The organism is Williamsia sp. (assembly GCF_036566845.1).
Taxonomy (GTDB): domain Bacteria; phylum Actinomycetota; class Actinomycetes; order Mycobacteriales; family Mycobacteriaceae; genus Williamsia.
In genome coordinates, this window is record NZ_DATCVM010000272.1 from 1 (window position 1) to 52,555 (window position 52,555).

General features: G+C 63.8%; 71 protein-coding genes, 1 tRNA gene and 1 pseudogene (1 of these 73 cut by a window edge). 15 read left to right on the forward strand and 58 right to left on the reverse strand.

Features of this window, described 5'->3' with window-relative positions; all coding sequences use genetic code 11:
- The 48 genes from VIQ49_RS26310 to VIQ49_RS26545 all read right to left on the reverse strand — a co-directional run.
- Positions 1–508: hypothetical protein (locus tag VIQ49_RS26310; protein WP_331889665.1), on the reverse strand; the 508-nt coding region annotated here is incomplete at its 3' end.
- Complete coding sequence (locus VIQ49_RS26315; RefSeq protein ID WP_331889667.1) at positions 505–723, reverse strand: hypothetical protein; 219 nt, start codon at positions 721–723, stop codon at positions 505–507. The genes VIQ49_RS26310 and VIQ49_RS26315, both read right to left, overlap by 4 nt.
- 8 nt (positions 724–731) lie before the next feature.
- Positions 732–2,321, reverse strand: coding sequence for a hypothetical protein (locus VIQ49_RS26320; protein WP_331889669.1), 1,590 nt, complete (start codon positions 2,319–2,321; stop codon positions 732–734).
- Positions 2,321–2,992 (reverse strand): hypothetical protein, encoded by a 672-nt coding sequence (locus VIQ49_RS26325; protein ID WP_331889671.1) that lies wholly within the window; start codon positions 2,990–2,992, stop codon positions 2,321–2,323. Before VIQ49_RS26325 ends, VIQ49_RS26320 begins: the two co-directional genes overlap by 1 nt.
- The gene (locus VIQ49_RS26330) at positions 2,989–3,378 is read right to left on the reverse strand and encodes a hypothetical protein (protein ID WP_331889673.1); all 390 of its coding nucleotides are present in this window, start codon (positions 3,376–3,378) and stop codon (positions 2,989–2,991) included. The genes VIQ49_RS26325 and VIQ49_RS26330 overlap by 4 nt, the downstream gene beginning before the upstream one ends.
- A complete protein-coding gene (locus tag VIQ49_RS26335) occupies positions 3,375–3,746 on the reverse strand; it encodes a hypothetical protein (RefSeq protein ID WP_331889675.1) in 372 nt (123 codons plus the stop codon). The genes VIQ49_RS26330 and VIQ49_RS26335 overlap by 4 nt, the downstream gene beginning before the upstream one ends.
- Positions 3,747–3,763: 17 nt before the next feature.
- Complete coding sequence (locus tag VIQ49_RS26340) at positions 3,764–4,174, reverse strand: hypothetical protein (RefSeq protein WP_331889677.1); 411 nt, start codon at positions 4,172–4,174, stop codon at positions 3,764–3,766.
- Positions 4,175–4,176: 2 nt separating this feature from the next.
- The gene (locus tag VIQ49_RS26345; protein ID WP_331889679.1) at positions 4,177–5,037 is read right to left on the reverse strand and encodes a hypothetical protein; all 861 of its coding nucleotides are present in this window, start codon (positions 5,035–5,037) and stop codon (positions 4,177–4,179) included.
- On the reverse strand, positions 5,037–5,795 hold the full coding sequence (locus VIQ49_RS26350) for a C39 family peptidase (RefSeq protein ID WP_331889681.1): 759 nt from the start codon (positions 5,793–5,795) through the stop codon (positions 5,037–5,039). Before VIQ49_RS26350 ends, VIQ49_RS26345 begins: the two co-directional genes overlap by 1 nt.
- A gap of 151 nt (positions 5,796–5,946) precedes the next feature.
- Positions 5,947–7,533 carry a hypothetical protein gene (locus tag VIQ49_RS26355; RefSeq protein WP_331889683.1) on the reverse strand — a complete coding sequence of 529 codons (1,587 nt, stop codon included), beginning with the start codon at positions 7,531–7,533 and terminating at the stop codon, positions 5,947–5,949.
- Positions 7,530–8,333: a hypothetical protein gene (locus VIQ49_RS26360; protein WP_331889685.1), complete on the reverse strand. Its 804-nt coding sequence runs from the start codon at positions 8,331–8,333 to the stop codon at positions 7,530–7,532. Before VIQ49_RS26360 ends, VIQ49_RS26355 begins: the two co-directional genes overlap by 4 nt.
- Positions 8,334–8,344: 11 nt before the next feature.
- Positions 8,345–13,375 (reverse strand): phage tail tape measure protein, encoded by a 5,031-nt coding sequence (locus VIQ49_RS26365; RefSeq protein WP_331889687.1) that lies wholly within the window; start codon positions 13,373–13,375, stop codon positions 8,345–8,347.
- 251 nt (positions 13,376–13,626) lie between these two features.
- Complete coding sequence (locus tag VIQ49_RS26370) at positions 13,627–14,271, reverse strand: DUF7426 family protein (protein ID WP_331889689.1); 645 nt, start codon at positions 14,269–14,271, stop codon at positions 13,627–13,629.
- A 66-nt stretch (positions 14,272–14,337) separates the two neighbouring features.
- Complete coding sequence (locus VIQ49_RS26375; protein WP_331889691.1) at positions 14,338–15,078, reverse strand: phage tail tube protein; 741 nt, start codon at positions 15,076–15,078, stop codon at positions 14,338–14,340.
- 1 nt (position 15,079) lies between these two features.
- Positions 15,080–15,520 (reverse strand): phage tail terminator protein, encoded by a 441-nt coding sequence (locus VIQ49_RS26380; protein WP_331889693.1) that lies wholly within the window; start codon positions 15,518–15,520, stop codon positions 15,080–15,082.
- Positions 15,517–15,858: a hypothetical protein gene (locus VIQ49_RS26385; protein ID WP_331889696.1), complete on the reverse strand. Its 342-nt coding sequence runs from the start codon at positions 15,856–15,858 to the stop codon at positions 15,517–15,519. Before VIQ49_RS26385 ends, VIQ49_RS26380 begins: the two co-directional genes overlap by 4 nt.
- 3 nt (positions 15,859–15,861) lie before the next feature.
- On the reverse strand, positions 15,862–16,131 hold the full coding sequence (locus tag VIQ49_RS26390) for a hypothetical protein (protein WP_331889698.1): 270 nt from the start codon (positions 16,129–16,131) through the stop codon (positions 15,862–15,864).
- 100 nt (positions 16,132–16,231) lie between these two features.
- Positions 16,232–16,558: a hypothetical protein gene (locus tag VIQ49_RS26395; RefSeq protein WP_331889700.1), complete on the reverse strand. Its 327-nt coding sequence runs from the start codon at positions 16,556–16,558 to the stop codon at positions 16,232–16,234.
- Entirely contained in the window at positions 16,558–16,938 is a 381-nt protein-coding gene (locus VIQ49_RS26400; protein WP_331889702.1) for a hypothetical protein, read from the reverse strand. Before VIQ49_RS26400 ends, VIQ49_RS26395 begins: the two co-directional genes overlap by 1 nt.
- Positions 16,939–16,956: 18 nt before the next feature.
- On the reverse strand, positions 16,957–17,298 hold the full coding sequence (locus VIQ49_RS26405; RefSeq protein WP_331889704.1) for a hypothetical protein: 342 nt from the start codon (positions 17,296–17,298) through the stop codon (positions 16,957–16,959).
- Positions 17,298–18,218, reverse strand: a complete 921-nt coding sequence (locus VIQ49_RS26410) for a hypothetical protein (protein ID WP_331889705.1) — start codon at positions 18,216–18,218, stop codon at positions 17,298–17,300. The genes VIQ49_RS26405 and VIQ49_RS26410 overlap by 1 nt, the downstream gene beginning before the upstream one ends.
- Positions 18,219–18,245: 27 nt before the next feature.
- On the reverse strand, positions 18,246–18,614 hold the full coding sequence (locus VIQ49_RS26415; RefSeq protein ID WP_331889707.1) for a capsid cement protein: 369 nt from the start codon (positions 18,612–18,614) through the stop codon (positions 18,246–18,248).
- A gap of 2 nt (positions 18,615–18,616) precedes the next feature.
- A complete protein-coding gene (locus tag VIQ49_RS26420) occupies positions 18,617–19,810 on the reverse strand; it encodes a head maturation protease, ClpP-related (RefSeq protein WP_331889709.1) in 1,194 nt (397 codons plus the stop codon).
- Between the two features lie 14 nt (positions 19,811–19,824).
- Positions 19,825–21,135 (reverse strand): phage portal protein family protein, encoded by a 1,311-nt coding sequence (locus VIQ49_RS26425; protein WP_331889711.1) that lies wholly within the window; start codon positions 21,133–21,135, stop codon positions 19,825–19,827.
- Between the two features lie 13 nt (positions 21,136–21,148).
- Complete coding sequence (locus VIQ49_RS26430; RefSeq protein WP_331889713.1) at positions 21,149–22,468, reverse strand: hypothetical protein; 1,320 nt, start codon at positions 22,466–22,468, stop codon at positions 21,149–21,151.
- 166 nt (positions 22,469–22,634) lie between these two features.
- On the reverse strand, positions 22,635–23,015 hold the full coding sequence (locus VIQ49_RS26435) for a hypothetical protein (RefSeq protein WP_331889715.1): 381 nt from the start codon (positions 23,013–23,015) through the stop codon (positions 22,635–22,637).
- Between the two features lie 222 nt (positions 23,016–23,237).
- On the reverse strand, positions 23,238–23,747 hold the full coding sequence (locus VIQ49_RS26440) for an AAA family ATPase (protein ID WP_331889717.1): 510 nt from the start codon (positions 23,745–23,747) through the stop codon (positions 23,238–23,240).
- Positions 23,744–24,079 carry a hypothetical protein gene (locus VIQ49_RS26445; RefSeq protein WP_331889719.1) on the reverse strand — a complete coding sequence of 112 codons (336 nt, stop codon included), beginning with the start codon at positions 24,077–24,079 and terminating at the stop codon, positions 23,744–23,746. The genes VIQ49_RS26440 and VIQ49_RS26445 overlap by 4 nt, the downstream gene beginning before the upstream one ends.
- Positions 24,079–24,393, reverse strand: coding sequence for a hypothetical protein (locus tag VIQ49_RS26450; protein ID WP_331889721.1), 315 nt, complete (start codon positions 24,391–24,393; stop codon positions 24,079–24,081). The genes VIQ49_RS26445 and VIQ49_RS26450 overlap by 1 nt, the downstream gene beginning before the upstream one ends.
- Positions 24,390–24,704, reverse strand: a complete 315-nt coding sequence (locus VIQ49_RS26455; protein ID WP_331889723.1) for a hypothetical protein — start codon at positions 24,702–24,704, stop codon at positions 24,390–24,392. The genes VIQ49_RS26450 and VIQ49_RS26455 overlap by 4 nt, the downstream gene beginning before the upstream one ends.
- A gap of 354 nt (positions 24,705–25,058) precedes the next feature.
- Positions 25,059–25,733, reverse strand: coding sequence for a hypothetical protein (locus VIQ49_RS26460; RefSeq protein ID WP_331889725.1), 675 nt, complete (start codon positions 25,731–25,733; stop codon positions 25,059–25,061).
- Entirely contained in the window at positions 25,730–26,098 is a 369-nt protein-coding gene (locus VIQ49_RS26465) for a hypothetical protein (protein WP_331889727.1), read from the reverse strand. Before VIQ49_RS26465 ends, VIQ49_RS26460 begins: the two co-directional genes overlap by 4 nt.
- Positions 26,099–26,111: 13 nt before the next feature.
- Positions 26,112–26,519, reverse strand: a complete 408-nt coding sequence (locus VIQ49_RS26470; protein WP_331889729.1) for a hypothetical protein — start codon at positions 26,517–26,519, stop codon at positions 26,112–26,114.
- 259 nt (positions 26,520–26,778) lie between these two features.
- The gene (locus VIQ49_RS26475; protein WP_331889731.1) at positions 26,779–29,058 is read right to left on the reverse strand and encodes a bifunctional DNA primase/polymerase; all 2,280 of its coding nucleotides are present in this window, start codon (positions 29,056–29,058) and stop codon (positions 26,779–26,781) included.
- 69 nt (positions 29,059–29,127) lie between these two features.
- Positions 29,128–29,964: a DUF2303 family protein gene (locus VIQ49_RS26480; RefSeq protein ID WP_331889733.1), complete on the reverse strand. Its 837-nt coding sequence runs from the start codon at positions 29,962–29,964 to the stop codon at positions 29,128–29,130.
- A 2-nt stretch (positions 29,965–29,966) separates the two neighbouring features.
- Positions 29,967–30,341 (reverse strand): hypothetical protein, encoded by a 375-nt coding sequence (locus VIQ49_RS26485; protein WP_331889735.1) that lies wholly within the window; start codon positions 30,339–30,341, stop codon positions 29,967–29,969.
- Between the two features lie 90 nt (positions 30,342–30,431).
- On the reverse strand, positions 30,432–31,043 hold the full coding sequence (locus VIQ49_RS26490) for a hypothetical protein (RefSeq protein WP_331889737.1): 612 nt from the start codon (positions 31,041–31,043) through the stop codon (positions 30,432–30,434).
- 150 nt (positions 31,044–31,193) lie between these two features.
- The gene (locus VIQ49_RS26495; RefSeq protein ID WP_331889739.1) at positions 31,194–31,589 is read right to left on the reverse strand and encodes a DNA N-6-adenine-methyltransferase; all 396 of its coding nucleotides are present in this window, start codon (positions 31,587–31,589) and stop codon (positions 31,194–31,196) included.
- Between the two features lie 3 nt (positions 31,590–31,592).
- Positions 31,593–32,360: a hypothetical protein gene (locus VIQ49_RS26500; RefSeq protein ID WP_331889741.1), complete on the reverse strand. Its 768-nt coding sequence runs from the start codon at positions 32,358–32,360 to the stop codon at positions 31,593–31,595.
- The gene (locus VIQ49_RS26505) at positions 32,357–32,533 is read right to left on the reverse strand and encodes a hypothetical protein (protein ID WP_331889743.1); all 177 of its coding nucleotides are present in this window, start codon (positions 32,531–32,533) and stop codon (positions 32,357–32,359) included. The genes VIQ49_RS26500 and VIQ49_RS26505 overlap by 4 nt, the downstream gene beginning before the upstream one ends.
- A complete protein-coding gene (locus VIQ49_RS26510) occupies positions 32,530–32,985 on the reverse strand; it encodes a DUF3310 domain-containing protein (RefSeq protein ID WP_331889745.1) in 456 nt (151 codons plus the stop codon). The genes VIQ49_RS26505 and VIQ49_RS26510 overlap by 4 nt, the downstream gene beginning before the upstream one ends.
- 126 nt (positions 32,986–33,111) lie before the next feature.
- Complete coding sequence (locus tag VIQ49_RS26515; protein WP_331889747.1) at positions 33,112–33,237, reverse strand: hypothetical protein; 126 nt, start codon at positions 33,235–33,237, stop codon at positions 33,112–33,114.
- Positions 33,234–33,575: a hypothetical protein gene (locus VIQ49_RS26520; RefSeq protein WP_331889749.1), complete on the reverse strand. Its 342-nt coding sequence runs from the start codon at positions 33,573–33,575 to the stop codon at positions 33,234–33,236. Before VIQ49_RS26520 ends, VIQ49_RS26515 begins: the two co-directional genes overlap by 4 nt.
- A complete protein-coding gene (locus tag VIQ49_RS26525) occupies positions 33,572–33,859 on the reverse strand; it encodes a hypothetical protein (protein WP_331889751.1) in 288 nt (95 codons plus the stop codon). Before VIQ49_RS26525 ends, VIQ49_RS26520 begins: the two co-directional genes overlap by 4 nt.
- Complete coding sequence (locus VIQ49_RS26530) at positions 33,856–34,170, reverse strand: hypothetical protein (protein ID WP_331889752.1); 315 nt, start codon at positions 34,168–34,170, stop codon at positions 33,856–33,858. The genes VIQ49_RS26525 and VIQ49_RS26530 overlap by 4 nt, the downstream gene beginning before the upstream one ends.
- Complete coding sequence (locus tag VIQ49_RS26535) at positions 34,167–34,289, reverse strand: hypothetical protein (protein WP_331889753.1); 123 nt, start codon at positions 34,287–34,289, stop codon at positions 34,167–34,169. Before VIQ49_RS26535 ends, VIQ49_RS26530 begins: the two co-directional genes overlap by 4 nt.
- Positions 34,290–34,329: 40 nt before the next feature.
- Positions 34,330–34,548: a helix-turn-helix domain-containing protein gene (locus VIQ49_RS26540; protein WP_331889754.1), complete on the reverse strand. Its 219-nt coding sequence runs from the start codon at positions 34,546–34,548 to the stop codon at positions 34,330–34,332.
- Positions 34,545–34,811, reverse strand: a complete 267-nt coding sequence (locus VIQ49_RS26545) for a helix-turn-helix transcriptional regulator (RefSeq protein WP_331889755.1) — start codon at positions 34,809–34,811, stop codon at positions 34,545–34,547. The genes VIQ49_RS26540 and VIQ49_RS26545 overlap by 4 nt, the downstream gene beginning before the upstream one ends.
- Before the next feature lie 137 nt (positions 34,812–34,948).
- On the opposite strand from VIQ49_RS26545, the gene VIQ49_RS26550 reads away from it, so the two are divergent.
- From VIQ49_RS26550 to VIQ49_RS26570, 6 genes are all read left to right on the forward strand, one after another.
- Positions 34,949–35,716 carry a hypothetical protein gene (locus VIQ49_RS26550; protein WP_331889757.1) on the forward strand — a complete coding sequence of 256 codons (768 nt, stop codon included), beginning with the start codon at positions 34,949–34,951 and terminating at the stop codon, positions 35,714–35,716.
- Positions 35,713–36,231: a hypothetical protein gene (locus VIQ49_RS26555; RefSeq protein ID WP_331889759.1), complete on the forward strand. Its 519-nt coding sequence runs from the start codon at positions 35,713–35,715 to the stop codon at positions 36,229–36,231. Before VIQ49_RS26550 ends, VIQ49_RS26555 begins: the two co-directional genes overlap by 4 nt.
- A gap of 65 nt (positions 36,232–36,296) precedes the next feature.
- Positions 36,297–36,674, forward strand: a complete 378-nt coding sequence (locus VIQ49_RS29050) for a helix-turn-helix transcriptional regulator (protein WP_414731727.1) — start codon at positions 36,297–36,299, stop codon at positions 36,672–36,674.
- Positions 36,671–37,147: a hypothetical protein gene (locus VIQ49_RS26560; RefSeq protein ID WP_331889761.1), complete on the forward strand. Its 477-nt coding sequence runs from the start codon at positions 36,671–36,673 to the stop codon at positions 37,145–37,147. Before VIQ49_RS29050 ends, VIQ49_RS26560 begins: the two co-directional genes overlap by 4 nt.
- 67 nt (positions 37,148–37,214) lie before the next feature.
- Positions 37,215–37,646 carry a hypothetical protein gene (locus VIQ49_RS26565; RefSeq protein WP_331889763.1) on the forward strand — a complete coding sequence of 144 codons (432 nt, stop codon included), beginning with the start codon at positions 37,215–37,217 and terminating at the stop codon, positions 37,644–37,646.
- A complete protein-coding gene (locus VIQ49_RS26570; protein WP_331889765.1) occupies positions 37,639–37,878 on the forward strand; it encodes a DUF3263 domain-containing protein in 240 nt (79 codons plus the stop codon). The genes VIQ49_RS26565 and VIQ49_RS26570 overlap by 8 nt, the downstream gene beginning before the upstream one ends.
- Here the strand turns inward: VIQ49_RS26570 and VIQ49_RS26575 are convergent.
- On the reverse strand, positions 37,871–38,164 hold the full coding sequence (locus VIQ49_RS26575; RefSeq protein WP_331889767.1) for a hypothetical protein: 294 nt from the start codon (positions 38,162–38,164) through the stop codon (positions 37,871–37,873). The genes VIQ49_RS26570 and VIQ49_RS26575 overlap by 8 nt on opposite strands.
- Here VIQ49_RS26575 and VIQ49_RS26580 point away from each other — a divergent pair.
- The 3 genes from VIQ49_RS26580 (at position 38,163) to VIQ49_RS26590 (ending at position 39,607) form a co-directional block, all read left to right on the forward strand.
- Entirely contained in the window at positions 38,163–38,357 is a 195-nt protein-coding gene (locus VIQ49_RS26580; protein WP_331889769.1) for a hypothetical protein, read from the forward strand. The genes VIQ49_RS26575 and VIQ49_RS26580 overlap by 2 nt on opposite strands.
- Positions 38,358–38,359: 2 nt before the next feature.
- Positions 38,360–39,433: a site-specific integrase gene (locus tag VIQ49_RS26585; protein ID WP_331889771.1), complete on the forward strand. Its 1,074-nt coding sequence runs from the start codon at positions 38,360–38,362 to the stop codon at positions 39,431–39,433.
- Positions 39,434–39,518: 85 nt separating this feature from the next.
- Positions 39,519–39,607: transfer RNA gene (locus tag VIQ49_RS26590), tRNA-Glu, on the forward strand.
- Positions 39,608–39,734: 127 nt separating this feature from the next.
- Here the strand turns inward: VIQ49_RS26590 and VIQ49_RS26595 are convergent.
- Together VIQ49_RS26595 and VIQ49_RS26600 are read right to left on the reverse strand one after the other, a co-directional pair.
- The gene (locus VIQ49_RS26595) at positions 39,735–40,913 is read right to left on the reverse strand and encodes a PrsW family intramembrane metalloprotease (RefSeq protein WP_331889773.1); all 1,179 of its coding nucleotides are present in this window, start codon (positions 40,911–40,913) and stop codon (positions 39,735–39,737) included.
- Entirely contained in the window at positions 40,910–41,551 is a 642-nt protein-coding gene (locus tag VIQ49_RS26600; protein WP_331889775.1) for a hypothetical protein, read from the reverse strand. The genes VIQ49_RS26595 and VIQ49_RS26600 overlap by 4 nt, the downstream gene beginning before the upstream one ends.
- A 245-nt stretch (positions 41,552–41,796) precedes the next feature.
- Here VIQ49_RS26600 and VIQ49_RS26605 point away from each other — a divergent pair, with 245 nt between their 5' ends.
- Entirely contained in the window at positions 41,797–42,012 is a 216-nt protein-coding gene (locus VIQ49_RS26605; protein ID WP_331889777.1) for a hypothetical protein, read from the forward strand.
- An 83-nt stretch (positions 42,013–42,095) separates the two neighbouring features.
- Here the strand turns inward: VIQ49_RS26605 and VIQ49_RS26610 are convergent, their stop codons facing one another.
- A complete protein-coding gene (locus VIQ49_RS26610; RefSeq protein WP_331889779.1) occupies positions 42,096–42,599 on the reverse strand; it encodes a PPOX class F420-dependent oxidoreductase in 504 nt (167 codons plus the stop codon).
- Positions 42,600–42,685: 86 nt separating this feature from the next.
- Positions 42,686–43,405, reverse strand: a complete 720-nt coding sequence (locus tag VIQ49_RS26615) for an IclR family transcriptional regulator (RefSeq protein ID WP_331889781.1) — start codon at positions 43,403–43,405, stop codon at positions 42,686–42,688.
- Positions 43,406–43,476: 71 nt separating this feature from the next.
- Between VIQ49_RS26615 and leuC the strand changes: the two genes are divergently transcribed.
- The 3 genes and pseudogenes from leuC to VIQ49_RS26630 form a co-directional block, all read left to right on the forward strand.
- Positions 43,477–44,919, forward strand: a complete 1,443-nt coding sequence (leuC, locus tag VIQ49_RS26620) for a 3-isopropylmalate dehydratase large subunit (RefSeq protein ID WP_331889783.1) — start codon at positions 43,477–43,479, stop codon at positions 44,917–44,919.
- Positions 44,920–44,944: 25 nt separating this feature from the next.
- Positions 44,945–45,571 (forward strand): 3-isopropylmalate dehydratase small subunit, encoded by a 627-nt coding sequence (gene leuD / locus VIQ49_RS26625; protein WP_331889785.1) that lies wholly within the window; start codon positions 44,945–44,947, stop codon positions 45,569–45,571.
- 130 nt (positions 45,572–45,701) lie between these two features.
- A pseudogene (locus VIQ49_RS26630) lies at positions 45,702–46,163 on the forward strand (HU family DNA-binding protein); the annotation flags it as partial.
- An 84-nt stretch (positions 46,164–46,247) separates the two neighbouring features.
- On the opposite strand, the gene VIQ49_RS26635 reads toward VIQ49_RS26630, so the two are convergent.
- The 3 genes from VIQ49_RS26635 to cofC are packed head-to-tail and all read right to left on the reverse strand — an operon-like array spanning position 46,248 to position 50,057.
- Positions 46,248–47,156 carry an NUDIX hydrolase gene (locus VIQ49_RS26635; RefSeq protein ID WP_331889787.1) on the reverse strand — a complete coding sequence of 303 codons (909 nt, stop codon included), beginning with the start codon at positions 47,154–47,156 and terminating at the stop codon, positions 46,248–46,250.
- A complete protein-coding gene (locus VIQ49_RS26640) occupies positions 47,153–49,309 on the reverse strand; it encodes an RNA degradosome polyphosphate kinase (RefSeq protein ID WP_331889789.1) in 2,157 nt (718 codons plus the stop codon). The genes VIQ49_RS26635 and VIQ49_RS26640 overlap by 4 nt, the downstream gene beginning before the upstream one ends.
- Positions 49,310–49,361: 52 nt before the next feature.
- Positions 49,362–50,057 (reverse strand): 2-phospho-L-lactate guanylyltransferase, encoded by a 696-nt coding sequence (gene cofC / locus VIQ49_RS26645; protein ID WP_331889791.1) that lies wholly within the window; start codon positions 50,055–50,057, stop codon positions 49,362–49,364.
- Between the two features lie 121 nt (positions 50,058–50,178).
- Between cofC and VIQ49_RS26650 the strand changes: the two genes are divergently transcribed.
- Entirely contained in the window at positions 50,179–51,174 is a 996-nt protein-coding gene (locus tag VIQ49_RS26650; protein ID WP_331889793.1) for an NAD(P)H-dependent glycerol-3-phosphate dehydrogenase, read from the forward strand.
- 52 nt (positions 51,175–51,226) lie between these two features.
- Here VIQ49_RS26650 and VIQ49_RS26655 read toward each other — a convergent pair whose 3' ends face one another.
- Both VIQ49_RS26655 and VIQ49_RS26660 read right to left on the reverse strand, forming a co-directional pair.
- Complete coding sequence (locus VIQ49_RS26655; RefSeq protein ID WP_331889795.1) at positions 51,227–51,760, reverse strand: DUF3515 domain-containing protein; 534 nt, start codon at positions 51,758–51,760, stop codon at positions 51,227–51,229.
- Positions 51,757–52,065, reverse strand: coding sequence for an Lrp/AsnC ligand binding domain-containing protein (locus VIQ49_RS26660; RefSeq protein WP_331889871.1), 309 nt, complete (start codon positions 52,063–52,065; stop codon positions 51,757–51,759). The genes VIQ49_RS26655 and VIQ49_RS26660 overlap by 4 nt, the downstream gene beginning before the upstream one ends.
- 117 nt (positions 52,066–52,182) lie before the next feature.
- On the opposite strand from VIQ49_RS26660, the gene VIQ49_RS26665 reads away from it, so the two are divergent.
- Positions 52,183–52,555, forward strand: the 5' end (the start) of a protein-coding gene (locus tag VIQ49_RS26665; RefSeq protein WP_331889797.1) for a thiamine-phosphate kinase. 548 nt of this gene lie beyond the right edge of the window; only the first 373 of its 921 coding nucleotides appear in the window; the start codon lies at positions 52,183–52,185; the stop codon falls past the right edge of the window.

Consider the following 52,555-nt stretch of genomic DNA (forward strand, 5'->3'; position numbering starts at 1 on the left):
TGGCGATTGCCGAGTTGATCAGCGGTGCCGCGTCGAGCGTCCCGTTGTCGGGGAACGTCTGTCCCGGGGCGAGGAAGCTCCGAAGGTCGTACTGCGCCACCACACCCGAGAAACGCGGGTCATCGAGCGGGGCATAAGTAGCGTCGAGGTCCGAATGCAGCGCGGCGAGGAGCGCGGCCAGTGCCGACGGCTGAGATGACTGCGCGCCCGCATAGGCGAGGATCTGCGCCTCCAACTCGTGCGACCCAGACGCGGGGACTTCGAACGGAATCCAGTCGATGTCTTGCGACACATCCGCGCCGTTGATCTTGAGTCGCACCTCCATCGGCCCGGGTGGCAGGTCGATGGTCAGATGGCCGGCCTCATTGAGGACGGCGGGTGATTCGATCCCCGCGGCGATGATCTTGCCGGTGCCATCGTGGCGGCGGGCGGGGACGCGGAATAGTCCAACCCCCGCCGCGGGTATGGACGTCTTGGGGTGTACGACATCCGCGTAGATTTCCGTCATTCTGTCGACTCCTCAGGGGTGGGTTCGGGTCCGAGCATTCCGCCGGACATGACGATGTCGCCGCCGACGGTGCGGGCTTCAAGGGTCAGCCAGGCGGCCGGGGTCGGTTCGGGTGGCATCTCACCCTCGACCGGCGGCGGTGGTTCTTCACCGCCACGAGTGGCGGTGAACGTCACTCCAGGCAGTTCGCCCAGGGTGAAGGTGTGGGATTCCATTGCGCCCCTTAGACGACGTCGTAGAAGTTGAAGTTGTCGATACGACCCGAGTCGGAAATCTGGGACGTGACCATGAGGCCGCCGAACCGTCGGCCGCGCCCATGGGAGACGATATTCGTGGAATCAGTCCACGCGAACAGGTCAGTCCCATTGCGCGACACCACATACCGATTGAGCAGTGGCTTGTACTCGAGTTTCCATACCGAACTCGCACCGGTTGAAATGGTGTGCGTGACTTGGGTAGTCCAGTCGGCGGTGTAGGTGCCGTTGCCAGTCCAGAGCTGGGCCCGATCGGACTCCACGGACAGCATGACGAACTCATTCATATCCCAGTTGGAGGACAGGAACACCCCGCACGCCGAGCTTGAATGCGGGTCAAGAACGGTGAACTCGATCGCCATGTGATCGGTCAGCAGCGGGCGTGTGTAGATGCCGGCCTGCAAGGTGAACAGGAACGAGGGTGGCCCGCCGATTGCCGCCGCACCACCCTCCGTGGTGAGGGTGTTCGACGTGCCCTCCGACCGCTTCTTCCAGAACCGGTCTTGTATACCGCCGGAGAAGTCGTCGTAGAACGATCGCGGGTTGTCGACCTGGCCGACGTCGGACCCGAACTGCACGAACGGAGTTGACCCGTTGTATGCGTTGTCCATCGTCAGCGTTGACAGGGTGGAGGGTGCGTCGGAAGCTGCGCGGACACCGCCGGTCGAGGTGGGACGGAAACCCCACGGCGCCAACGGTGCCGGGAACTCAACGCCGCTGATGTTCACCGGATGCGATGCACGGAACTGAATCCCGATGACCGTGCCCGGTGTGGTGATGACCTCGGTGGGGATCTCGAACTGCATCCACGACTGCACCGTCGTCAGCTCGCCCGCGAGATTGTCGGTAGAAGCGATCCACGTATATGAACCGTCCTCTTCCATCCGGTACACGTCGAGGTAGAAGGACGTGACCGCCCCTGCGCGCCAGGACATCCACGACAGGACACTCTTGGCTGGATCGTCACGCCAGCAGCGGATGAACGCCCACCGGGATGTCGTCGCGTTGACCTCGAAGAATGAGACACCCGACGAAGCCGTGGTTCTGGCATCGCCACCTGTGGCCGTGTAGGCATGGGCGTGTGCGACCGGCAACGCCATGACCTCGAAGTCGAACGACGACTCCGCAGTTGGGTCGGGGCCTTCGTTGAGCCCGCGGTTCGATCGGACGTCGATCATCTGCTGAACGTGGACGACTTGGGGTTCGAGTTCCTCGATGTCACCGGCCACCGTTTCGTGCTTGCCGAACAGGTCGTCGATCTTGTCCTTGATCCACGACGCTGCGTCGTCCGGGTCCGAATCAGGGACACCGGTGATCAGCTCGAAGAAGTCGCCGAGCAGAGGGATGGATTCGATAGACGTCAGCCATGTGCCGAAGCCGTCTTGGATTTCGTCGAGGGTGTCCCAGTCTTCGGGTTCGCCGTCGAAGATGATGGACAGCAGGTAGGACAGGGGTTTGGCGATGATCGCGTTGAACAGGTGCTCGCCGAGTAGGGCGACGAGCCCGTAATCGCCACCTGGCCGCCCTTTGCCGGGGCGGGCGGGAATGACTGGTGGCATCAGAGCATCGCCTCCACCGCAGCCGCAGCCGCGGTCAGATGCGCGCCGTACGCCGGATGATTCAACCGATAGTTCCGCAGATCAACCACAGCCCGCGAATACTGCTGCCACACCTTGGTCGGCTCCCACCACCGGATCGCGACTTGCTGCCAACGCCGCCGATTCAGCCGGTCGACAAGGTCGGCACCCCAGGCGATCGGGTCACCGAGCGCGAATGCCGCCGATTGATCCGAAAACGTCCGCAGCGGTGAATCCCTCGGACACATCGGGATCGGATCATCGAGCCGGTAGAACCACCGAGTGTTCGGGGCCTCACGCTGCCCCGCGATCCCGAACATGCTGCTCCCGAAGTCCGGTTGCAACGGATCCGCCAACAGCACCGTGCCTCGCAGATTCTCATGGCCGATCACCGCGACGTTCCCCGCCACCGCAGCGCCGCCCGAGAATCCGAGGACCACCGCCGGGCCGTTGTCGAGCTCGCGGAGCAACATCGACTGGCCGGCGCCGGTCGACGCAGAGAAGCTGGTGCCCAAAAGGTGCGGCACCGGCCCGTACGTCGCAGACCAGGGGAGTTCGACGACCGGGACGCCCGAGAGTAGGCGTGTGACATGCGACAGGAGGTTGTTCGTCGTCGGCTCGCCGATGCCCCGGACGCGGATGATCCGGGTCATTCGTTCATCCCGTCCACCTCGGCGGGAATCTCGACCTCGTGGTCGATCAACTTTCGACGGGCTCGAGCGACGTAGGTGCGCAGCGCCAGCACGACCCGGTCCAGATGCCCGATCGTCTGATCTCGCTGCCGCAGACTTTCTTTCAGCCGGGCAAGCTCGGCCTCGTAGTCGGCGATGGTCTGCGAGTGCTTCGCCCGATACTGGTCGGCATCGCGATCGCGGTTCGTCTTCTCCTCGACCAAATCGGCTTCGAGCTCGTCGATCTTGGCGTGGAGCTTGGCGATGTCGTCCAGTTTGACCTTGGATCGGGTCGCGAGAACGCCAGTGACAAGGGCGCCGATCGCGGCCAGCAGGCCACCGAACGACGCGATGAGTTCAGGGCTCACCGACAGCCCCTTTCCGCGTCGCCGCGGGCGATCGCAATATGAAGGATCGCCATGAATCCGGCGAATGTGCCATGGACGACCGGCACTGGAGGTTCGGTCAGGACTGCGGAGAAGAGGATGCACCCGGCGTACAGGGCGAGGAATGTCGAAGCTGCGACGTGCGCAAAGATGAAGCCTTGCTTGCGAACCCCGGCGAGCAGGAGCGCGAGTCCGGTCAACACGAAGCCGATGAACCACATCGGGCCGATGTTCTCGATCCAAACCACAGCGGAGACTTGGCCGGGCTGCAGCGGTCGACGCACCAGCTCCTCAGGGGAGATGTACAGCACGCCGACCGCGACGTTCATGCAGCCGGTGACCGCGGCCATGAGCCGCGCACCGAGCATCAGCCGAGGTTGTGTTCGCGCTCGATCCCGTCAGCGGGGACGGAAATGGCGGTACCGATCGACGCCTTCGGCGTGACCTGCGGGCGAGTTGCGATCAGCGTCAGGAACAGGGATGCGGCGGCGAGGATTGCGCCCTGCTGGGCCTCCGTGACGTCGAACCCGAAGGCGACGACCAGCGGTAGGCCCGTCTGCACAACGCCGAGGATGGCCGGCAGAACAGTCTCACGGACGCTGATCACCACGATCAGCGACAGGACCGCGTTGACCGCGGCCTGGATGAGGCCCTGAGTCTCGGTGCTGATGTCGAGTCCGAACGCGACGAGCAGCGCGACGGCCGCCATGATTGCGCCGGCCCAGGCAGCTGGTTCGCGGCCGAAGACGAGACGGGCGGAGGGGGTTTGCGTTGTCATGATCACTTCTTTCCCTTGAGTTCGGCGATTGCTACCTCGAGGTCGGCGACAGTGGCCTCGAGTGAGATGACGCGCTCGCGGGCGTCGGCGAGCGAATCGACGAATGTCTTGTTCGACCCGTCTGCGTTCTGGCCGAGTTGCTTCCAGCCCTTGAACGAGGCCTTCCAGTCGACCCGACGGTCGGCGCCTTCGCCGACGTAGACCAGGTCGCGGGAGCCGGTGAGCTGTTCGCGAATGTCCTTGACGTCGCTGATCACCGGGCCGAGGTAGCGCTCGATGAAGCCGATGATGTCGTCTTTTGCGGCCATGCTGATCTCCTCTTCGGGTAGTAGCGCCTCGCCGAGTGCGAGGCACCTGTTCCACCGCTCGTCGCGGTCAGATTTGTTGGTGTATCCGCCGTTCACCGCATAGGTGATGGCGTCGAAGTTGCCGGCATCGGCATGGCTGTTGATCTGCGGGCGCTGGGCGACCCAATAGAACGCTGCGGCGAGGAATCCCCACCGCGGTTGCTCAACGAGTTCGGGTCGGTCGACGAACAGATTCGAGTCATCGACGAGTCCGCGAGCCTTGCACCAGTTCCCGAACGCCTGATAGTTCGACCGCCAGGTCAGCTGAATCGGACCTCGCCCGCGGTACCGTTCGCGGTCCCATGACCACTGCGGGGTCTCCCACGTGTCGAGTTCCCGAAAGAGCCTGAGGCCAGCAGACTCGTGGCCTACCTGCGCGCAGAAGGCCGCCGCCCGGGGGACGGTCGTGCATTCGGCGACGATCAGCGCCTCGTTGAAGGTGTCGACGAACTGATCCCACTTTGCGTTGTCGATATAGCTGGGCTGCATCGCACGCCGAAGGGTTGCCGCGTCCATCAGGCACCGATCCTCAGGTCAGAGATCGCGTCGACCATCGTCTGGTTGAGACCTAGGTCGTTCTTCCCGAGCTGCGGCCATCCCGCGTATTGGCCTGCATCGCGTGATCCCATGCCGCAGAACTGTTCCCGGATGTCTTTGGTATCGGAGATCAGCGGTCCGCAGAATTTCCTGATGAAGTCGATGACCGCCGGGGCGTCTATTTCGTCAACGATGGGCGCGTTGACGGCCGCCGCGTAGCCTTTCGCCGCGATGCATGTCGCGAGCTGGTCGACGCTCATCCAGTACAGGTAGTCAGGGAAGCCGCTGTCGGGCACCAGGACTTCGCGGGTTCGGGCGTTGAAGCCCATTGCGGCGAAGTAGTGCAACACCCGGCCGCCGCCGTAGCTCAGTCGCTCACCGCGGGTTGGCCGGGGGTAGTTGCCTGGCGACACATCGACATTGCAGGCCACCCCGTACCCGGCGAGAATGCTGTGCTGAATGTCGGCCCACAGCTTCTCAGTTGCCGCGGGGGAGGCCGGGTCGGCAATGTCGCGCCGCACCCAGAAGTCGCCCAGCCACGCGTTCAGCCGATCTGCGATCAGACCGACATGGTTGGTGCCATTGGTCGTTGTGCCCAGCTCCCGAGCAAGCTGCTGCTCACCAACAGATACGCCGCGGGCGGAAAGGATCATCTGGGTTGTCGCAGGCCCGCACCAATACGGGGTGTCCTGCTTGATGATGCCGAAGTTGATCGGCAGGGTGACGTCGCCGTCCATGTCAGTCCTCTTTCATCCAGTGCCCGGAGGCAATGTCGTCGATGAGTGCTTTCTGTGATGCCGCAGCCGCGGTCGCGCGATCCAACTGCCACGCCCGCCGCACGCCCACAAGCCAGATCAAGGCCGTGCAGTGGTCGACAGAGCCAGCCGGTCATATCGCGTTCGCTTGGCCGCGGCTATTTGCGCTGAGTCCCTGGACGCCGCCGATCAGGCGGGACCACGGCCCCTTGAGGCGCTTGTTGTTGCCGAGTGTCGGCATCTCGCGTCGGCGCTCGCCGGGCTTGTCGGTCACGGTGACCGATGACACGTACTGTTCGACGAAGTTTCCGCGGTCCCAGAGGTGCACCCGATCGCCGATCTTGTATCGCCGGGATGTTCCGTCATCCTCGCCGAAGCTGTTGCCGCGCCCGGGCACTCCTGACATGGCGTTGATCGTGATCGACTGCTCGCCACCTTTTGCCTTCAGCTCGTTCTTGCCGGTGGCGTAGGCGTCGAGCGAGTAGGCCGCAGTGTTGTCGGCGAACTTCTCCGGCAGCGCGTCATCCTTGCCGATCTCGGCCTCGAGGTCGCTGTCCCAAAAGACTTGGTACGCAAAGAAGATGTCGTCAAACAAGTCGCCGACCACAGCGCCAAGGCCGAGGCCCGGGGCGATGAGGTTGAGCAACAGCTGGATCGCGAGGTTCGCGCCGATCTCGATGATGTCGTTCAGGATCGCCGGAGATTTTCCGCCCACGATTGCCCGTGTCGCCCGGGAGTGCGTGCCCTTTGAGGTGTAGCTGGTGATCTGCGAATCGGCATCGGTGCGGAACTGACACTTGCGGTTGTCGCGCTTCTCGTAGGTCTCGAAGACATAGCCCGCGCGGTCCATCTGGTTGGACCACAGGCCACCGCCGATCGACGCGAGCTTCGACAGGTTGAGGAAGTCGTCGTCGGTGGTGTTGATGATCGACTGCAGGTCGGCGAGAGTGTCGGTGTTGAAGACAGTCGGCGACGTGCCGCGGCCATCCCACAGATCGACCTTGATACCCCAATCGAGGCGCTGCACATCCTGCGCGAACAACTCGTCGAGCTGGGTAAACCTGGCCTGTGAGAACATAATCGGCTCGAACACATCCGAGAGAAACTCGAAGACGTCATCCAAGGAATCGAAGTCGTCGATCCGCAGGTTCTCCCATGCGGACGGCTGCCGCATTGGCAGGGCTGAGTAGAACGGGATCCCCAAGCGCGTGGCCACACTCGTCACATAGGACTTCATTACCCGGTCAGGCGAACCGATCCGCACGTCATGCTTACCGGTGATGTTGACCTGCAGCTCGGGCGGGAACAGGTTGTTGACCCAGCCGTACATCGATTGCAACCAGATCTTGTTGCACTCGGCGTAGTAGACCTTCTTCTCGCGGCCCGGCGTGCCCGACCATTCGGCGTCGACAATCCGGCCTGTCCACGGAATGCCGTTGTAGCCCATGGAGCCATCGGGGCCGCGGCCCATGCGCAGATGGAAGCAAGTCTTCTTCACACTCGTCGGCGTGATGATGTCGCCGACGGGGTCATCCCACTTGAGCTCAAATGCGATCTTGCCGGGCTCGAGGCCGTGGGTCCACGTTGCGCCGGCGTCGACGTAGGAACCGGTCGGCCGCCAGTTGATTACTCCGCCTGCGCCCGGGTGGCTGCGCAGGCCGACGTCGAAGTTGAAGGACTGAGGCTCATCCGTGTTCGGGTCCGCGTACGCGGTGATCACAGCGCAGACCAATACAGCCGGGGGACAGTCACGGTCAGCTTCGTCGCGCTGGTCGCTCCAGTTCCGGTGATCGTGACCGGAATCTCTGGGGTGTCGACTGGCGCCTTCTCATGCCAGCGCTCGCCGATCCATGACCGGTCGAGTCCTGCCTGATCCCACACCGCCCAATAGTCAGGATTCGTCTCGATGTCGAGCCACTGGCCATCGGTGAGGGTCGGCAGCGGTATGGCTTCTCCGCCGATTCCAAGGGTCGGAGAGGAGATTGGGCCTTCGAGCTTGTAGTGCAGCCACGAGTCGACATCGCCGTCGTTGTGAATCTTCGCTGTCGCGAACTGCGCAGCGGCGAAGGTGAATACCAGTGGTTCACCGCGCCACCACGTCTCGTCGGAGCGCCACTCAACCTCGTCGTATGCTCGGCCAACAGCATGCATCTTGACGAAGTCCGGCGGGTTTTTGAAGCCTGCCAAGCGGACTTCTTGGAAGCGGCCGGACTCGAGCACTGTGAACCGCATCGGTGCGCCACCGGGCCGTCGAGCACCGCCAGCGCCGTTACCTCGACGCCAGGTCGCCAGAAGCGCTCGGGCGTCCGGTCCACCGGTGCCTCCATCGACACGCACGCCGGCCGTGATGCTTCCCGGCTTGTACTTGATCGACGAGTTCGTGACGCCGGCCTGGTTCACGCCACCGGTGTCATCGAAGTCGAACTGCGGTCCACCGAGGTTGATGTAGTGCAGCCGAACCGGACCGCCCTGATTGAAGGGCCAGGTCGCTCCGAAGACGTCGGTGAGTTTGCAGGTCAAGGGGATTCCCATTACAGTCCCGCCGCTGAGAGGATGAGGCCCGCACCGCTATTCGGGTCGGCCGTCGAGTGGAGTTTCTTGTTGCCGTCCCGGGTTGCCTTGTTCAGCTCGATCAGCTGGTCGACAACTTCTTGCAATGCGGTGCTCACCATCTGCGAGATTCCGTCGATGGAGTTCGACGACGTGTCAAAGGAAGGCGACAGATCGCCAAGTGAGACCTGCCCACTGGTGGCCATGCCGACGTAGGGAGTGATCGCCGATGCAATGGCGAATCCGCCACCGGCGGCCAGCGCAGCCCAGTCGTAGAGGTTCTTCGGCTTGAGGGCGTCGGAGGTGTCCGCGCTGTAGCCCGCGAATCCGCCGTCGGCGAATGACTGCAGCACGCCGAGCTTGCGTCCGGTCTCCTCCCAGATCGCCACCGAGCGCGACGACCCGTCGATCGGGATGAACGATTCGACCCCGGCCTCACCGGCCTGGGTCACCCACTTGCGCTCGCCACGAAGCACTTCCGCGCCATTGGGGCGCCCTTGCATCCCGCCGCTGGCATAGGCCACGATCGGCAGTGGCCCTTTGCCGAACACCTCGGGTGGTGTCGCCGGATCCGTAGTCGATTCGGTGACCGGCGCCGAGGTTGTCGACGATGCGGTGGTGCTCGTGTATGTCGACGGCCAGTTCGTGATGTAGGCGTTGATCGTCTCGCCCGACCCCATCGCGGCCGACGACGCGGTGGACTGAGTCGACCGGGTGATCGACGCTGCGATCTCCGCGTCTGCCTCTGCTTCCTTCTCCGCGTAGTTCGAGCCATCAGCCGTGCCAGAACGCTGAACGGCCTGCGCCATCTGCGCCTCAGTCAGGCCCTCCTGGTCAACCTCATTCAGGGCGTCGTAGTAGGCGTTCGTGGCATAGGCCGGATCCATGCGCTGCTCTTTGGTGCCCCACGACGAACGCTGCTGGAAGATGCCCGCGTTGTCGCCGTCCATCCCGTGGTCAAGGTTCTGACCATCGGTCTCGTCGAGCATCGCCATGACCGCGGACTTGATCTCTGCATCCGTCTCGCCGCGCCGTTTGCCCTCAGCCACAACGATGTCGATGTTCTTCTGCTTCTCCGTGCGGGTATCCACCTCCGGGATGCCCTCGCCCTGGGTAGCAGCAGAGGCCGCGGGCCAGTGGTAGAGGGTCGGGAAGTTGGTCGGATCCTGGGCGCCTTCGCCGTACTGAACACCATTGCCGCCAGACTCCACCGGAACGCCGAATAGGCGGCCGGCCATGTGGCCATTTTCGCCGCTGCCGCCGTTGGTGCCGATCGTCCAGCCGCCGGGGTCGTCGCCGGGTACCCAACCCATCGATAGGAAGTCGCTGTCGGTGGTGAAGCGAACCTGCTGCCCGGTGCCCTCGGAGTGAATGGCCGAGAGGTAGCCAGAGCAGTCGAGTCCGCCGTAGACGTACGGCTCGTCGTCGTGCGCCTGCGCCGTCGAGACGGCGGCGTCACGGTTGAATCCGCCGGCTGTGATGCCGCCATCCATGAATGCGTGCGCATTCGCGGGCACAACCTGATAGCCCCACGCGTTGGCGGTCTCCTGCATAATCCCGAGCGACCGACCACGCGTAGCGGTATCCCAGGGTAGATAGGTTTCTCCCTTCGTTTCCTTCTCCGCGAAGATCGTGTAATCCGCTGCGGGCCTATAGATCCCAGCTTGCATCGGCTTGTCAATCCAATGGCCACCCTCGCGGAATGTCTGGATCGAACCGTAACGACTGAAGCCCATGTTGCCGACTGCGTCGCTGATGCCACTGCTGTTGATGCCCCTGACCAGATCCACCGACACTGTTGTCCGCCGAGGTCGCTCAAAGAACCGCATCTTCTCGATCGCCGCAGCATCATCGACGGCGATGATGACCGAGCCGTCCGGTAGGTTGATCGTCTTGATGCCAACATCATTGAGCGCCTTGATGTTCGCCTTGCTCGTGTCCTCGATCTTCACGAACCCTTGCGGCAAATTCTCAGTCTTGATCCCGAGATCGTTCAGCGCTTTGATGTTCTCAGCGGTCGTATCCGTGATGACGATCCGGCCGTCAGGCAGGGTCGTGTACGTGATCTTCAGACGGTCGAGGTTGCCGAGCGTCTCGGGAGTGTTGTCCACGACACGCACAGACCCAGGAGGCAGTGCCATCGCTGTCTGGCCAACTGTCCCGAGAAGGTCGATCGCCCGCTGGACACTCGTCGTGTCGAGGTTCAGGACGACGTTCTCAGGGATCAACCCGTACGTGTCGGCGAGGGCTTCGGCCTGCTCGCGGCTACCCAGGATCGCGGTCATTTGATCAACGAACGCAGTCCGCTGCTGCTGCAGCTTCGTGCGCGTTGTATCCAGTGCCGCCGGCAGATCCTGCCCATTGGCGCGCGCTGCCTCAAACGTCGCCGCGGCCATCTCGTTGAACGCCGACGCCTGATCACGGACGCTGTCCTGGAGCTTCGAGCCCGCCTCAGTGGTGACGTCGATCTGGCCATTGAGCCCGATCGCTGCGGCACCGCCTTCCCCCATCGCCTTGACGAGGTCACGCATCCCATCAGCCCAGCCCTGCAGCGCCTCCTCTTCGGTCATCGCGTCGTCCTGCAGCCCATCGAGGGCTTTGGCGAGCTTGTCGACCTTGTCCGCCGCGCCATCGGTCGACTCCACAAACTCCTGCATGGCGTCAGTCATCGGCGAAACCGACGTCGCAGACCGAGTGAACTGCTCGGCCATCGAACCCGTAGCCTCACCAGTGTTTTCGGCCTGCCGCTCACCAGCCAGCATCGTCTCTCGAGCACGATCAAGGCTGTCGATTGTGAGACCGAGCATCATCCCGCCCTCAGGATTCGCGTCCCGAAGATGCTGGATGTACCGGTCATAGTCAGCCTGCGAACCAACGAGGGCCGCGTTCACCTTCTCGCGAGACTCGCCCATCTGCTCGGCCATGTTGATGGTGGCCCGGTTGTTCTCAGCCGACCACGCGCGAGCTGCTTCAGACATGCGGGAACCGGACTCGGTGTACACCTGGGCGAACGCCTCTTGCTTCGCAGCCGCCTCGGCGGACGCCTGGGCGTCCTTCTGCTTCTCACGCTGCCAGAGCGTCATCAGCGCAATGGCGCCCATGATGGCGATGCCGAACGGACCGCCGAGAGCAGATGTCAAACCACCGACTGCTGAACGCATCCCGGCTGCAGCGGCAGCCGCGACACCTTGGGTACGCGCAAAGGTCGAGGCGTGGCCACTGGCGCGTAGGTAGGCGGCTCCCATGGTGGCGATCGTCGGGGAGTTCCGGCCCATCACGGCAATCGCGCCGGACACCCGGTTCATAGACCCGCCGGCAATGGCGGCTGCGCGCTGCATCTGGCCGACGTCGCGACTGAAGTTACGGACCACCTGGCCGGCGGCACTCACATGCCCACGCGCAGTGGCGATCTGACCAGCGAATGCCGCCGAGGCGATCTTCGCTGCCACCAGCAACGTGATGGCCAGCTGCAGCGGTCCAGGAATGGCGCCGAACGCATCCGCGAGTGCAGCGACAGGCGCAACGACGAAGCCGAGCGAACTGGTCATCCCGTCGGCGACACCAATCATGTTCGCGCCGCTCGAGGCTAGAGAGGTAAGCGGGCCTTGTACCGCGTCATACGCAGTGAGCGACAGACCCTCAAGGCTGTTCTTGACTCGCTCCCACGCACCCGGCAGCCCTTGAGTTTTCGCCGCAGCGATCTCGCCGGCAGTTCCCTGGCGGGCGATTGCCTCGGCCATCTTGTCGTACGCCGCAGTGCCACCGCCGGCCGCGACCATCGCGGTGCGCATTGCGTCGGACCCGAACAAGATCGACGTCGAAGCCTGGTACTGCTCATCGGTCATGTTTCGAGATGCGGCCGACAGCTGCTCCCACAGCGAACGCATCCCGACGAACTTTCCTTGCGCGTCGTACACGGTGAGGCCGAGGTCGGCGATCGCCTGCTGTGCAGGCTCACCCTGATCAGTCAGTGACTGCAGGGAAGTCTTGAGGAGTGTGCCGGCGTCGGAGCCGGTGATGCCGGCGTTGGCGAACAATCCGATCATGGTGGCGGTGTCGGCCATGCTCACGCCGAACCCGGCGGCGACGGTACCCGACTGCGCGAGAGCGTCGGCAACGTCGGTGATCTCGGCCGAACTGGCGTTGGACGTGTTGGCCAGGATGTCGGCGGCTTCGCTCGCGTACGTAGCATCCTTGCCGAACGCCTGGAGCGCCTGGCTCTGGATGGTCGCGGCGTCGGCGGCATCGATCTGCGCTGCAGCTGCGAGCTGCAAGGTTCCCTTCGCAGCGCCCATCGACTCCTCGACCGAGAAGCCACCCTTGGCCAACTCGGTCATCGCCGCAGCGGCGTTGTTCGCCGAGGTACCCGGTAGCGTGATGTCGCCACCAAGTGCCTTCGCCGACGACGACACAGCCTTCATCTGCTGCGACGTGGCCGACGACACGGCCTGCATCTCATTGAGAGACGTGGTGTACGCCATCCCGGTGGTGAGGATGGCACTGATGCCGATGCCTGCGCTCACGGCTCCGGCGGCGAGTGCAACCAGTTTCGTGGCGGTGTTGTCTGACTCCTCACCCATGTTGGTGATGGATTCAGTAGCGCCGTCTGTGGTTTCGGCTGCAGCGTTGTTCGCCTCAGTGAGACCGGCGACCGCCTCCTGCGTGGTCTGCGTCGCAGTCGTCAGCCGAGCTCGAGCCTGAGCCAACCGGATCTCAGCGTCGGCGGCCTTCTGGGCGTTGCCGTCGTTCTGCGCATCCTTGAGTGCCTTCTCAGCCTTCTCGGCGCGAGATGCTGCGGCGGCTTGATTCGCCCGTGCCGTCGCGACCTTCGCCGCATACCGATCGACGTCAGAAACGGCACCCTTCATCGCCGTCGAGATCGACTGCTCAGCCTGCTTGGCCTGCCCGCCGAGCGTCTGCATCGACGACCCAGCACGCTTCACACCGGATGTGAATCCGCTGTCGTCCAACCCGAGCTGGGCGGTCAGGCGCCCAACGATCAAACCGGCCACGAACGCCTCCAATCAGGTCTTTCGGACTGCTTTCGACAGACGCGAATCGCGGTCGATGAGGTCACGGATTTGCCACTCGAGCCACTGCCACGGACGTTCATCGAGGATTCCCGAGTAGCAGTCGACGCCTCGGTCCTGGAGATCCAGAACCATTGCGGGCCAGTGAGACAGGATGGTCTTCCATGTGAAGGTGGCAGGCTCACTCGTCGGCCGGGTGACCGGACCATCGAAGTAGTTGTCGCGGGTTTTTGTCAGGGGGTTGTAGTCGGTGCCGCCGGGGTCGTTCGGCCCGTACGCGCCCGGCCTCGGGTCGTAGAAGCCCCCGTACCTGCACGGGATGAGGACTTCTGCGCTGCCTTCTTGGCCGGCACCTTCTTGGCCGCCCGCTTCTGCGCTCGGTTCGCCCCCGCTGCCGGGGGCTGCGGGTTTCCCGCCGAGTCCTCCGCACGCTCAACCTGGACCGCCAGCCCGGCCGCCCAGTGCTCCTCAGCCGCCTTCATTCCTTTGGCTGCCTTCACGATCGACGTCACCCCGGCGTGGACGATCTGGTCCATCGTCAGGCCATCTGCGGACATCTCGTCGAACAGTCCGCCGGACCACTTGCCGATCTTCTCCTTGCGGGTGACTTCGACCTGCTTGCCGTCGACAGTCTTGACGGCCTGCTTTCCGGTCGCCTCATCGAAGGTGGGCACTTCCACTTCGTCGACAGTCCACTCGGCGCCAAGCAGTTTCAGCGCCTCGCGCTGCTCTGTCGTCGCATCGAGGGCGTTCATCGCGATCAACTGGAGCAGTCGTAGACCATCCGCTGCCGACACCTCGGGGATGAGGTAGGTCTTGCCGTTGATCGGCAAGGGCAGTCCGGGTGTGAAGAATTCGTTCAGATCTTGGAACCCCATGGTGTGGCCTCCTGGTGGGGTAGTGGGGGGATCCCGGTTGCGGCCTCCAGCAACCGGGATGGGGGATTACGCGGGGCCGAACGTGGCGGTTCCCGTCGGGGTCGCGGTCACCGAGACGAGGGTCGGCAGCGGCGATAGCTCGACGTTGAAGTCCGGCGACGCACCGGTCACGGTCGCGAGGTCAACGTTGCTCAGCGCCTCGAATGCGGTCTTGATCTGACCGGTCGTGGCAGTTGCCGCGGTCAGCGACGAAGTGGCCTGGCCGTCGACCGTCGCGACGTAGCTGGTCAGCCCGAATCCGTAGTGCAGCTTGAACGCGGCGCCTGGCTTGGTGATGTCCTTCGGCTTGCCGCGGCCGGTCAGCGTGCCGCTGAACTTCTGGAGTTCATTGGGCTTGCCAGGCTCGAGGGTTGCCTTGACCGTCGCGAAGAACTCACGAGCAATCGGCAACTTCCGATGCCAGTACCGCAGATGGACGTGGCCGGACGAGTCGGCCTGCTCAGAGGCGACGACGAGGGCCCACATGCCGGCGTCGACTACGAAGTCCTCGCCGTCATCCTCGCCCTTGACGAGGCCTTTGAACTCGGCGGTGAAGGCGTTGCCGGCCACCGCTTCCGACGCGAACCCGTCTGATGCGATGTCGGTGTCATCCTCGCTGACGCCGTCGAACTTCGGACCCCAAGTCTGGAGGCCGTAGATAAACGTCCACACCGGAACAGCAGCGGTGCCGAGGTTGATCTGCACCCCATACCGGCTCGCGGACAGATTGTCGAGGCCCGACGAGTCGGGCTGGGAAAGCACTGGCATTTCATTCTCCTGGGTTGAGTTGGAGGTCGTACGAATCCGCCTGGATCCACCGATCGTTTTGGTCACGCTCGGGTTTGTTTGTGATCGTGCGAAGCATCCAGAGCGGATGAACGCCACCCGGCCAAAGGCCAGGAGTCAGGGAGTGCAATTCGCGAAACCCGTCCTCCGCCATATCCATGACGTCGAGCGGGTCTTCTGAATCGGATCGCCACGCCAACTGCACTCGCAGCAACGGACTGTGGGTGGTGGTGAAGACGTCAGGGTCGCGGCCGTAGAAGATGACCGCGACGGATCGGATGGGCGAGATCGGGAAGTCCCCGAGCGAGAGGGCAGGCAACGCAAGATCGTCGGGATAGACATCGGTCGGGCGATAGTCGGCCACGCCCACGTTGTGCATGTGCTGCGCCAGCGAACGCATCACCTCGGACAGTTGGACGGTCATCCACCGATCGCTTCCGTGATGCCCTGGCCGAGTGCGTCTAGGGCTGCGTCCGCCTTGGTGGTCAGCGCGTTCTCCAGAAACTTCGGCTTGTCGCCCTGCGGATGCTTGTACCAGGTGTTTTCGTGTTGCTTGCGGGCGTACTCGCTGTCGTAGCCGACGCCCATCTCGGTACCCTCGACAACGACGCGACCTGTGCTGTCCAGATCGCCAGCGAGCGTGGGTGAGTCGAGGTTCGATTCATCGAGGATGAGGTCGCCCGCGGCCTGCAGTCCGGTCTCGATGCCCGCCTCGAGCCTGCCGATCAGCTCATCGCCGAGCCACTCCTCATCGATCGGCATGGACTATCCGATCTCCGGTTCCGGGATCTCCATGTCCTCGGGGTCGACGTCGTCGCCGATCTCATATTCCTTCTGGCGCTTAGGCTTCGCCTTCGGCGTCTCTTCCTCGGCGGGCGCCGGTTCATCGAGAACCGACCAGCCTTTGACCGCGACGGCTGCGAGGTGCGAGGCGTTCAGCCCCGACACCTCCGCGATGCCAGACACGAACTTGAACGGGATTGTCGCGAGTACGACGGTGCCCGTGAACGTGGGATTTCGGTGACGCACCAACATGATTGCCTCCAGATTGGCAAGCCAACTGACCCCCAGGGGGAGGCCGGACCCCCGCAAGGGAGATCCCCGCCGGGGGTCAGTTGACAGATGTGAGCAGTGACTACTGCAGGAAGAACTCGTAGAACGCGGGGAGGTTTGGCCGGCCGGAGTCGTGGACCCCCTCCGCGATCACCTTCAACGGGCGCGACGAGAACTTGGTGGGCAGAACGACTTTTGACCCCACCGGAATGGCGGGAGTATCGACGAACGTCTTGACTGATGCCACGGAGGTCGCCTCTTTGCCGTCCACGGTGGTGACGACCTCGTTCTTGATCTTGATCCGAGCGCGAATCGATCCATCCTCGGCTTCAAAGGAACCACCGGTGGACGATTGACCGAGGCGGCGTTGCACCTTGACTGGCCACACGAAGTACCGCTCGATGCCCATCACAGGCAGTCCCCGAAGCTTCCAACGGGGGTCTGACCTGTGCCTGGCATTCCAAACAGTGCGCGCATGCCCTTGGTGAACGTGATGGTCGACGTGTCCGAACCCTCGCGGTAAGTGGCGGATTCGATCGCGTCGTCGAGTTCGACTTGATACTGGGAGACTCCACCGCGTGACTCCGGGGCCAAGGCCTCGATGACCATGTCGATCGAGACCTGCTTGGCGACACGGAGTCGCCAGTCACCCTCGGCCAGTCCACCGAGGTCGACGTGGTGATCGATGAGGATCCCCGCCATGTCGAGTAGCGCGTCGGCGCGGATCTCCTCCGTGCCGGAGAGGGTGCGCCACTGTCCTGCGAGTTCGGTCCTTGTTGCATACGACATCAGCGCACCCCCTTCGCGTCAGGACAGCGCGGCGACGAGATCGGCCTTCTCGGCCTTCTCTGCGTCTTCCTGGGTGAATGCACCCGAGGCCACGGCGAACTCGACCCAGAGGGCCTTCGACGCAGCCTTGGCCGGGCGTTCGGGCGCGCGGGGTGCGCCGGCGGGCTGGCCGTCGCCGGACGGTTCGCCAGCATCGTCCTCGGTCGACGGAATGGAGTCCAACTCGACCACCAATCCCTCGGCGAGGAACCGGTCCCGGTCAGTGTCCGACAGCCACGGAACGACGGAGCCCTCGTAGAAGTACTGGGTCTTGCCGGACTGGTCAGCGGCCAGAACGAGCTTCGCGACTGCTTGATACATCAGGCACTCACTCCCGTGATCTTCCAAGCGGCCTTGGGCTCGAGGACGATCGGCACGGTGATGCGACGAGCGCGGATCCGCCACTTGTCGTTCTTATCCTCGCGAATCGTCTTGACCTGACCGAAGGCGCCGGCCGAGACGTAGCCCGGGCCGCCGATGTTCTCGTCGGCCATGCCACCCAGCGCGGTGGTGTCAGCGATCAGAGCCACTCCGGCGGTCGGCAGATTCGGGGTCGCCACGAAGGTGAGGCCCGCTATCTGCGTCATGTTGCCGGTGAAGATCGGGGTCGAACCCGACTCGCGAGGCAGCAGTCCGGAGATCTTCTCGTCCGACATGATGTTCGCGAGCATCAGGTCATCCACCACAACGAGATTCGGCTCGAAGCCCTCGTTGAGCGCGCGGATGTTGGCCACCGCACGCAGGACGTCGCGCAGGATGGCCGGAGTGCCGGTGGCCCACGAGGCGGACGCGGGAGTGGTCTGGGTGACCGCGGACGCGACGGCTGCCAGAGCGACTGAGTCGATCGTCTTGACCTGGCTGTTGACCAGCTTCTTGAAGGCACGCTCGACGGGGTTGATCTTCTGGCGCGAGATCGACTCATCGGTGATCTCGGTGTCGCGGCCCCACTTGACGGTGTTCGCCTGCTGGGCGGTTCCGTTGCTGATGGTGGTCAGCGGGTACTCGCCGCCGGGAGTGACGGCAACCGGCGCCTTGTCGGCATAGATGGTTTCGCCGGTCTCGTACTGCACCGCACCGGAATCAGTGCTGATGCGGCCGGTCAGCAGGAGATCGCCGATGAGGCGCTGCTCGCCGATCTCTCGCAGACGCCGCGCAACCAGCGTGGGGTCGTTGAGAAACCGGCTGATGGTGACGTTGTCGCCCGAGATGGACGGGGGCGCCGGGGGGTATGTAGAAGGCATATCCGTTTTCCTTTTCCGTTGCGCCCGTTATCGAGCGAGCTTCACGCGAACGAGGTTGCTCGCTGCGGCAGATTCGGCGATGCCGACGACCTTGGTGAAGTCGGTCTCGGCGCCAATGGTGGCGACGGCACCCGAGGCCGCCGGGACCACCTGAGCGCCGGCGGCAATGGCACCGGAGGCGGCCAGGGTGATGACGCAGCCCGACAGCACAAGAACTTTCGCGCCGTTGGCAGCGTCATGCGCTGCGACTCCGCGCCATGCAGTCGCGGTTGCGGTGCCCGCCGGGCCGACCGTTTCGTTACCGGTGATGGCGACGAGCTGGCCACCGGTGATTGCCGCCGAGGCAGTGAAGGTGACATCTGTACCCGGAGCGAACTCCGGCAGGATTTCAGGCATGATCAGGCGTCCTTTCCGTAGAGCTCGGCCCAGATGGCGTCGCTGTCGGTGTCGGCGTTGTCGACGGGGGATCCGGCGTGGCCGATCTCGTTGCCGACCGGATAGACCGGGGCGAGGGAGTCGAGGACGGTGGCCTCCGACGGGTCAGTGGCGAGCCGGTTGAGCCAGCTCTCGCGTTGGGCCGGTGCGATACGTCCAGTGCGAACGGCGTTCTCGACGGCCGAAACTCGCTCGGAGGCTTCCTGGCGGGTGCGTGCCTCGTCGCCGCGGGCGGCGCGGGCCTGCAGTGCTGTGAGGGCAGCCTCGTCGATGGCGACGATGCCGGCGGGCAGCTGCGCGGCGGGTGCCTGCTGCTGCTCAACGGGTTCCGGAGCGGCGCGCTCGGCGAGCGCTTCGTCCAGGGCAGACAGGACGGTCTCGTCGTTTGCGTCGGCTGCAATACCGAGGCGCTCCGCGAGGCCTTCATTCAGGGTGGTCACGGTTGTGACCTCCTTTCCTTTATTGACCTCTGACGCCTCGGTGGCGAGAGGAGTTGGGGGGCCGGGAACCGGCGGCGTCGGAGCGGCCTGGCGTCCGGCGTAGTTGAAGATCGAGAGGTCGAAAGCGTTCTTGGCCTTCGTGTCCTTGTCCTGCTCTGCGACACGGTCTGCCAGGCCCGCGGCCACGGCTTCGTCTGCGGAGTACCAGGTCTCGGCGAGCATCGCGGCTCGCCATTCGTCCTCGGTGCCGCCGGTGCGCTCGGCGTAGATCGAGGCGATGTTTGCCGACACGCGCTCGAGGTTGGTCGTCATGTCGGCCATCTCCTTGGCGTTGCCGATGCAGATGCCCGAGGCGTCGTGGATCATCATTTCGCTGTTGCGGCCCATGACGATCTCGTCGCCGGCCATCGCGATGAAGCTGGCCGCAGAGGCAGCGAGGCCGTCGATGACTGTGGTGATCTTGGCTTTGTGGCCGCGCAGCGCGTTGAGGATGGCTATCCCCTCGAAGACGTTGCCGCCGGGAGAGTTGATGCGGACGGTGATCTCGGTGGTGTCGAGGGCGGCCAGGTCGCGGGCGAGCATTTCTGCGGAGACGCCGAACCATTCGTCGATCACGTCATAGATGAACAGCTCGGTCGGGCCGTCGCCCTCGTTGCGGAACTCGTACCAGCTCCGGCCCGTTGTGTTCTTCGGCTGGGCGGCCAGTAGTCGCTCCATGGCCGGGATTCGATTCACCACAGTGTCAGCGCTCCGTTCGGGTCAATCCGCACGCGGTTCTGCGGCGGTGCGTCGTCTTCCGGCGGGGCGGATTCGGGTCGTGGATCCTTGCCGGGCAGGCCATAGTCCTGGCGGACCGATTCCTCGAGGCTGCGGTCGGGACGAAGGATGCCGGCGTCGACCAGGAGCTTGAGGGCCTGAGCGACAGCGTCTTTGCGGGACCCGATCTCATCGAAGACCAGGCGTGGTGCGGGTTCCTCCGGGCCGAAGTTGGCGTCGACGAGGTCTTCGATGATGTGCTGATTCGCAACCTCGGCAACTTGGTCGCCGAGGGTCTGCAGGGACAGCACGAAGAAGTCCATGAAGCTCGAACCCAATGCGTATGAGCCAGTCTGGGTGCCCAGGTTGAGGAAGTGAGCGAGGACGGAACGGCCGATTTGCTCGTCCTGGTACTTGATCGACGGCAGTGCGTTCGGCAGGTTGCCTTCGGGGGCGACCAGTCGGAGCTTCGCACCATGTGGTGTCGCAGCGCCGGAAGCGCTTCCGGCCTTGTACGACTGGGCAATCTTCTTGCCCGCGTCCATCTGCTTCTGGTCGTCGGCCGGACCCGCCTCGTAGACCGGGACACCCATGCCATTGCGCTCGATGGTCTGCGCGTCGACTCGCAGCAGGCGATCTTTGACCAACCAGTGCTTGTACGCCGGGCGCAGCAGCGAGTTCCCGGTCCAGTCGCCACCCTCGCGGTCGTTGACGTACGCGACGAGACGATTGACGGGAATGGAGACCTCGCGATGGTCGGTGCCGAAGCCGTACTGCTCGATCGCAATCAGGCCGCCGTCGCGGGCAACCTTGATGTCGGAAATCGTGCGCGGCATCCGCGGTCCCAGCTTGCGAAGGTGGAACAGCCCGTCGTCGCCGACGGTGTAGACCTGCTCGAAGAACATGTGCCCGTAGCGAAGATGAAGCAGGGCGAGCTGCAGATGCTCAGACCACGAGAATCGGCCCTTGGTGCGGGTGCGCACGAAGTCCGCCTCGCCGCCCTTGATCGGCAGGTTCATGTCCCGGGCGATCAGTTCCGTGACCTCGGGCCGTGCGCCGGCCGCATCGATGCGCCAAGGGGTGCGGCGGACCGGGAGTGTCAACGCACGTTCAACAGAGGTGACCTGCGAGTCGCCGCGGCTCATCTGCTCGAATACGCGCACCGACAGCGGCCAGCGCAGCTCCGGGACAGTCTCGGCCGACTGCCAGAAACCTCCGTCGGTAGCCGAGTCGTCGACGTATCCGATCTCATTGGTGGGTGTTTGGGGCGGTGTCTTGGCGGCCATGGGTCACCTCCTCTCAGAATCCGGCTGTCATGAGATCGATTTCGTGATGGTCAGAAGCAACGTCGTCGTCCTGAGTCGGGGTCTGCGGCGGGGTCATGGTGCTGCCGAACGTGATCAGGCCCCAGTGGGCGAGCGTTACGGCCTGTAGCGGTGAGATCACCACCTGCGACTGGTAATCCCAACCCCATGCGCCACCACCGACCACGCGCTTCTCTGCGCCCTGGAGCGCGTCAGTCAATCGAGGGTCATCGGCGTGCGAGAACTCCCGGTTCACCGCGGACGTGTAGAACAGGCCACAGGCCTCGGCCATCTGTGTTGAGGTCGTCATCTCCGGTTCGATGCCCTTGGCGACCAACTGCGGCAGCAACGATTTCGCGGGCGACGATGCGTTGATCACCAGGCAGCACGGATCCCACTTGGCGATCAGATCGAGGATCTTGTCGATCACCGCCGACGATGGCGCCTCGTGGTAGCCGACCTCGAGGCGTACGAGCTCGTCCGAGGTCCAGGTGGCGGCACCGATGGTCACCCACTTCTGGTCCGCGGTCATGTCGACCCCGAGCGCGATCTGCCCCTTCACATTCGGTGCGCTCTGAGCCATCGATCCCCACAGGTCCATGTCGATGATCGGTTCGACGCGACGCCCAACCTCTGGCCACCGACCCGTGGAAAGTCTTTCGATCTCCCACTTCTCGAGGTTTCCGGCGAACGAGGCCATCTCCGACTCGATGAACTCCTCGTCGAGCAGGAAGCCCATCGACGGGTTGGCGCACGCCCAGTTCTGCGGGTCGGTCCGCCATGCGTCACGCAGGGCGAACTCTTTCGGGGGGTCCGGAGCGGACCACTCGAGCCAGCAGAGCCGTTGGTCGCCGGCGCCGATGGCCCGGGCCCGCAGCGCTGCCCACTTCTGGCAATACTCGTGCGTGTCCGCGTCGGCCGCTGATCCGAGGTACCAAATCTGCGGATTCTCGGCGGTGGTCAGCAGGGGCATGATCGCAGCCTGCGAGGCCGGCGACCAGATCATTGCCTCGTCGATGACCAGACGGTCGACCGAGAAGCCGCGGCCACCGGACTTGGTGCGCGTACGAAAGCGAATGATCGAGCCGTTCTTGAATCGGATCGACTCTTTGCCGTTGCCTCGCTTGATACCTCGGGGCGCGATCTCTGCCTCAGTCAGCGGACTGGAGCGGATCAGCGCCTCGAGTTTGTCCATCGACTCAAGGGCTGTCTGGAACTCGTGGGCGGTGTGAAGGATTGAGACGCCGGGCTCGGTCATCATCCAACCCAGCTCGACAACCTCGATCGCGCCGTTCTTGCCGTTCTGGCGGCTCACGAGAACACCGACTTCGTACGCTGACCACTTCCCGGTGGTCGGATTTGTCGCCATCCCCTCTGTGACAACGAGCTTTTGCCACTCGAGGGAGGTGCGGCCGGCAATGTCAGCGAGGTCGAGAGCGTCGAGACCAGCAGCGAAGTCGCGCCTGCCCTCAGGGACGGACTTAACCCGTGGCGTCTGCTTCCCGCTCAGCCCGCCGCGCAGCAAGTTCGTCGGCAATCGAACCTCCCGATGGTGCGGCGGCATCCGAGGCCGTGAGTTTGGTCAGGATCTGCCGCAACGCCGCGGCGGCCTGACGAGCTTCGGCGGCGGCGCCGTCGATCTTCAGCTCGTAGTCCTCGGTCATCAAGCGGTGGGTCAGCGTCACCCAGGTGTCGATGTCGCCGGCGAGCAGTTGGTCGAGTTGGTCAAGGCGGTCGGCGAGGCGGCAGGCTTCCCCGGCCAGGACGGCGTCCGGTGTCGAAGTATCGCTAGTGACGAGGGCGTCCCAAAGGGCAGAACCACGATCCCGAAGACCTCCAGGACGCAAAGTATCTTTAACCACCTGGGGCCTTTCCGGGTCGGACCAGATTCCAGCTGATCCACGATCGTTAACCAATTCCCAGGGCGTTTCGGCCCGGGGAGAGAAAAGCCCTGACTGGGCGGAGAGTCAGGAGGGCGGGGGGTCAGTATTTTCCCAGGTCAGACGTGGTTTCCGTGCATACTTGCAGGTCAGGGGCACTTTCCGGAGCTGTTTGACCTGTGCATATTGCAGATCGTGGATCGGTCACCAGCCGAGGGCGTTGGCCGGCGGTGGTGTGGTTGCAGATCGTTGACCGGCTGCTCCGGCTGTCGTTGGCAGTGCCATTCCGCGATCTGCAATCGAAGGATCGTTCGCGGCCTGGTCGTCGTACCACTGCTTGATGACCTGCTGCATCCACCACGGTCGTTCGCGTTTGGCCCTTCGCATGACGGTCTCTCGTCCCGGGTCGATGGTGACGATCCGTGCGCCTTTCATGCGGTACCTGTCGAGCAGCTGCCTCGAGGGCGTGGAGTGGATGACGTAGACGTCGGTGTCGCGGGCGAGGGTGAGTGCTTTGTCGATGGCCGCCTTGCGTGCGGCCTTGGTGATGGTCTTGACTGCTGGGCTGTGCTCGTGGTCTGAGCTATCGCGCGGTGGTGAGATGGCAAGGGCGATCAGGTCGTAGTCGATGATGACGTCGTCTGGTCCTGCTTGCTCTCGGCACCAGGTGCTCTTGCCTCCGGCTGGTGGGCCGATGACGAGGGTGAGGCTCATGACCAGTCGAGGGTGTTGGTGGTGTGTCCGCCCTTGGCTGCGAGCAGGGCCGGCCGTTGGTGGTCTCGGCTTCCGTCGCCTCGTTCCTTGTTGCACTTGTCATGCATCAGGCGATCGGCTTCGGTTGCATGTCCGGTCTTGGCGGCGTCGGCTCGGGTGTGCGAGTGGTCTGCGTTGAGCGGGTTGCCATCCGGATTGAGCTCAGGGTCTCGGTACATCGGGCATCCACACCACCAGCACAGCGTGCCGTCTCTGTGTTGCGCGAGTAGGCGCACGCGTTGCTTCTGGTGTTTCCATCCGAGCCCGCGTGCTGTGGTGGACTTGGCGGCCATCAGCCCGTGATGGCTGTTGGATCCACGCCCTTGGCCTTGAGTGCTTGAGCGACCTGGCCACCAGGGTTGGGCTGCCAGTGTGTGCCCATGATCGCGGTGAATGCCTCACGCGCCTTGGTGATCTCGGCACCGAGTAGAACGGTGTTGCCGGCACGGTTGAGGTTGCGGATGGCTTCGAGGCTGGGCAAGACCTGGCGCTTGAGTGCGTCGAGCTGGGCGGCGTCGGCTGAGCCTTCACCTGCCGCGGCCGCGACACCAGCGACGAGCAGGCCCATCTGGTACTCGTCGGTCTGGGTGTTGACGCTGCTGGTCATCCTCGCCTCTTCTGTCGTGCGGTCCACCGGTCGAGTTCGCCCTCGGCGATGGTCATGCCGAACTGGGCGGCGAGGATGTCGAACACCTTGGTTGCTGTGCCGGATGTTGCTGCGATGGCGTCGAGTACGGCCTGCGGGTCGTTGTCGGGTGTCGGTGCTGGCTCGAAGCCGACGACGCTCTCGTTGGTCCAGAGCACACCGGTTACCGGCTTGTGGACGTTGGTCCACCGACCCGGGCCGCGGCGTTCGGTGAGGATGTCAGTCAATGCCGGTTCCTTGCTGGCGGCAGCCAGGGCGTCATGTGGGCTCATTCGTCGTTTCCGGCTGCGTAGAGCAGGCTGGCGATCCAGAGTCCACCAGCGCCAAGCGCGATGCCGACGGGCACGCCGATCAGGAATCCAGTCATGGTCACGCCCTCTGTGGTTGGTTGGCCCGACCGCACCATGGGGTGCCGTGCTTGGGGGAAGCGTCGGGCCAAGTTGTCTCACCGCAACGCGCAGCAGCACCCTCACCGAAAGGCGGGGTCATGGGGTGCGCTTTGGCCGCCAATGAGCAATTCGGCATTCACGCGCTGCGGTGAAGCTGAGAATGGCCGCTCTCTGGTGAACCCAGTGCGGCCTATAGCGATAGCGTACCGCAGACCTCTGACGTAAGCGGGCAGCATGTCAAGCTCGGTTCCGACTGGCGTGTCGCTTGTGGGCATCGAGGACGTCGCCGAGTCGGTAGAACCTTGTGCCGGTATCCGGATCCTCGGACACGTGAGTGAGGCCGGCGTGCTTGCACAGCGTGCGCATCCTCCTGGCGTTCAAGCCTTTCCCCACCTTGTCGAGTTTGTGCGCCAGCTTCTCAATCGTGGACACGGTCACGATCTGGCGGTTCGCTTCCTTCACCATCTCCTCGTCGATGGTGTACTCGCGCTCGTTGGTGTTCATCGATCGAGCGCACCTGTCGATGATTCGGCACAGCTTCTTGAAGATTTCGCCACCGTCTTCCATCACCGCGATGGCCACGCGGTAGCGGATGAGCCACTTGGCCAAGGCCGTTGGGTATCGGCTGCCTTGGTAGCTCAGGCCGCGGACCTCGCAGATGTGGCGGACTGTGGTGGTCAGCTCGTTTTGCAGCTCATCGAGTAGCACCTCGACATGTAGTCCGTAGGGTTCGCGGGGCCCGGGCTGCGGCCGACGAATGCCAAGGCCGCCATCACTATTGCGCGACTGCCCGTCGGTGAGCGCGATCGCCATCCTCCGCTCGAGGTCGACAACCTGGTCGAGCTTGTCCTTGAGGTACTCGAGTTCGGCTCGGGTGACGGTGAGGTTGTCGGCATTGATGGTCTGGCTCATGCTTCCTCGATCCTGGTGGCGGTGAGAATGGCGACGAGCTCGCGGACGGTCATGGTCACCCACTGCTCGAGCGGGTCGCCTTTGCCGTGGCGTTTGTGAACGATGAGGCCGGCGAGGGCATCGTCGTTGCCGCGCTCGCAGTCGGTCTCGGCCATCCACGGGCCGAGGTTGATGCGAGAGGTGTTCTTGCATTCGAGGACCAGGCGTTGCCCGTGGAGTCGGACGCCGGCGATGTCACCGCGATCCTTGGCGCCGTTGCGGACACGGCGATCGATGCGGTCGTCGACGTAGAGGGCCAAACAATCTGCAATCGATCGCTCGAATGATGATCCGGCTTTCTTGGCTGATGCGCGGCTGCGAGGCATTGTTTCCCTTTGCTCAGAACGGTGGATTGTCATTGTTCTGTTGTGTATTTAGTTGGGTATTGGTGAGCGGATTGAGGATCAAAGATTCGGGAATGTGGTGGCCACATTGATGAATCGTGTGGACAGTTGTCCCGGTCCTGGTGGGGAATGTCTTTTGGTTGTAGGCGTCGCGGATGCGGGCGCGGTCTTCGGTGCGGTCGAAGGTGGGCAGGCCGTTGGCGATCATGGCCAGCTCGCCGAGCTGGGTGAGTGGATCAGGGTTGAGGCTGCGGTGCAGTCGGTCGATCCAGCCGACAAGAACGGTGCGATTGCAGACGGGACAGCGCCCAGTCGACAGCGCTGAGTTGGCCATCGGACGGGCCCGCTTCGGCTCTGGCTTGGGCTTGATGACTTGCTCGCAGGTGGGGCAGCGCTCGGTCACGAGCTGGCCACAGCGTTGTCAGATATTTGAGGGGTGGCGATTTGGGGGTGGCGAAAACGTGGCGACGCCACCCCCTGTGTGGCAAAAACACGGGGTAGTCTAGTGACACTTTTGTTGTTTACCTGGAAGTATAAGGTTTCCCTTACTGCGGATTTCTTCTGTTGGGGGGTGGCGGCCGCCACCTTTCGCCACCCCTGCGAGTGATCATCCTCTATGTGTGAATCGGGTGGAGTGTGATCAGATTGGAAGGCCATGACGTTCACCTCTCGATCAGGGTGAGGATGGAAGACTCTGCGTCGTATTCGATGACCCCGGCTGTGACCGATTGCCTGACGGCATCTTCGAAGAGGTCTCGATCCTTCGAGGTGATGTTCCGCCTGATCTCAGACCAGTTGCCGCTGCCGCCCTTGCGTTCGAGGCCGGCCGCAATCCGCCTACAGACCCGGCCAATCCGCCTGTCGACCACGACCTCATCGGCCGCATCACGCGTGATACCGGCCGTCCTGCCCCGGTCCCTGGCCTCCTTCTCGACGACCTGTGACAGCGTCTTTTCGATGGACGTCCTCGTCATATCCGATATCCGCATCACAATTCCCGACAATTCCCAATCCTCGGCATTCATGTATTGCCTGCCATCGAGGACCGCCAGTCCCGCTGCGACCTTTTCCCGGGTGAATAGGGCGTGCCCGTCGAGCGCATTTCCTTTTCCTTGCTGCCTGGCGATGTGCTGGGAACGCAAGGTCTCGCGGACCACGAGCGGAATGTCCATCGATTTCGGGTAGTGGTCCCAGTCGACGGCGTCGGGCAGCTCGAGCGCGCTGGGCTCCTCGTCGACATTGAGGGTGCCGATGCGAGGGTCGGTGGTGGGCATCCAGATGAAGCGCTGCGGTGTGCCGCCATCGGCCTCGGACAGCAGTGACCCGGCCCGGGCGGGCTGGACGCCGACATACAGGGTCATGCGATACGAGTGCGCCGGCACAATGAGGCGTTTGGTGGGGTCGGCGTAGCTGAATCCGATCTCTTCGCCCGAGAACCCGGACCTGACCACCGGCATGAGAGTGGCGCCGGTTCGGTTGGTGAGCGCGGCGACCGAGTCGACCTCGTCCATGCGGAACATGGCCGCGGTGCGATGCTGCTCGGTCACCAGGCGTCCGTCCTGCTTCACGTTCTTGACGTAGACGTGGGTGATGCCTTCTCCGGATCCCAGTGGTGCACCGAAGACCTCGACGGGCAGCAGTTCGCCGGCCACCGACGCCGACGCACCCTTGCCAGTGCCAGACGGTCCGACGAGTGCGGTGAAGAAGTTGAGCGAGCCGCGGCCGCCCACCACTGGTGGCAGGGTGATCCAGGGCGGGACGGTGGCCAATGCCCGGCACAGGGTGACGCCGAAGACCGACCACGGTGAGCACAGTCGCGCGTGGGCCATCGCGTAGATCGCGGCCAGTGACTCTCTCGCACCCCAGAATCCGGCGTCGAGGTCGGTCAGGTCGGGGGCCGGTTCGCTCTCCTCGTCACCGTCGTCGTCGGCCGCCGTTGCTTCGGGCAGGATCTGCGGCGGTGCTGCCTGCTGTTCGATGAGGTCGACGAGATCCACTGATGGTGTCGCCGCGATGAGCTGGTGCCCACGCTGCCCGGTGATCATCCGCGTGTACTCGGTGCGGGCGTCCTCGGGGGTGCGCAGGCCGCCGGTACCCGCCGTGACAGCGCCGACGAATGCCTCACCGAGGGCTCCGAGCGCGGTCGGTACTCCGGACTCGCCTTGCTCGCCGAGGCGCAGGAGCGACAGGACGTTGCGCATGGTGGTGTCATGGCGCGAGGCGGGATTCGAGTTGAGGTCGGTGATCGCGGTGTTCAGGCGGTCGACGACCCGGTCGTCAATGACGCTGTCGGGCAGGCCTTGGAGCAGCTGTGCCGCGTTGACCGCGGTCCCGTTGGTGTCAACCTCGACCACCGGGGCCGCGAGTCCTGCGATCCAGGTGGGTGGCAGCTGTGGCAGATCGTCGACGCGCGGGATTTCGGCGACGAACCCTTCGTGGTCGAGCCATTGATACGTCGCGCTGGTGTCGGGGTGGATCGACGGCCAGGCCACGGCGTAGCGGTGGAAGTACTGGATGATCTCGATGTGCCCGAGCTGTTCGGCCGGGAACGTGAGGACGGTGTTCAGTCGGGTGCCGGCGGGGACGCGGTAGAGCCTGATGCCGCTGATGCCGTCGTCGCGGCTGGTGGATCGGACGGTGTGGGGCAGGTCGCCCCACAGGCTGATGGCGTGTTTGAGGGTGTGGCCGCCGGTCTTGCCGTCGTAGTTGTCGACGTCGATGCCGATGACGGTGTCGGGCATGCGCAGGCAGATGTTGCCTTCGGGCCTGTCCTGGGCCCAGGTGTCGCAGTCGGCGAATGAGGGTGTGGCACCGGAGTATCCGGTGTAGCCGCCGGGTGGCGACTTCTTGCGTCGTTCGGGTAGGGGCAGGGGCGAATGCCAACCGGCGTTCCAGTAGTCCTGGAAGACGGCGGCATAGCCGTGGGCGAGGGGATTGGGCACCGGATGGCATCTCCTGTGTCAAAGCAGCGGTCCGTCTGCCTCCCGGCGATGGACATGCGGCGGGAAGGATCAGGACAGCGGTGCGACCGGGCTCGGTGCCTCACCTTCCAGGTGCAGGGACTGCGGGAGTCCGGTCACGATGGCGTCGGCCAGCTCGAGGAACGATGCCTCGATGTAGTCCTCGATCGCGACGAGTTTGTAGCCCAGTGCGAGACCATCCTTGGTGATCCGATAGCGGAGCTTCGCGGTGATTGCCAGCGCGGACGTGCCTTCATAGACCGGGAGGCTGATCACGAAGGTCTCCGGAATCTTGATGGTGCCCTTTGCGCCGGCCTTTGGTCCGGTCTCCTCGATGTAGGAGAACTGCACATCGCCGGACTGCAGCCGATTGCCGGACTCGAAGGACACCTTGCTGGTGGCCTGGAAGTTGCGTGCGATCTCGATCAGGTCCGCAGGGTCAGGGATGCTGATCGCCGAGGCGTGGTCCTCGAGGAACTCGGCGAAATCGACCTGCGTGACCATCTTTCCGTTGCGGCTGAACCATGCGCTGAACCGGCGATCAAACTTCGGGGAGTAGGTGACCCGATGATCGAGCCAGCCACCGAAGTGGTTGACGATGGCGACGATCTGAGGTGCAGCCTTGTGTGCGTACACGACCGGATCCTCCTCGCCAGCGAGGGCGGTTACGAGGTCGATGAATGATTGTGGGGTGTGGACGATCTCGGTGCCGCGCGGCCGGCGTGGTGTGGACCTGAACCTCTCGAACGAGTCGACTTTGACCACCTCGGTGCTCTTGGCGACGGTGACAAAGATGCTGGCGCTGTCGGGCTCGACTTCGTTGGTTCGGTTGACGGTGTCGACCGCGATGTCGGCGACGGCTTCAGCTTCGGTGCGGATTTCGGACATGCTCAGGCCTCCTGGGCTTCGCCTTGAATGGACTTGGGTGTGTTGTCGCTGTCCTCAACGGACTTCATGCCGTCGAACGCGATCTGGTTCGGGTCGTTGCGGGTGAGGTTGCCGGTCTGGTCCTTGAACCACATCGACTGTTGCCTATCCCATTCGGGCAGAACGAGTTTCACGTCGTCTGCGACGATGAGCATGCCGGTTTTCGGGTCGGGTTTGACCTTGATGGTGAGGCTGATCGAGCCGCCTTTGCCGATCTCGTCGACCTTCTCGACCAACTGGTGCAGGCCTTCGCTGAGTTCTTCGTGGACTGAACCGCGTTGCAGGGTCTGCAAGAACGCGGCGAACGGCTTGATGTGGGTGTCCTTTTCGTCGGCCATGGTGGCCTCCTTTGAGTGGTGGGGCGAGGGGTGCCAACCGGGTTCGCGATCCAACCCCAGGGACCGCGAACCCGGTTGGCAGATCAGGGACTACAGCTTTCCGGTGGCCTGCAGGTAGCCCTTCTTGGCGGCGTCGTCCATCCGGCCCCACAGCGAGGCCTCGACACCTTCCGGCGGCACCGACAGATCCAGCACGGCTGGAGCCGGTGCCGCAGCCTGAGGTGCGGCTGCCTGCGCGGTCGCCGGGGCTGGGTCGGGCTGTGCTGCAGCGAGGAACTGGGCCGCCGCGTCCGGTGCGGCGTAGGTGGCCGAGTACATCTTCGGGGCGTTGAGGCCGGCCTTCTTCTTCTCGCCGTCGGATACGTACGTCACCGACAGGGTGCCGCCGACCGCGATCTTCGCCTTGGCCTTCTGCATGGCCGCGACGACCGCGCGCTTGAGGTTGGACCCGTCGCGCACGTACAGCGTCCTGATGCCGTCGTCGTCGGCATCCTCGGGATCGCGCTCGGTGGTCTGCAACCTGACCACCATCTGCATGATGGGGTTGCCGTCCTTCCAGGTCGCGGGCTCGTTGGTGTCGAAGTCGTTGGCCTGCGAGACGCTGGGCTGGTCGACGATGGTGCCTTCGACAGTGGTGCCGATGGTGGGGAACTTCGCCGAGGCCGAGCTGGGGCGCAAGAAGGCGTCGAGTGCGTCAGTCATGGTGTGCTTCTTTCTCTGGTGCAGTGGGTGTGGGATTCAGTTGTTGTTGAGTTGTGGTCTGTGGGTGCTGGCAGTTGTGGCACAGCAGGATTCGCCAGGAGTTGAGGCGGGAGTTGCAGCCGGTGCAGCGCGGCCACACAGGCGCGGTGGTCATGGCGACCAGATCAGAAGGCAGCAACCAAACGGTGGCCGCTCGTTGGGCTTGATGTGCGTCTGCCCAGCCTTGAGGAATCGCAGCCGGCCCGGTAGGAACTCCACTCGTAGACCGGACCCTGGCCGGTCACGCTTCGGCTCGACGGTGTTCTGCCACCATTTCTGCTCGGTGCGGTTGGCGGGCAACAGCATGACGATGCCCTTGGTGTTCTGGTATTCGTCCCAGGCTTTGCGAACCCATGGCTCGATCGCCGAGTACGGCGGGTTGCACCAAACGAGCTCACCGGCCCACGACTGGCGAAGGCCGTCGGTCTCGATGTCGTAGTACTTCTCGCACCTTGGCGCCGGCGGGTGCTGTCTGCTGCGGATGGTTCTGCGCCTTGAATCCGACAAGGCTCATTTCACGTTGCCTTTGCACTGGTAGGGGCCTTCGGGTTTCGGGTGGAACCACGGGCAGTAGTCGCACAGCGAGGACGGCGCGGTGGGGAAGAATGCGTAGTGCTCGGGGTGGTTCTCGCAGTCGAGCTGGTCGATCATCGAGGTCACCGACCAGAAACGATCGAGGGTTTCCTGCGCGAGGTCCGGGTCGTACGGTTCGGACCACATGTAGGCCTGGGCGAGTTGGCCGCCGCGGGGCAGGAACATGATCGCGACCGTGTCCGGCGTGAGGCCGAGGTTGGCCATGCCCTTGCCATAGAGGTGAACCTGTTTGCGGTACTGGTCGCCCGGTCCGTCCTTGCGGTAGCGGCGTACTCGCTCGGCCGACGGGAACTTCCAGTCGATGATCGTCTTGGTCGCGATGTCGTAGACGTCGAGACTGCCGGGGATGGCCGGCGACGGTGCGACGGGTTGCTCGACGAGGAATCGCACGCCGTGTTTGTCGTTGTAGGCCTTGAGCATTCCCTCCATCCATTTGTGTGCGGCGGTGCCGACGATGGAGGGCAGCGGGTCGCCCGGTTGGTCGAGGGTCTTGGGTTCGCGCATGATGCCGTAGGCGAGTTTGCGATCGCAGGGATGGCCGACCTCGGACGGGCCGAGGGACTGCTGTTGTGAGCGCGGTGCGTCGCGGGCCGCGTCGATGACCATCTGGGTCAGCTCGGTCTTGAGGTCGAGCGTCCCGGTCTCGGCGTCGGGGGCGAGGAAGGAATCGAGCATGTCGGTCATCGCGCCCACCTCATGGAGGCCGTGAAGTTGCCGGCCTCTCGATAGGTCCAGCCGAAGCCAGGCAGCTCGGTTCGCACACGGTTACGCGATACGCCGAGGGTCCGGCCGACCTCACGGTACGAGCAGCCGTCCTCGAGCAGCTTCCTGGCGGCGTCGATCTGCTCGGGTGTCATTGCTCTGCCCGCCTTGCGATCTCGCGATCGAGGTACCAACGCGCCTTCTCGAGATCCTCGACAGCGTTGCCTTTCAGATCAGCGCGCCAGATGTACTTGACGGCATTGCCCAGGCAGAAGCCCATGTGCTCGGTGATCTGGATGCACTCGACGCCGCTGGGGTGCTCGGTGTAGTGCGCCGGATGGTTGACCGGATCGTCCTCGGGCACGCCGATGTCGGGGATCGGGTCGGGGATCGCGCTCAACTTCCAGTACGGAGACCCCGGGCCGGTGACGTTGCTGCAGTAGACAGCGTCCTCATTGCAGAGCGCGTTGAGGCCGTGCCGCACATCGTCTTTGGACATGTCGACTGCAGCCTCTGTACGAGCATGCTCGATGATCTGATCGAGATTCAGTTCGCCCGGGTACGCGTCTGAGAGGGCACCGAAGGCGAGGCGTTTGTGGATGGTCACGACTGGTCCTCCTCGGTTTTGTCGCGGTCGCAGATCCAGCAGGGTTCGGTGGTCATGAACGCTCACCCCACTTCCACACCAGGCGGGCCGAAGCGAACAGGATGATGGCGAGTGCGAGAAGATCGGTCACCACTCACCGCCGAGGTCGTCACCGTTGCAGCGCAGGAGCTCGACGACCGCGACGGCCGAACCGACCAGAATCACGACACTGAGCGCGGTCATGCCGACGAGGACTCGCGTCAGCGCGCTCATTTCGGTGCCTCTGGGTTGAACCGGAGGTAGAAGACCTTGTCACGGACGGCCGCATTGAGGCCTTCGTGTTCAAAGCCGCCGGCCTGTTTCTTCGCCAGGTCGTACAGCGAGCCGGGTTTGATGGTCTCGAGATCGCCTGGGGTGTACCTGATCCACTTGCCAGGATTGGCGAGGGCGGCCTCGACGAGCCCCTTGCGGATCTGAGGTACCTCGCGCCGTACGCCGCGGCCACCACCGGGCAACTCGCCGACGACCTCGAATGCGCGCGCAGCTGCGCGACGCGCTTCGCGTTGCTCTTGTGCGAATGCCTGCCTGTCTAGGTCCTCGACCGCGCTCACGGCTTGACCTCGAATCGGCGCGACTCGGAGACGTTGATGCACAGGGCCGCGACGTCGGGGAAGGACTCCTTGAGCACCTTCTGGTTGACGCGGTTGGACTTGATGTATTTCCAGGTGACGACGATCTCGCCATTGACGGTCGCCTCGTCGTGTGCGTCGCCGAGTTCGAGCTGCAGGGCGGCCTTCTCGGCGTCCTCGATCTCCTTGTAGTGCTTGATCTGGTCGCGGGCGTTGCGCAGCCTGTCGAGGTGCGCCTTGGCTTCGGTGCTCAGTTCAATGGTCATGATGCTGTTGTGCTCCTTTGGTTTTCGATGTCGCTGATGGTGGCGTGAAGGCGCTCGGCGCAGTCGAGATAGACCGAGGCGCGGGCGAACGCGAGTGCCATGTCCTCGGGGTCGTCGAAGCGGGTCAGCTCGCGGATCTGCTCGTCGTGGCGGGTGCAGTAGTCCTCGAACAGAGCGATGAGGGCGGTGTCCCCGGACGGGGGGACGGGCGGCGTGCGCGGTGGTGACGGCTGCCTCGGGCACCACGGCTGATGTGCGGCCATCAGGCCGCCGCCGCAGTGCGGGCACGAGAGGTGAGCGGGGCCGCTCACTGGATCTCGCCGTTCTCGACCTTGATGAAGTCGAAGTCGGAGGGCGTGTAGCAGAGCGCGCCGAGCACGGTGCTGAAAACACCAGCGGCAGCGAGGAATCCAAAGAAAATGGCGTCCATGAAACAGGCCTTTCGGTTGGGTTGACGGGGGAGTGGAGGGTTACGCGGACTTCTTGGAGTGGCTGTATTGCGGGATCGGGCAGCCGCGTCTGACCCAGTCCTCGACCGCCTTGGGGGTGATCACCCAGTTCGCGAAGCGACGTTCACCGTTCTGCGCCGCCTTGAGAAGGCCGGCCTGGCAGGCCTCGCGCACGCTGGTCACGCCGCGGGGCGTCATCGCGGCGACGTCTTTCACGGAGAGGGCGAGTTTGTCTTTCATGCCGGAACCTTGTGGTTGTCAGTGCTGACGGCTGACGTCACGGGCGTGGCTACGTCCTCGTGGGCAACGAAGAGGTCCTCCCAGTCTTTGCCCAGCCGGGCGGCAAGCGCGATGGCCAGATCCTCGGAGATGTTCTTCAGTTGGCCGTTCTCGATCTTGTAGATCGTGGTCTGAGTGCGGCGAACGAGCATGCCCAGTTCGCGCTGCGTGAAGCGCTTGTTTTTGCGCGCTCTTCGCATCTTGTCGGGGTCGCGGACTTCCATCCAGCAGTCCTTTCGTGTGATCGGTGGCCTTACTCGTCTCATGTTGTCCTCCGGTTGTCGCTGTGTCAACTGTCAGGCCTGACGATAGACGCGTGGTTGTATTTCTGTCAACCGTCAATCGCAGGGTCTGACGTGGCATGATGCAATCGCTGGTTTTCAGCAGTCGGAGCGTCACCTATGGCTCAACGACAACCGACCAATGGAGGCTCTTGGGTGTGAATGCAGACAGTCTGCGAGGCCTGCTCCAGCAGGTGATCGACGAGCGCAAAGCTGAAGGGCGGGACGCGTCTTACCGCAACCTCCAGGAACTGGTGGAAGCGGAAGAGCAGTCCAACCCTCGAGGCCTTGCGCTCAATCGGACGACGGCATCCCAGATCGTGAAGGGCACCTACAAAGGTGTTGCTTCACCGGGAACCGTCAGAGCGATCGCCTGGTTGGCCGGCGTCTCGGAAGCTGCGGCATTCACAGCGGCAGGCCAGACGCCGCCGGGGCCGCCCTTTGCAACTGAGCTACCCCCGGGAGTGGATGACCTGTCACCGAAGGAGCGTCGCGCAGCGATCGAAATGTTGCGGACGCTCGTTGCTCAGCGACAGGAGATCAACCGCCATGAATCAGCAGCTGCCATATCGAGTCCGCCGGAATCGCGAACACCGGGCAAAGCCGAGCGTGAAATCGAGGAGGCCCGGGCTGGCGTCGGCCAGCGCAAGCCCGACGGCTTGATTGAGGAGCCTCAAGGCACTGGCCTTGTCGTCGGTCAGCCCACCCCTGACGATGGCGCCGGCCTCGAGGTCAAGCGCCAGGCGGACTACGACCTCGCGAACCGCAACGTCGGAACGAAATCGAAGCGGCAGCTGCAGCGCGAGCGCGACGATCGGCTCGGCGAGGAATCGCAGGTTGGCGAGTGAAGAAGCTTGATCGTTCCATCTCGCTCGCCGAGGTCGGGTTTTGTTTTTGGCATCACACAGATCCGTATAAGGGGGTACGCGCGCAGTTAGAGGCTGAGCTGAACCCGCACGACCCCGACACCCCACTCGAAGTTGACGCCCTTGAATTCTTCGACGCGTTGATGGACGCAGCCGAGAACGACGGGTTGACCGCGAATGACTATTCCGCGCCGATTGGCGACCGCATCGATATGGTCAATAAACCGTGGATTGGCGAGCTCAAGGCAACCGGTTTGTCACGCAAAGACGAGGGTGGCCCGCGTGAGTACAGGCTGTACTTCGCCGAACCTGAATTGGATGCCGCGCTACTCGCGTCTTTTCTCGGGCATAAAACGCACGTGGAGATGAACCAGACTGTCGGCGGTTCGGCGACACCGCGGTCTTCGGGTAAGCAGACCGCTCACATAACAACGGCGATGACGATCACCAAGCGGTGGTGTACACACGCCGGAGTGCTATACCGCCTGCTCACGTAGGGTGATGTTGCAGCTTCTGCAACACGCGACTACGGTCATAGGACGATCAGGGAGGTGTGAAGTTGGTGTCAATAAAGAGACTCGCCGCGCGAGTATCGGCGCGATCCGAAGTCTCATTCAAGAGGCAGTTAGTCGGAGCTCGCGAATCTGCGGGCTTAAACCAAAGTGAATTGGCGGATCTTCTTGGTGTGAACCGCAGTACTGTCTGTCGCTTGGAACGGGCTGATAGCAACCCTCGCCTGTCCGAGATACGGCAATACCTGACGCAGTGTAAAGCAGCATTGCGCATTGAGGTTATTTCAACGGACGTCGTTGAACGGCAAGTCGCCCGCGCCAACACGCCGCAAGTGGCGCCCAGGCCGAACATGGTCACGTACGGCTTCGCGATCGACGATATGACAGACGAGGACGAAGTTCCTATGCGGGCTCGTCTCAAGACATGACCGACAGCATCATCGATAGGGTCACGCGCGGAAACATTCGGTGGTACCGACGCGCGGTGGGTCGGAAGTATGTCACTGAAGAAGGTGGGCCGTGGGACGAGTCGGGGTTATGGGAGGTTCCTGATACCGGCGATGGCCTAAGGATTGCCTTCCGGCTTAATCTGGCGAGCTCGGCCAAGAATGAACCGCTAATCATCGTGCGAGCGCTACTTCAGTTGAATGACGATCGATTGCTAGCTGAGCTCGACTGCGAGGGCCAGTTCTTCTTCGAGGAGGATGGCGAGGACCCGACCAATGATGAGATACGCCGCTTCGCCGAGGAGTGCGGGATCGAGTATGTCTTTGGGTACTTGCGCTCTGCATTGGCGGACTCTGCACGTCTCGTCGGCTTGGCTGCACCAATTATCCCGCCGAACCAGATCAGCGACCTCGTCGACGACGTCATGGCATCATTGATCGATGCATCTGCGTGAAATAACTGCCGTGTAATTCGTTGCCTGGCAACGGGATTGTCGGATGTGACCGTTACGGTCCCTTCCCATGACGGCCTACCATCCTTGGCGCGATGCCCGAGCGCGCAAGCACCTCGACATCCGGTTCGTTGATCACCTTGCGACAGGCACGCGTGGCTGCTCCCGCGACGGCAAGGTCGACCTTCAGCGCGACATGCATCAGGACGAGCGCCGGTCGAGCCTGTCGCACGAGCTAGTTCACGACGAGCGGAGGATCTACCCGGCCGACCCGGTACTCCGGGCCCGCGAGGAGATCGTCGTGGAACGGATCGCCGCGCGCCGGCTGATCCAGCTCGAGAAGCTGATCGACGTGCTGTGCTGGACCCGGCATGCGGACGAGGTCGCCGAGGAGCTGTGGGTGGACGTACCGATGCTCGTCGCGCTGGTGCAGTCCCTCACCGACGAGGAACGCCGGAAGATCAACACCGAGCTGTGCCAGCGAGGAAAGCGCCATGACTGACCTCGAGCAGCGGATCCTCGACTTCGAGGGTCAGTGGTGGCGGGTCCGGGGAGGCAAAGAGGCCGCGATCCGCGAACAGTTCGGCTGGTCGGCGGTTCGCTACGCCCAGAAACTGAACGCAGTGTTGGATAGCAATGACGCGGTGGCGCACGATCCTTTGCTGGTTAATCGTCTGCGTCGCATACGAAATCGGCGGGTTGAGGCCCGATCACAGAGAAGAGATCTCACATGAAGCGCGTGCTCCTGGTTTTGTCGACGGTCGCCGTTCTCGCACTCACGGGTTGCTCCGACGAAGGCGACACCTCTAGCCAGGCGACCGGAATTTCGTCGAAAAGCCAGCGCGCCAGCGCGACGACTACGACCTCGGCGTCCTCTCCAAGCGCAACGTCATCTGCGACGTCCGCGATCTGTGACGAGTACTGCACGCAGGTCGAGCAACTGAGCTCGCAGAAGTGTGCGCCAGGCGCGAGCGGCGGAGACTGCGCGGCGACACTCACCGACAAGGTGCTGCTGGTCATGCAGATTCAGAACGACGACGATGGAAGCGACGCGGCCTTCACAGCCGCGCTACAGGACGTCGTGGACGAAGGCGAGGAGTTCGGCACCGCGGGCTGCGCGCAGCAGGCGCAACTCGATGCAGCATGTGGCATCAGCGCTTTGAATGTCGACACCAGCTTCGACATCGTCGCAGTCCGGTTGGGAATCTTGTAGCCATGGCCAGCATCACGCCGTATGAGACAGCGCAGGGCAAGCGGTACCGCGTCCGGTACCGCAAGCCGGATGGCCGCCAGACGGACAAGCGCGGATTCACGACGCTGCGAGCGGCCGAGGGCTTTGCGTCCCGGATCGAGGTCACCAAGGCTGACGGGCTCTACATCGACCCAACACTCGGAAAAGTCACGGTGACGGATTGGTCGAAACGGTGGCTCGACGGCAAGTCCAACCTCACCGAGTCGACGCGGTTCCGATACGAGGGGATCATCACGAATCACATCGAGCCGACGTTCGGAGGCAATGCCGTGTCGAAGGTTCGGCACATCGATGTTCAAGAGTGGATCTCTGGCCAGTCGGGCTCGCCGGCCTCGGTGGTCAAGAACCACCGGGTGCTGTCCCAGATCCTGGAGCTCGCGGTGAAGGACGGTCGGCTGCCGTCGAACCCGGCCAAGGGCGTCAGTCTGCCGAAGGTGCGGCCGGCGAAGCGCCGGTACCTCACCCCGAGCCAGGTTGAGGCGCTCGCAAAAGAGTCCGAGGAATGGGGTGTGCTCATCCTCGTGCTCGCGTACTGCGCGCTGCGGTGGGGTGAGATGGCCGCGCTCAAGGTCGAGGACGTCGACATGCTACGGCGCCGGATCCACATCACGAAGTCGGTGACCGTCGTCAACGGTCGGTTCGTGTGGGGTCCGCCGAAGGACAATCAGGTCCGCTCAGTCCCGATCCCGAAGTCGGTCGCGCTCGAGCTGTCGAAGTACCTGGCCGGCAAGGAGCGTGAGGATTTGCTGTTCGCAGGACCACGATCTGGCAACCCGCTGCGTACGAAGGCCGCGCGCGAGATGTGGTTCGACGCCGCGGTGAAGTCGGCCGGGTGCCCGCTGAAGTTCACGCCGCACGAACTCCGGCATACCGCGGCCTCCCTCGCGGTTTCGGCCGGCGCGAATGTGAAGGCGCTGCAGCGGATGCTCGGACATGCCAAGGCGTCGATGACCCTCGATGTCTACGCGGACCTGTTCGACGATGACCTGGATGCTGTGGGGGTCGCGCTCGACGACATCAGGGCCCGCGTCGTGTGACGTAGGTCTGCCCACCGTGCCCACATTCTTGCCCACATGAGCGGGGCGAACAGGGGTTCTAAGGGGTGGATTCTGGCGCTTCTTTGGCCAGGTCAGAGCGATTCTAAGGTGTTGACCTGGACCGTGATTCGCCCTCTCAAGGCGGTAGCGCGGGTTCGAATCCCGTCGGGGCTACAACGAAAACCCTTCTCCTGCATTGCAGGGGGAGGGTTTTTTCTTGTCTGAGGATCCCGAGGACAACCTCCATCCGAAGCCCGGACGGTTTCAGATGAAGGTCATCTCGACACCGAGATCTGTTCGATCAGTGCGCAATCGGTTCTGCCGGGAGTCCGCCGCGGAGACGGGTGACTTCTTCGCGAGCCCTGACGACGTCGGAGCTGTCGAGGCCCTTGCTGACCGCGAGGTCGCCGCACAGATCCAGCGCTGCGCGCACGATGTGACGCCGCCTGCGTCGCTCGGCGCGGTTCGCCGCGGCCTTGGTGTAGATGCGTTTCTGTCGCCACCCGCCGGCCGCGGTCACCTCATCCTCGGTCAGCAGTCCGGCCGCGATTTCCGGGGCGAGCACATCGTGAACGAAATGGGATTCGCGTGGATGCGCCCAGACGAACGCGATCCACAACGCGGTCAGCGCGAAGACGATGTCGCCGACCATCACGACGATCACCAGCAGGCTGTTCCCGTCGGCAATCGCGACCATCGAATCCCACACCCCGTGAATCAGGACCGATGCCACGATCAGCGCCAGCCCGCGTGCGATTCTGCGGGGTTGGGCCGGGGTGCCGATCAGATAGATCAGGCCGGCGCAGAACAGCGCGGTGAACAGCGGATGGGAGACGATGTCGGAATAGACGCGGGTGGCGATGGAACCGACCACCGCGTCGGTCTGGTGGGCGCCGTAGCCGCGCATCGCACCGGAGACGCCATACAGGAAGTCCTCGCTGGTCTGGAATCCCAGTCCGATGAATGCGCCGAGGAGCAGTCCGTCGGTCGCGGTACGCACCAGTCGGGGCGCCAGGGCCAGCAGGACAACTATGCCGATACCCTTCGCGGTTTCCTCGACGAACGGCGCGGACAGCCCGGCATGCCAGTCCTCCGCCCAGACCTGTCCGAACAGCTTGCTGTAGAGCGAGCCCATTGCACCGTTCGCCGGGACCGCGATGGTGAACGTGGCCGCCGTGGCGCCCCAGACGAAGCCGGTGACCACCAGGCCCACCGGTTGGCGTTCGTAGCGGTCGATGTGCCGGAACCACCATCCCCACACCAGCGCGCTGATCACGCCGACGATGCCGGTGACGATGAGTGCACGCCCGAAGTATCCGGCGTAGGGCGAGAACATCTGCCACCCCTTGACCGCGCCGGCACCGCACATCCACAGGTAGATCCAGAACACGATGTTGCGCGGTTGGATGAAGCGGAACTTCTCGCCCCAGGCTGTTGCCTCGAGTGTTTCCGCGCGTTTTTCGAGGAGGTCGGTGCTCACTTGGTGTCTCCCTCGGTGGTGCCGATCGAGGCGATCATGTCGGCGATTTCCTGACTGTGGGCCGCGATCTGGTCGGGTGGACCGACGACCTGGACTCGTAGTCCCATGCCGTCGAGGACAAATGTCGTCACCGAACCCGCGGCGCGAGGGGTGTCGAAGTTGATCTGGACACCGGTCAGGCCGCCGTCGGTGGTGAGGGGCGTACGCGCGCCGGATATCGCCAGAACCGAACTGCCATTCGTCGCCGAACCCACGGCGTCGATCTGGGAGAGCAGCTCGTCGGCGCTTCCGGCGAAGGTGTCGGCGTCGACGCTGACGCTCACGGTGTCATCGGTCAGCGCGACTCGTGGCACTGAACTCGATGCGCCGCGCTCGTCGGTGCGGAATCCACTGTCGATGTTCCAGCCCGCGGGTGCGGTCAGAGAGATGGTTTCGGTCACGGCCAGGCGGTCGCCGGCCACCGTCGGATCCTCCGATGAGACAGCCGAATCGACGGCGGGAACGATGACCGCCCACAGCAGCCAGACGGTCAGGATCGCGAGTGCGTGGGGAAATACGCGTGTGTCGAGTCCGAGGAAGCGGTGATCGGCCGGTGGTCGGTGGGTATGTCTGGGCGGGATGCTCCCGGCAAGATTCAAAACTCCTCGTTTCGATTGTGTGAAGAGGTGGTCGTGGCGGATGCCGGTCCCGGGAATTATGTACACAGATCTGTCCCCCTGGCATTCCATTCCCGCGGTATCCCACGGTGATCCGCGGTGTCCGACCTACGAGCATTCCCGCTCCGACGCGACTTCGGTTGGCGGGCAAGGGCGTCCGCAGGAGCCCGATGTGCGCCCGGCCCCGGGGGTTGAACAATCCCGCGATGGAAGGGCAGCATGGGCGGATGACCAAGAAGACGACGAAGAACGAGTTGCTCGCCGAGTTGGATCTCGAGATCGAATCGGTGTCGCCCGACATGTCGTCGGATGAGTCCAAGGCGGACAGCCCTGCCGAGATCGAGACGCGGCATCGCACCCTGTCGCAGTGGCGTGAACGGGTGAAGGACGCCGACGACGATGATCCGATCATCAGGGAGATCGCAGCACAACTGGACTCCTGACCCGCCGAACACCCGCCGAACTCCAACGGCCCCGCATCCGATGGATGTGGGAGCCGTTGCATGAGGGTTCTTGTGACTAAGGGCTATTGCTTCACGAACTCCGCGGTGGTTCCGGCGAGTGGCACCTCGGGGAGTCCGAGCTTGCGGTGGTCCCAGCTGCGAATCCGATTGGTCTTGATGCGGACCGCAACGCGCTTGTTCATCATCTGATCGACATACGGGCGCATCTCGTCGGTGTACGGGCCGTTGTAGCGTTCCCACACGCTGATGCCGCACTTCAGGATCATGTCCGGATCGTCGAGGATCTCGGCGGTCCCTTCGATCGAGACGCCGCGAAGCTGGTCGTAGGTCAGGCCGTCCTCGATCATCACGGTGCACGTCGGGTTGCGGCGGATGTTCACGGCCTTCTGAGACTTCGCCTTTGTCTCGAACCAGATCTCGCCGTCGATGACGCCGTACCACATGGCCACCAGGTGCGGACGGCCCTGCGCGGACACCGTTGCCATCGTGGCGGTGCGGCTGCGCACGATGAAGTCACTGACCTCGTCATCGCTCATCACGATCTTGCCGCGCTCGTTCGTTCCCATCGGTGTCCTTTCGCTGTCCCCGCCGCGTGACCCCGGAGGCCTGGGCAGGTCGATGTCATTCGATGAATGTGACTTTCGCTACTACCTTAGAGCCGCTTGTTGATCGCATCTGCTGCGGCCAGGAGGTCGGCGGCCCAGCGAGATCCCGGTCGTCGTCCCATGCGGTCGATCGGTCCCGAGACCGAGATCGCCGCGATCACTTCGCCGGAGTTGTCGCGGACCGGCGCCGAGATACTGGCGACGCCCGGCTCGCGCTCGCCGATGCTCTGCGCCCACCCGCGGCGGCGGACGTCGAGCAGTGTCCGTTCGCTGAAGCCGTTCTCACCCAGGAGGAGCCGCGCCGTGGCCGGGTCGGCCCAGGCGAGGAGCACCTTCGCCCCGGAGCCGGCGTTCATCGGCAGCCGGGCACCGACCGGGACGGTGTCCCGGAGCCCCGACGGCGGCTCGATGGCAGCGACGCAGATCCGGTCCGCACCCTCGCGGCGGTAGAGCTGCACGCTTTCACCGGTTATCTCCCGCAGCCTCGGCAGCACGAGTGCGGCGGCTTCGCGCACTGTGTCGGTGGCACCGGCGGCGAGTTCCCCGAGCGCGGGACCCGGGCACCACAGTCCGGAAGTATTGCGCGCCAACAGGCGGTGCGTCTCGAGTCCGACGGCGAGTCGGTGCGCGGTGGCACGCGGAAGGCCGGTCCGTGTGCAGAGCTCATTCAGGTTGCATGGTCCCTCGGCGACGGCGTGCAGAACAGCAACGGATTTGTCCAGAACACCTATGCCACTGGCCACTGTCGATGCGGTATCATTTCTCACGAGACGATACTATGCTCTCGCATAGTGAGATGCCAGCCCATCTCGTAAGAAGAAGAAATTTGGTGATCATGATGACTGAACGTCCGATGACCTTGGCCGAAAAGGTTTGGGAAGAACATGTTGTGGTGCGTGGAGAAGGGGAGGGTGCCGCACGTAAGCCCGACCTGATCTACATCGACCTCCATCTCGTTCACGAGGTGACGAGCCCTCAGGCATTCGACGGCCTGCGCCTGGCGAACCGTCCGGTGCGACGTCCCGACCTGACGATTGCGACCGAAGACCACAACGTGCCCACGGTCGACATCGGCAAGGTCATCGCCGATCCCGTCTCGCGACTGCAGGTCGACACCCTTCGCAAGAACTGCGAAGAGTTCGGAATCCGACTGCATTCGATGGGAGATGCCAATCAGGGCATCGTGCACATCATCGGACCGGAACTCGGTCTGACGCTGCCGGGTATGACCGTCGTCTGCGGTGACAGCCACACCTCCACGCACGGCGCCTTCGGGTCGATCGCGATGGGTATCGGCACTTCTGAGGTCGAACATGTCCTGGCGACGCAGACGCTTTCGTTGCGCCCGTTCAAGACAATGGCGATCAATGTGGACGGAGAACTGCCTCCGGGCGTTACCGCGAAAGATCTCATTTTGGCAGTCATTGCGCAGATCGGAACCGGCGGCGGCCAGGGATACGTCCTCGAGTATCGTGGACCCGCCATCGAGAAGCTCTCGATGGAGTCCCGAATGACCGTGTGTAACATGTCGATTGAGGCCGGAGCTCGCGCCGGACTTATTGCACCCGATGACATAACCTTCGAATATGTGAAGGGCCGCCCCCACGCACCCGCCGGTGCGGACTGGGATGCCGCGGTGGAGAACTGGCGTCGATTGCGTACCGATGACGGCGCGGTCTTCGACGCAGACGTACACATCGACGCGTCCACATTGACGCCGTTTGTCACCTGGGGAACCAACCCGGGGCAAGGCGCACCCCTGGGTGCCTCGGTACCGGACCCCGCCAAGATCGCCGATGCGACGGAGGCCGAGGCGACCGAGAAGGCGCTGAGGTACATGGATTTGACCCCCGGTATGCGGCTGCGCGACGTCGAGGTCGACACAGTGTTCGTCGGCTCGTGCACCAACGGCCGCATCGAGGATCTGCGTGCGGTGGCCGACGTTCTGCAGGGCCGTCACGTGGCCGAAGGCATTCGGATGCTGATCGTTCCCGGTTCGGCTCGTGTTCGTCTCCAGGCCGAAGCGGAGGGTCTCGGCGACATCTTCGAGGAGGCGGGCGCCCAGTGGCGGCAGCCCGGCTGCTCGATGTGTCTGGGAATGAACCCGGATCAACTCTCACCGGGCGACCGGTCCGCGTCGACCTCGAACCGCAATTTCGAAGGGCGGCAGGGCAAGGGAGGCCGAACTCACCTCGTGTCACCGGCTGTGGCTGCTGCCACCGCAATTCGGGGACGGCTCTCCGCCCCGACCGATCTGACCGATCCAGTTCCCGCGGTCTGAGCGCGGACGAGAAGGAGAATTGACGATGGAACCGATCAGCACCCACACCGGAATCGGCGTGCCCTTGCGACAGGGCAATGTCGACACCGACCAGATCATCCCGGCGGTGTTCCTGAAGCGCGTGACTCGCACCGGGTTTGAGGACGGTCTGTTCAGCGCCTGGCGCGCCGACCCGAACTTCATCCTGAACGTCGAGCCGTACAACCGTGGCTCGGTCTTGGTGGCAGGCCCTGACTTCGGCACCGGATCGTCCCGCGAGCATGCCGTCTGGGCGTTATCGGACTTCGGGTTTCGGGTCGTGATCTCGTCCCGCTTCGCGGACATCTTCCGCGGGAATGCCGGAAAAGCCGGATTGGTGGCCGCTCAGGTGGACCAGGCGGACGTCGAACTGATCTGGAAGCGGCTCGAGGAGCAGCCCGGGCTGGAATTGACGGTGAGCCTTGAAGATCAGACGGTCACCGCTGCGGACCTAGTGGTGCCCTTCGCAATTGATGAGTACACGCGGTGGCGTCTGATGGAGGGTCTGGACGACATCGGATTGACATTGCGGCAGGTCGGGGCCATTTCTGACTATGAAAAGGTAAGGCCTGTATGGAAACCGAAGACCCTGCCGGAGCCCGCTTCGGGGAGCGCCGCGACCCCGCGACCGTAACCCGTTAGACGGCATACCTTTCGCCACGCCGGGCAATTTTGGCGCGTATCGTGGACGTTTCGCGATTTGACGTTTACCGTGTTCATTTAGATGGCCCAAAGTGGGTCAACAGTTTGCGGAGGTTGAATCCATGAACAAGGCAGAGCTCATCGATGAACTGACAAAGAAGTTGGGGACCGATCGTCGTACGGCCACAGATGCCGTCGAGCACATCGTCGACACCATCGTGCGGGCGGTGAACAAGGGTGAGAGCGTGACGATCACCGGTTTCGGCGTCTTCGAGAAACGTCGTCGCGCTGCGCGGGTGGCTCGCAACCCGCGCACCGGCGAAACGGTCAAGGTCCGTCCGACCTGGGTGCCGGCATTCCGTCCGGGCGCACAGTTCAAGCTTGTCGTCGCCGGCAAGCAGAAGCTGAGTGCTTCGGGTCCGGCCGTCAAGCGTGGCAGTGCAACTGCCACTGCCGCACCGGCCAAGAAGACCGCAGCCAAGAAGGCCGCTCCCGCCAAGAAGGTTGCAGCCAAGAAGGTTGCTCCGGCGAAGAAGGCCGCTCCCGCCAAGAAGGCTCCGGCCAAGAAGGCTCCGGCCAAGAAGCGTTGACGTACACAAAAAACCCCGGTGGACCTTCCCTCCACCGGGGTTTTTTGCGTTCAGAAGCAGTTCTGGTTGTCGGCAGAGCTAACTCATCGGGCTGTCGACGTGGTTGGCGGCGACGAGCTTTCCGTTGTGCATCGAGAGCACCCAGAAGCTTGCCTTCCGGTTCCGCGCCGCCGGGAGCTTCACCCCGTCCTGGGCCGCCCACCATTTGAGCATGGGAGGTATCACCCTGCCCTGGCTGCAGACGACGCGAATCCCGCCCGACTGTGCGATGTCTCGGAATCGGTGGCGTCCGGCCTTCGGATCGTCTGCGTAGGACTCCTCGGTCAGCGTCGGTTCCTCTTCGATGTCGACTCCGAGTTCATCGGCGAGTGGTGCGACCGTCTGGACACATCGCACACGATCTGCCGAATGGACGTGCGTCGGGGAGAACAACAACAACTGCGACAGCAGGGCCTCGGCTTGTGCCTGCCCCACCTTCTCCAGAGGCCGCAAGCGGTCGTCGCCCTTGTAACGGGACTTGCGGCCCGCCTTGGCATGCCGCACCAACAGCACGACATCGAGCTTCGCCGGTAGCGTCTGAAATGACTTCAGGACCTTTCGGTCCAGGTGGTACGAGATCAGCGAATCAGCGGATTCGATTGGGAGCCATCGTAATTCGTCGACCTCGTGATTGGGTGTGAACTCACCCGAAACGTACTCCGCCGACCAATAGTGAACATGTTTACGGCCCGGGCCCTGCAGGTCATAGCTGACCATCCGGACGTGCCTGCCCATGCGTACGTGATAGCCCGTCTCCTCTTCGATCTCGCGGGCGGCCGCGCTGAGGTAGGTTTCCCCGTCCTCGACCTTCCCCTTCGGCAGGGACCAGTCGTCGTACCGCGGACGGTGCACGAGAGCGACCTCGACCTCGCCAGGCGTGTTCTCCCGCCAGACAACTCCGCCGGCCGCGTAGACGACCGCGCCGCGACCGTTAGCCGACTTGCTCATTGGCCGAGGTCGGCCCGGCGGCGGTTGCGGCGCATCATCTGACGTTGATGGTCGCGGACTTCTTCACCGGCGGCCGGCGATGCAGTCCAGCTACCGTTCTCGCCGAGTGTCCAGCACCGGGTGGTCGGATCCATCGCCGAGGCGAATACGTCGTCGAGTTCGCGGGTCAGGCGCGGATCGCGTACCTGAGCCATCACCTCCACGCGTCGATCGAGGTTGCGGTGCATCATGTCCGCGCTGCCGAACCAGAACTCGTCGATCGACTGGAAGTGGAAGACGCGCGAATGCTCGAGGAACTGACCGAGGATGGACCGCACGGTGATGTTCTCGCTCAACCCTGGAACACCGGGGCGGAGCGCGCAGATTCCGCGCACCACCACGTCGACCGGAACTCCGGCCTGCGACGCCCGGTACAGCGCGTCGATCACCTGCTCGTCGACGAGGGCATTGGCTTTCAAGCGAATTCGGGCATCGGAATGCCCGTTTTGCGCTCGGTCGATTTCGGCGAAGATGCGGTCGATGATGCCCGCACGCACACCGTGGGGTGCAACGAGAAGGTTGCGGTACTCGACTTTCCGGGAGTAGCCGGTGAGCGTGTTGAACAGGTCCGTCAGGTCGGCACCGATATCCGGTGCGGCCGTGAACAAACCGATGTCTTCATAGAGTCGCGCCGTTTTGGGGTTGTAGTTGCCCGTTCCGATGTGGCAGTAGCGGCGGATCGTCGAACCCTCACGCCGGACCACCAGACACGTTTTGCAATGTGTCTTCAGCCCGACTAGGCCGTACACCACGTGGACGCCTGCCTGCTCGAGCTGCCTGGCCCACTTGATGTTTGCGTGCTCGTCGAACCGCGCCTTGATCTCGACGAGTGCGACCACCTGTTTGCCGGCCGCGGCCGCATCGATGAGCGCATTGACGATCGGGGAATCACCGGACGTGCGGTAAAGGGTCTGCTTGATCGCGAGGACGTCGGGATCAGCGGCAGCCTGTTCGATGAATCGTTGCACGCTGGTGGAGAAGGAGTCGTATGGGTGGTGCACCAGGACATCGCCCTCGCGCAGCGTGGCGAAGATGCTCTTGGGGGTCTCGCGTTCGCCGAACGCCGGGTGGGTGGCGGGAACGAAGGGCGGATCCTTGAGTGCCGGGCGGTCGATTCCGGCAACCTGGAAAAGGCACGAGAGGTCGAGGAGGCCGGGTACCTCGATCACGTCGGCGGGATCGACATCGAGCTCGCGCAGCAACAGTTCGAGCATGTGCTCGGTCATGTCGCCGGCGATCTCGAGCCGCACCGGCGAACCGAAACGGCGGCGGGCGAGTTCGCGTTCGAGTGCCTGGAGCAGATCTTCGTCGCGGTCTTCCTCGACCTCGAAGTCGGCATTGCGGGTGATCCGGAACGCATGGTGCTCAACGATCTCCATGCCCGGGAACAGGTGGTCGAGGTGCGCGGAGATCAGGTACTCGAGCGGCAGGAGGAGCGGTTTTGCCGGTGCTGTCTCGGTTTTCGCGTACAGGTGGCGGAACTCGGAGGGCATCTGGCGGTCGACCCGGACGAAACGGTCGACGTTGTCGGGAACCTTCACGCGCGCGAAATGCTCGCCGCCCTTGCCGACGTCCTTGACCGTCACCGCCAGATTCAGGCTCAGCCCGGAGATGTAAGGGAACGGGTGAGCCGGATCGACGGCCAGCGGCGTGAGCACGGGAAAGACCACTTCGTGGAAGTACTCGCTCATCCGGCGACGTTCGTCATCGGTCAGGACATCCCACGTGACTATGTGAATGTTGTTGTCGGCCAGAGCCGGTTGTACCGAGTCGAGGAACGCGCGGGCATGCCGGTCGGCGAGAACCTGGGTGCGCTGGGCGATCAGGGCGAGCTGTTCGCGTGGCGACAGGCCGTCGGCGGAGCGGACCGACAGGCCGGTTTCGTCGCGGCGTTTGAGGCCGGCGACGCGCACCATGAAGAACTCATCGAGGTTGGAGGCGAAGATGGCCAGGAACTTGGCGCGTTCGAGCAGCGGTGACGAGGTGTCCTCTGCGAGCGCCAGAACCCTGGCATTGAAGTCGAGCCAGCTCAGTTCCCGATTGAGGTAACGATCTTCGGGAAGGTCGGCGGTGCTGGTCGGTAGAGCGGTTGCTGCTGGTGGTGCTGTTGGCATAGAGGGTGGGGTCGACGACTGGCCTGTCGCATCTGTTGTGCTCACCGAACCATCATCGCTCATCCGGCGGGGTGTTGGAATCACGAGTTGGTGATTGTTCACTCAACCGCAGGCGGGACACGATCGCCGACGTCGCCGGGCCGAGTCCGAAGCGGGCGGCGGTCAACAGATCGTCCACAGTGTCCACATCGATCCGGAGATCCGTCCATCGGTCGGAGCCGAAGACGAGATCGACGGCACCGTGGTCGGAATGGCGCTGCGCGGAGTCTGTCCCGAAGCGCAGGAAGTCGGCTGCGTGTGGGCCTTCGAGGTCCAGAAACAATGCGGTCGTGCCGGTCCCGGCGTGGTCGGGGATGTACGACGACGGCAGCGGCGCCGACTCGTCGACGGCGGCTTTGAGGCTGGCCGGTGTCGCGGCGGGCAGATCGGCCTGCAGCACCAGGATTCGGCTGTCGGGCCAACGGTTCAGCGCGTGATCTATCCCCATCGCGAAGGCGCTGTTGAGTACGTCACCCCGGTCGACCACGGTGTCGGCACCGAATGTGCTCGCGGCGGCCCGGACCGCCTGGTCGGGGGAGACGACAACCAAACGGTCCAGGCCGGCGCCTACCACCGCGGTCAGTGTGTCCTCGAGCATTGCCAAGACCAGCGCGCGGCGTGCGTCGCGGTCGAGGGCCGGGGCCAGTCGCGTTTTGGCCGCGCTCAGTTCTTTGACCGCAAAGACGACTGCGACCGGTCGCGTTTCCATGGGGTCCATCATGGTCGGCGGCCATGCCGGGTTGAAAAGGTACCCCGCTTTGGCGCCGACCTCTAGGCTTGGAGCGTCGCGGAGAGGCCGTGCGGTCGAGGGCAGAAGGTGGGGTGGCGTTATGCGCGCGGTCGTCATGGGCTCGGGTTCATGGGGCACAGCGATGGCCAAGGTCTTGGTGGAGGCGGGAACGGAGACGGTCCTGTGGTCGCGGCGGGCCGAACTGGCCGACGCCATCAACTCGGCGCACACCAACCCCGATTACCTCCCCGATGTGCCGTTGCCGGAGGATTTGCGTGCCAGTGCCGATCTGGCGGACTCGCTCGAAGGCGCGGATCTTGTTGTGTGTGCGGTGCCGTCGCAGTCGCTGCGTTCGAGCATGCAGACATGGCTACCCCATCTGAGCGGCACCGCGACGCTGATGTCCTTGGCCAAGGGCATCGAGACCGGCACGCTGATGCGGATGAGTGAGGTCATCACCGAGGTGACCGGAGCGGGCCCCGATCGGGTTGCGGTGTTGTCGGGTCCGAACCTGGCGCGGGAGATCGCCATCGGGCAACCGGCCGCCACAGTGGTGGCCTGTGCAGACGAGATCCGCTGCCGCGAGGTTCAAAAGGCTTGCAGCACCAAGTACTTCCGGCCGTACACCAACACCGACGTGGTCGGGTGTGAAATCGGCGGGGCCGTGAAGAACGTCATCGCACTCGCCTGCGGCATGGCGTCGGGAGTGGGACTGGGCGACAACACCCGCGCGTCGATCATCACCCGCGGTCTGGCCGAGACCATCCGGCTCGGCGTCGCGCTGGGTGCGCGTCCGGAGACATTGGCCGGGCTCGCCGGCATCGGCGACCTGGTGGCCACCTGTTCATCGCCGCTGTCGCGCAACCGGGCTTTCGGTAGTCGACTCGGAGAAGGCAAGTCGCTCGTCGAGGCGCAGGAGGCGACCAATGGCCAAGTCGCCGAAGGGGTCAAGTCCTGTTCATCGGTGCGCGCACTCGCTCAGAAGCACGGTGTCGACATGCCGCTCACCGAGGCCGTGCACCAGGTGTGCCACGAAGGTCTCACCGTCACCGACGCCATCTACCAGCTACTCGGCCGCAGGACGAAGCCGGAATAGCCGGTTCGTGGCCCGCTGTGGTGACCTGACCTGACCGGATCTGTCTAGCTGTCTAGCTGCCGAGATCGATCGGGGCGGTCTGGAGGTGCTCGTCGATCAATTGCGAAATCTGTTGGATCGGGCCGTTGCCCACGTTCTCGGGAAGCCAGATCGCCACGTAGGGGCGGTGGTCGACGGCGTACCAGAGGAAGCCCGGGTCGTCGGTGGTCGCCGACACCAGGAACCACTGCACCGGGTCGACCACCTGCAGACCCGAGGTGGGGGACAGGGACTCAGGACGTTCGACCCCGCAGCGCAACTGGACGGGCCCGGGTACCTCATCTCCCGGTGGCCAGCTGACCATCCCGTCATCGCCGATCGTTTTTTCCCCGAATCCGTCGAAGGTCTCGGGAAGCGCCGCGATCAGCGCCGCACAGTCCGGTGATGAACTCTCGGGTGCCGACATCGCCTTCAATGGCGTGTCGGCGGAGGTCTTGTTGTCGGTCTTCACGACCGCATAGGTGATGAAGGCCACGATCACCATCACCGGAATCGTGATGATGGTCGCGATGATCGCCGGGCTGAATCGGCTCGGGGTCTGGCTCACACCTGCCTCGGAATGCCTGTCACCACCGGGCAGGTCAGCGTTCGGGTGATCCCGTCCACCTGCTGAATCTTCGGCACCACCTCGTCTGTGAGGTGGGCTGCGTTGGTCGCGTCCACCCGCACGATGACGTCGTATGGTCCGCTGACCTCCTCAGACGAGGCAACACCGGCAATTTCCGCGATCGTTGCCGCTGCCACTGCAGCCTTACCGACCTCGGTCTGGATCAGTATGTAAGCCTGAACCACGGTGTTCCTTTCGGTCACGACGACGATCAGCCGATGGCTGACCCAAATAGACTGGCACATATTGTCACCGACAACGGTGCCCAGTGCCCAATCAAGCGGGCCGACCTCGAAACGAAAGGCGCGGTGAGAACGCTGTCCACCGATCCGGTACCTACGGTCAGTGAGGTCGGCGAACAAGTGCTGATCGATCTGTTCACCAACCCCGATGCAGATGCGCGGGGCGATGACGCAGTGCTGGTCGGTCCCGGCGACGATGCCGCGGTGCTCGCCGGCAGCGGGCCGGTGGTGGTCAGTACCGACGCACTCGTCGACGGCCGGCACTTCCGGCTGGACTGGAGCAGTCCACATCAGATCGGATTCAAGGCCGTGGTCGCGAATGCGGCCGATGTCATCTCGATGGGCGGGAGGGTCACCGGATTTCTGGCCTCGGTGACCTGTCCGAAGGACATCCCGGTCACCACCCTGGTGGGTCTGCGCGATGGGATGCGTGAGGCCGCCCGGCGTTACGGGGCGAATGTGGTCGGCGGCGACCTGACCGCCGGTGATCAGC

Excerpts from the sequence above, each read along its gene's own strand:
- VIQ49_RS26315 (WP_331889667.1), bottom strand. The coding sequence starts at position 723 with ATGGAATCCCACACCTTCACCCTGGGCGAACTGCCTGGAGTGACGTTC.
- VIQ49_RS26320 (WP_331889669.1), bottom strand. The coding sequence starts at position 2,321 with ATGCCACCAGTCATTCCCGCCCGCCCCGGCAAAGGGCGGCCAGGTGGC.
- VIQ49_RS26325 (WP_331889671.1), bottom strand. The coding sequence starts at position 2,992 with ATGACCCGGATCATCCGCGTCCGGGGCATCGGCGAGCCGACGACGAAC.
- VIQ49_RS26335 (WP_331889675.1), bottom strand. The coding sequence starts at position 3,746 with ATGGCCGCGGTCACCGGCTGCATGAACGTCGCGGTCGGCGTGCTGTAC.
- VIQ49_RS26340 (WP_331889677.1), bottom strand. The coding sequence starts at position 4,174 with ATGACAACGCAAACCCCCTCCGCCCGTCTCGTCTTCGGCCGCGAACCA.
- VIQ49_RS26345 (WP_331889679.1), bottom strand. The coding sequence starts at position 5,037 with ATGGACGCGGCAACCCTTCGGCGTGCGATGCAGCCCAGCTATATCGAC.
- VIQ49_RS26350 (WP_331889681.1), bottom strand. The coding sequence starts at position 5,795 with ATGGACGGCGACGTCACCCTGCCGATCAACTTCGGCATCATCAAGCAG.
- VIQ49_RS26370 (WP_331889689.1), bottom strand. The coding sequence starts at position 14,271 with ATGGGGTTCCAAGATCTGAACGAATTCTTCACACCCGGACTGCCCTTG.
- VIQ49_RS26375 (WP_331889691.1), bottom strand. The coding sequence starts at position 15,078 with ATGCCAGTGCTTTCCCAGCCCGACTCGTCGGGCCTCGACAATCTGTCC.
- VIQ49_RS26380 (WP_331889693.1), bottom strand. The coding sequence starts at position 15,520 with ATGACCGTCCAACTGTCCGAGGTGATGCGTTCGCTGGCGCAGCACATG.
- VIQ49_RS26385 (WP_331889696.1), bottom strand. The coding sequence starts at position 15,858 with ATGCCGATCGATGAGGAGTGGCTCGGCGATGAGCTGATCGGCAGGCTC.
- VIQ49_RS26390 (WP_331889698.1), bottom strand. The coding sequence starts at position 16,131 with ATGTTGGTGCGTCACCGAAATCCCACGTTCACGGGCACCGTCGTACTC.
- VIQ49_RS26395 (WP_331889700.1), bottom strand. The coding sequence starts at position 16,558 with ATGGGCATCGAGCGGTACTTCGTGTGGCCAGTCAAGGTGCAACGCCGC.
- VIQ49_RS26400 (WP_331889702.1), bottom strand. The coding sequence starts at position 16,938 with ATGTCGTATGCAACAAGGACCGAACTCGCAGGACAGTGGCGCACCCTC.
- VIQ49_RS26405 (WP_331889704.1), bottom strand. The coding sequence starts at position 17,298 with ATGTATCAAGCAGTCGCGAAGCTCGTTCTGGCCGCTGACCAGTCCGGC.
- VIQ49_RS26410 (WP_331889705.1), bottom strand. The coding sequence starts at position 18,218 with ATGCCTTCTACATACCCCCCGGCGCCCCCGTCCATCTCGGGCGACAAC.
- VIQ49_RS26415 (WP_331889707.1), bottom strand. The coding sequence starts at position 18,614 with ATGCCTGAAATCCTGCCGGAGTTCGCTCCGGGTACAGATGTCACCTTC.
- VIQ49_RS26420 (WP_331889709.1), bottom strand. The coding sequence starts at position 19,810 with ATGGAGCGACTACTGGCCGCCCAGCCGAAGAACACAACGGGCCGGAGC.
- VIQ49_RS26425 (WP_331889711.1), bottom strand. The coding sequence starts at position 21,135 with ATGGCCGCCAAGACACCGCCCCAAACACCCACCAATGAGATCGGATAC.
- VIQ49_RS26440 (WP_331889717.1), bottom strand. The coding sequence starts at position 23,747 with ATGAGCCTCACCCTCGTCATCGGCCCACCAGCCGGAGGCAAGAGCACC.
- VIQ49_RS26445 (WP_331889719.1), bottom strand. The coding sequence starts at position 24,079 with ATGGCCGCCAAGTCCACCACAGCACGCGGGCTCGGATGGAAACACCAG.
- VIQ49_RS26450 (WP_331889721.1), bottom strand. The coding sequence starts at position 24,393 with ATGACCAGCAGCGTCAACACCCAGACCGACGAGTACCAGATGGGCCTG.
- VIQ49_RS26455 (WP_331889723.1), bottom strand. The coding sequence starts at position 24,704 with ATGAGCCCACATGACGCCCTGGCTGCCGCCAGCAAGGAACCGGCATTG.
- VIQ49_RS26460 (WP_331889725.1), bottom strand. The coding sequence starts at position 25,733 with ATGAGCCAGACCATCAATGCCGACAACCTCACCGTCACCCGAGCCGAA.
- VIQ49_RS26465 (WP_331889727.1), bottom strand. The coding sequence starts at position 26,098 with ATGCCTCGCAGCCGCGCATCAGCCAAGAAAGCCGGATCATCATTCGAG.
- VIQ49_RS26480 (WP_331889733.1), bottom strand. The coding sequence starts at position 29,964 with ATGTCCGAAATCCGCACCGAAGCTGAAGCCGTCGCCGACATCGCGGTC.
- VIQ49_RS26485 (WP_331889735.1), bottom strand. The coding sequence starts at position 30,341 with ATGGCCGACGAAAAGGACACCCACATCAAGCCGTTCGCCGCGTTCTTG.
- VIQ49_RS26490 (WP_331889737.1), bottom strand. The coding sequence starts at position 31,043 with ATGACTGACGCACTCGACGCCTTCTTGCGCCCCAGCTCGGCCTCGGCG.
- VIQ49_RS26500 (WP_331889741.1), bottom strand. The coding sequence starts at position 32,360 with ATGACCGACATGCTCGATTCCTTCCTCGCCCCCGACGCCGAGACCGGG.
- VIQ49_RS26505 (WP_331889743.1), bottom strand. The coding sequence starts at position 32,533 with ATGACACCCGAGCAGATCGACGCCGCCAGGAAGCTGCTCGAGGACGGC.
- VIQ49_RS26515 (WP_331889747.1), bottom strand. The coding sequence starts at position 33,237 with ATGAGCGCGCTGACGCGAGTCCTCGTCGGCATGACCGCGCTCAGTGTC.
- VIQ49_RS26525 (WP_331889751.1), bottom strand. The coding sequence starts at position 33,859 with ATGACCATTGAACTGAGCACCGAAGCCAAGGCGCACCTCGACAGGCTG.
- VIQ49_RS26535 (WP_331889753.1), bottom strand. The coding sequence starts at position 34,289 with ATGGACGCCATTTTCTTTGGATTCCTCGCTGCCGCTGGTGTTTTCAGC.
- VIQ49_RS26540 (WP_331889754.1), bottom strand. The coding sequence starts at position 34,548 with ATGAAAGACAAACTCGCCCTCTCCGTGAAAGACGTCGCCGCGATGACG.
- VIQ49_RS26545 (WP_331889755.1), bottom strand. The coding sequence starts at position 34,811 with ATGGAAGTCCGCGACCCCGACAAGATGCGAAGAGCGCGCAAAAACAAG.
- VIQ49_RS26550 (WP_331889757.1), top strand. The coding sequence starts at position 34,949 with ATGATGCAATCGCTGGTTTTCAGCAGTCGGAGCGTCACCTATGGCTCA.
- VIQ49_RS26560 (WP_331889761.1), top strand. The coding sequence starts at position 36,671 with ATGACCGACAGCATCATCGATAGGGTCACGCGCGGAAACATTCGGTGG.
- VIQ49_RS26565 (WP_331889763.1), top strand. The coding sequence starts at position 37,215 with ATGACGGCCTACCATCCTTGGCGCGATGCCCGAGCGCGCAAGCACCTC.
- VIQ49_RS26570 (WP_331889765.1), top strand. The coding sequence starts at position 37,639 with ATGACTGACCTCGAGCAGCGGATCCTCGACTTCGAGGGTCAGTGGTGG.
- VIQ49_RS26580 (WP_331889769.1), top strand. The coding sequence starts at position 38,163 with ATGCAGATTCAGAACGACGACGATGGAAGCGACGCGGCCTTCACAGCC.
- VIQ49_RS26575 (WP_331889767.1), bottom strand. The coding sequence starts at position 38,164 with ATGACCAGCAGCACCTTGTCGGTGAGTGTCGCCGCGCAGTCTCCGCCG.
- VIQ49_RS26585 (WP_331889771.1), top strand. The coding sequence starts at position 38,360 with ATGGCCAGCATCACGCCGTATGAGACAGCGCAGGGCAAGCGGTACCGC.
- VIQ49_RS26605 (WP_331889777.1), top strand. The coding sequence starts at position 41,797 with ATGACCAAGAAGACGACGAAGAACGAGTTGCTCGCCGAGTTGGATCTC.
- VIQ49_RS26610 (WP_331889779.1), bottom strand. The coding sequence starts at position 42,599 with ATGGGAACGAACGAGCGCGGCAAGATCGTGATGAGCGATGACGAGGTC.
- leuC (WP_331889783.1), top strand. The coding sequence starts at position 43,477 with ATGACTGAACGTCCGATGACCTTGGCCGAAAAGGTTTGGGAAGAACAT.
- leuD (WP_331889785.1), top strand. The coding sequence starts at position 44,945 with ATGGAACCGATCAGCACCCACACCGGAATCGGCGTGCCCTTGCGACAG.
- VIQ49_RS26635 (WP_331889787.1), bottom strand. The coding sequence starts at position 47,156 with ATGAGCAAGTCGGCTAACGGTCGCGGCGCGGTCGTCTACGCGGCCGGC.
- VIQ49_RS26640 (WP_331889789.1), bottom strand. The coding sequence starts at position 49,309 with ATGCCAACAGCACCACCAGCAGCAACCGCTCTACCGACCAGCACCGCC.
- cofC (WP_331889791.1), bottom strand. The coding sequence starts at position 50,057 with ATGGAAACGCGACCGGTCGCAGTCGTCTTTGCGGTCAAAGAACTGAGC.
- VIQ49_RS26650 (WP_331889793.1), top strand. The coding sequence starts at position 50,179 with ATGCGCGCGGTCGTCATGGGCTCGGGTTCATGGGGCACAGCGATGGCC.
- VIQ49_RS26660 (WP_331889871.1), bottom strand. The coding sequence starts at position 52,065 with ATGTGCCAGTCTATTTGGGTCAGCCATCGGCTGATCGTCGTCGTGACC.